A 57,671-nucleotide genomic window follows, 5' to 3' on the forward strand; every position below is an offset into this window, starting at 1 on the left:
AGCTGATTTGCCAACAGATGAGCGTTTGAAAAATTTTAGAAATACAAATGATCCCCAATTTGTAGCATTATATTATCAGTATGGCCGCTATTTATTGATATCCTCTTCACAACCTGGAGGACAACCAGCTAATTTACAGGGAATTTGGAATAACAGCCTTAATGCAGCCTGGGATAGTAAATACACTATTAATATCAATGCTGAAATGAATTATTGGCCTGCTGAAAAAACTAATCTTTCAGAGTTGCATCAGCCTTTTTTAGAAATGGTAAAAGATTTGGCGGTTACGGGACAAGAAACAGCTAAAACTATGTATGGTGCAAGAGGATGGATGGCACATCATAATACTGATATTTGGCGTGCTACGGGTGCAGTAGATGGTGCGTTCTGGGGATTATGGACCGCAGGAGGCGGATGGGCGAGTCAGCATTTATGGGAACATTATCTTTATAAAGGAGGTAAAAAATATTTAGTATCTATATATCCTGTACTAAAAGGAGCAGCTTTATTTTATGTAGATTTTCTGGTAGAACATCCTAAATACAAATGGATGGTTGTCAATCCAGGGAATTCTCCGGAAAATGCTCCGCAAGCTCATAATGGTTCATCGCTTGATGCAGGAACAACAATGGATAACCAAATTGTTTATGATGTTTTTTCAACTACAATTCGGGCAGCACAAATTTTAAAAGAAGATCCTGCTTTAATAGATACGCTGAAACAGTTACGCAGTCGATTGGCTCCTATGCATGTGGGAAAACACAATCAGCTTCAAGAATGGTTGGATGATATTGATGATCCTAAAGACAATCACCGACATGTATCTCATCTTTATGGATTATTTCCTTCTAATCAAATTTCTGCATATAGAACACCTGAATTATTTGCTGCTTCAAAAAATACATTGCTTCAGCGTGGCGATGTTTCCACAGGTTGGAGTATGGGCTGGAAAATTAACTGGTGGGCAAAATTGCAAGATGGAAATCATGCTTACTCACTTATTAAAAATCAGCTAACACCTTTAGGAGTAAACAAAGGAGGAGGGGGCACTTATAATAATCTTTTTGATGCGCATCCTCCATTTCAAATTGATGGAAATTTTGGATGTACTTCGGGAATTACAGAAATGTTAGTTCAAAGTTCGGATGGAGCGATTCATTTGCTTCCAGCATTACCTGATGTTTGGTCAGAAGGAACTATTGAAGGCATATGCGCCAGAGGTGGTTTTGAAGTTGTTGAATTGAAATGGAAGAATTCGAAACTTACTAAATTAGTTGTAAAATCAACATTAGGTGGGAATTTAAGATTGCGTTTACCAAATGATATGAAACAAAAATCAGGTGCTGAATTGGCAATTGCAAAAGGAGAAAATCCGAATCCTTTTTACTTTGTTGACGAAACGGCAGGAGCCATTATATCTGAAAAATCAAATATAAAACCACTTGAACTTAAGCCTACCGTTTTAGTTGATATTGCAACAAAAAAAGGAAGTGTTTACACATTAGTTAGTAAATAAAAATAATTTTATAAAATCTAAAATAGAACTGAAATGAAAAAAAACTTAAATCTACTTTTTGCTGTGTCACTATTGTTTTTTGGAACAAATACATTTGCACAGAATCCTAAATTCCATATCTATCTCTGTTTGGGGCAGTCTAATATGGAAGGAAGTGCTAAAATTGAACCTCAGGATACAGTAGTAAATAAGCGTTTTCAGGTTTTAGAAGCAGTAGATTGTGATAATTTAAATAGAAAAAAAGGACAATGGTACACGGCAGTTCCACCGTTGAGTCGTTGTACTACAGGACTTACCCCAGCAGATTATTTTGGAAGAGAAATGATTGCAAATCTTCCTGAAGATGTAAAAGTTGGTGTCATTAATGTAGCTGTTGGAGGATGTAAAATTGAACTTTTCGACAAAGATAATTATGAAACTTATGTGAGTGCTGCACCACAATGGCTGAAATCAACGGTAGCACAATATGATGGAAATCCGTATGGACGATTGGTAGAAATGGCTAAAATTGCTCAGAAAGACGGAGTGATAAAAGGGATATTATTGCATCAGGGAGAATCCAATACAAATGATACACTTTGGACAAAAAAGGTAAAAGTAGTGTATGATAATTTATTGAAAGATTTAAATCTTAAGGCTGAATCTACGCCTTTACTGGCAGGAGAAGTAGTTCATGCAGACCAAAATGGAATATGTGCGAGTATGAATAAAATTATTGCCACTTTGCCACAAACAATTCCAAATTCTTATGTGATTTCTTCTAGCGGATGTCCAGATGCTGCAGATAATCTTCATTTTACAGCCGAAGGATACAGAATGTTAGGAAAACGATATGCATCAAAGATGCTTGAGATATCGAAGATTAGTAAGAATTAGAATTTATATTTAATGCAGTTATTTAAAATCATTAATATGCAAAGATTCATTTACATTTTATTTTTAGGCTTGCTGAGTGCTTCAATTAGTGCACAGCAGTATAAAAAGCACGTTTTAACTAAGGATAGATTATCTATTGATTTGTCAGATGGAATATTAAATATAATTCCTCTTAACGAAAAATCAATACGGGTACAATATCAAATAGAAAATGTAAAAGAAGCGCAGGAATTCGTTTTGATTAATAAACCGAATGTACCCAGCTTTGGATTGAAAGAAACAGCAAATAGCTTAAAACTTAGCACAAATACAATGACAGTTGCGTTTGATAAGAAAACAGGAGTGCTTCAATATAGTGATAAATCAGGAAAAGTATTTCTTAGTGAAAAAGCAAATACCCGATTAATGAAACCAATTACTATTATGGGAGAACCTTGTTTTGTAGCTGAACAAGGTTTTGAATCTCCTCAGGATGAATACTTGTTTGGGTTAGGACAGTTTCAGGATGGTTTTTATAATTTAAAAAATACAACCCGAAAATTAATTCAAGTCAATACACAAATTGCAATTCCATTTTTAGTATCTAATAAAGGATATGGATTGTTGTGGCATCAATACGGTTTGACTTATTTTAATCCAACCAATCAAAATATTACTTTGGTTAAAAATGCCGTAAACGAAGGAGAAAAAAGAGAAGTGGAAGTGACAACTACTTCAGGTACACAAAAAGTATCACAACAGCAATCCGTTTATTCTGGGAGTTTTTCAGTAGCTAAAGACGGTGAATATTCATTGATGCTGGATCTTGGAGATATGGATAGTCGTCATTTAGTACTTATTGATGGTATCGATGTAATCAATCAATCTAATTTATGGCTGCCGCCAGCAGTGAGTAAATTAGTTCAGTTAAAAGCAGGAGAGCATACGGTAAAAGTAGTTTGCAAATCGAGTAATACGCCTTCTCTTGGCTTAAAACTTTCTAATGATGAAACAGTTTTTAATTCACCAAATGCTAAATCACTTGATTATGTAGTTTTTGCAGGAAATGATACTGACGAAATTATAGCTAATTACCGCAATTTAACTGGTAATGTTCCCATGCTTCCTAAATGGGCATTTGGGTTTTGGCAATGTCGTGAGCGATATACTTCTGGTGAACATTTGGTTTCTACAATTAAAGAATTTAGAAAACGCAATTTGCCTGTAGATGTAATTGTACAAGACTGGCAATATTGGGGTAAATATGGTTGGGGAGTACCAAAATTTGATGAAACGCATTATCCAGAACCTGAAAAATTTATAAAAGAAATTCATTACTTGAATGCTCATTTTTCTGTTTCTGTTTGGGAAAATCTAAATAAAGAATCTGAAATTGGTAAGGAATATGTGATGAAAAATTTATTTATTCCTAATAGTCCCTGGATCGATATTTATAATCCGGAAACCCAAAAAACGCACTGGAATGCACTGAATAAAAATTTATTTACTCTTGGAGTAGATTCTTGGTGGATGGATGCAACGGAACCCGAAAATGATGCGCTAAAAGGCAAACAAACTTATTTTGGTTTAGGCGATTTTTACCGATTGACTTATCCTTTATTTGTTAGTAAAGCGGTTTATGAAGGACAAAGAATTACTAATCCAGAAAAAAGAGTCACCATTCTTACTCGTTCAGCATTTTTAGGACAGCAACGTTATGCTACAATCAATTGGTCAGGAGATATTGGATGGGATTGGGATACTTATAAACGCCAAATAGTAGCAGGATTAAATTATAATCTTACTGGAATGCCTTATTGGACTACTGATATTGGAGGTTTTTTTCGTCCGGGTTCAGGACAATATAAGGATGAAAAGTATCATCAAATATTGACTCGTTGGTTTCAATGGGCTGTTTTTAATCCCATATTCCGTATGCACGGTTATCAAACAGAAACAGAACCTTGGAAATATGGAGAAAAAGTAGAAAATAATATGCGTTCTATGATGAATCTTAGATACCAATTATTGCCTTATATCTATTCAGAAGCCTGGCAAATTTCTAAAAATAATTCCACTTTAATGAGACCATTAATTATGGATTTCAATAAGGATACCACTGCTGTAAGTCAAGCCTATCAATATATGTTTGGAAAAGCATTTTTGATTGCTCCAGTAACAGCAGCTAATGTTACGGAGTGGAATGTTTATTTACCAAAAGAAAATGCATGGTTTGATTTTTGGACAGGAAAACGATTTGAAGGTGGACAAACTATAGCTACAGCAGCTCCATTAGATAAAATTCCAGTTTTTGTAAAAGAAGGTTCAATTGTTCCTATGGGGAATGTAATTCAGAGTACTCAAGCTAAGCAGGATGAACTAGAAATCCGTATATATACGGGTAAAGATGCTACGTTTACACTTTACAATGATGAAGGAGACAATTACAATTATGAAAAAGGAAAATATAGTGAGATTGTTATTATTTGGAACGAAAAAAATCAAACCCTAACTCTGGCAAATCAAATAGGAAATTATAAAGATCAAACCACTACTTACACAATGAATATTAAATGGATATCAGGGAATGAAAATAATGGTGTAGTAAAAACAATAAAATATACAGGTAAGAAAGTAGTGGTAAAAAAGTAAATAAACTGAATTTGAAATGAAATAAAACAGATAATTCTATTATCCAAGAATTAAAATAACCAACCAAAAAAATATAAATATGAAATTGAATACTAGGATTCTATTGGCATTTTGTTGTTTGTCGATGATCGATATTGCAGCTCAAAATCCCATTATAAAACACATTTTTACTGCTGATCCTTCACCTATAGTACATAAAGATACGCTGTTTTTATACACAGGTCATGATGTTGCTACAGAAGCAGATACTAATTATAAAATGGCCGATTGGCATGTTTTTTCTACAACCGATATGGCCACTTGGAAAGATCACGGAGCACCACTTTCCCCAAGCACTTTCTCATGGGCTACTGGAGATGCTTATGCCGCACAGTGTATCGAGAGAAATGGTAAGTTTTACTGGTTTGTTTCTACGTTTCATAAAAAAGATGGAGTTAGTGGAGGCGGAGCTGCTATAGGTGTTGCTGTTTCAGATACCCCTACAGGTCCTTTTAAAGATGCCATTGGTAAAGCTCTTGTAATTAATGAAATGACTAAAGATTTACCGCATGCTTGGGATGATATTGATCCTACTGTATTTGTGGACGATGATGGACAAGCTTATATGTTTTGGGGTAATGGAAGCTGTAAATGGGTAAAACTGAAAGACAACATGATTGAAATGGATGGTCCAATCACCACTTTTAAGCCAAAAAACTTTATCGAAGGACCGTGGGTTTATAAGAGAAAGGGACTTTATTATTTAGTTTATGCTAGTGCAGGTACAAAACCAGAAATGATAGAATATTGTACTGCTACAAATCCAGCTGGACCATGGACATACCAGGGTATTATTCAGGAAAATGTAACTAACAGTTTTACTACACATCCAGGAATTATTGATTATAAAGGAAACTCATACTTTTTTTACCATAACGGAGCTTTGCCTACAGGAGGAAGTTACAGACGCTCTGTATGTGTAGATTATATGTATTATAATGAGGATGGAACTATTCAAAAAATAGTACAAACTACTGAAGGTGTAAAAGCTTTAAAATAAAAATTGACATGAAAATAAGAGATACCTTTTTTTATATTGTTTTGCTAGTTGGTTTAACAATTACTACTAATTATGCGCAGGAAAATAAAGCTAAAAATCCATTGATTCATGCAGATGTTCCTGATTTATCAATGATTCGAGTAGGTGATACGTACTACATGAGCAGTACTACAATGCACGTTAATCCAGGAGTTCCAATTATGAAATCTACTGATTTAGTCAATTGGAAACTGGTTAATTATGCTTACGAAACATTAGAGGATGATAATGATAGACTCAATTTAGACAATGGAAAAAATGATTATGGCAGAGGTTCATGGGCTAGCTGTTTGAGTTTTCATGAAGGAATTTATTATGTAAGCACTTTTTCAGGAACCACGGGTAAAACATATATTTATTCAACAAAAAACATAGAAAAAGGACCTTGGAAAAAAATTGTATTAAATAATTCATACCACGATCACTCCATTCTTTTTGATGATGATGGAAAAGTGTATATGGTTTGGGGAGCAGGAAAACTTCAAATTATAGAGCTAAACAAGGATCTTTCAGGCGTAAAAGAAGAAACCAAAAGAGTCTTAATAGAAAATGCAAGTGCTCCTGCTGGAAACAATATAATGTTGCAGTCTGAAGGTTCCCAACTTTTTAAAATTAATGGGAAATATTATTTATTTAATATCAACTGGCCAAGAGGAGGAATGCGTACTGTAGTTATTCATCGTGCCAATAATATCAATGGCCCTTGGGAAGGAAGAGTGGGATTGCAAGATCAGGGTGTTGCACAAGGAGGACTTATTGACACTCCGGATGGCAGATGGTTTTCTTATTTATTCAAAGATGCCGGAGGTGTAGGACGTATTCCTTATTTAGTTCCTGTTAAATGGGAAGATGATTGGCCAATATTAGGCGTGAATGGAAAAGTTCCTGAATATTTAGATTTACCACCAAGCAAAGGATTAATTCCTGGAATTGTAAATTCAGATGAGTTTACACGTAAAAAAAGTGATCAAGATTTGCCTTTAGTTTGGCAATGGAATCATAATCCAGACAATTCCCTTTGGTCTGTTAGAGAGAGGAAAGGTTTTTTAAGATTAAAAACAGCCAGAATAGACAGCAGTTTTGTTCAGGCTAAAAATACGTTGACGCAAAGAACTTTTGGACCTGAAAGTTCGGCTTCAACGATGCTTGAAATAGCTAAAATGAAAGAAGGAGACATGGCAGGACTTTCTTTGTTACAAAAGGAATATGGATTGATAGCTGTAAAAATTGAAAACGGCTCTAAAAAAATTGTAATGATTGATGCTGTAAAAGGACTTCCAAAAGAAATTGCAAGTGTAGCTTTAAATCAAGACAAAGTATATTTTAAGGCAGAATGCGATTTTAAAGATAGAGCAGATACAGGAAAATTCTATTACAGTTTGGACGGAAAAGAATGGATTCCTATTGGAAACACTATAAAATTACCTTACACGCTTCCTCATTTTATGGGATACCGTTTTGGCTTATTTAATTATGCTACAAAAAATACTGGTGGATATGTAGATTTTGATTGGTTCAGAATTAAATAAAAATAAGTATGATTATAAATAAATTTTATAAGCAGGATTATCATCGAATTATCCAAATTTTTGTACTGATTCTTATTTTGATTGTTCCAGTTTTGGCTATAAGCCAAAGCAAAAATAAAACCGAAAAATCAGCATTCAAAACAGCTCAATATCGTAATCTTTTTAAAGAGGCAGGTTATAGTCAGGTGGAAATAGACCAGAAATTAGCTAAAGCTTATTATGATATTTTTGAAGGTCCAAATCGTGTTTATTTTGAAGAAGGAGATTCTTTAGGTTATGTTTCTGATGTTAAAAACAAAGATGCACGTACCGAAGGCATGTCGTATGGTATGATGGTCGCAGTTCAATTGGATAAAAAAGAGGTTTTTGATCGTCTTTGGCGTTGGTCAGTAAAATACATGCAGCATCAAAGTGGATCAAGAGAAGGTTACTTTGCATGGAGTGTTGATCCTATTACCAAGAAAAAGAATTCGCAGAATTCAGCTTCTGATGGGGAAATATATTATATAACCAGTTTACTATTTGCTTCTAACAAATGGGGTAACAATACGGGTATTGATTATTATAAAGAAGCTCGAAGAATATTAGATGCCATGTGGAAAAAAGATGGTACTGATAATGTATATAATCTGATTAATACGGAGCACAAGCAAATAACTTTTGTTCCTGAAGGGGGAAGTTACAATTGGACTGATCCTTCTTATCATCTGCCTGCTTTTTATGAAGTTTGGGCATTGTATGCTAATGATGGTCACGAAGAATTTTATAAAGAATGTGCCAATGTTTCTCGTAATTTTTTGCATAAAGCCTGTCATCCTGTAACGGGTTTAAATGCTGATTATACTGAGTTTAATGGAGAACCACATTCCACTCGATGGATGCCGGCAGCTTTTCGTTATGATTTCTGGCGTGTTCCAATGAATATTGCGATGGATTATACCTGGTATGGAAAAGATAAAAAATGGCAGGAAGATTATGCTAAGAGATTTCAAGACTTTTTAAGGTCTAAAGGTATGGAAACCTATGTAGATCAATATAATTTAGATGGTTCTACACCGGATTTTATTCTGCAAGCAGGACCTGTAAAAAAGTTAAGACATTCAATTGGTTTAATATCAACGGCGGCAACAGCTTCGTTAGTGAATCATAAGAAAGGCAATCTTGATTTTGTTCACGCTATTTGGAACGCTAAACTAGAACCTTATGAAGATGGCTATTTTGACCCTTATTATGATGGTTTGATGTATCTATTTAGTTTAATGCATCTTAGTGGAAATTATCAAATTATAGAGCCAGAAATTAATTGAAATTGAAATTTTTAAACTTAAAAATATGAAACAGTATTTAAATGTTACGTTATTGATATTTATTTTATCAAGTTATTTGTGTTTGGGACAATCTATTGTCGAAGATTTTAAGCCTTCCACAGTCAATCAACCGGGACAGGAATACCCACAAGTTAATTCTCAGGGATACGCCCGATTTAAAATTTTAGCTCCCGAAGCTCAATCGGTTGTTGTAAGTCTTGGTTTAGGAGGAGCAAAAGGAGGAACTGCTCTTTCAAAAGGAGAGAATGGTTTTTGGACAGGAACTACAGCAGGTATAATGGATGAAGGTTTTCATTATTATCATGTAACGGTTGATGGTGGTGTTTTTAATGACCCTGGAGCCTTAAATTTTTATGGATCTACTCGTTGGGAAAGCGGAATCGAAATTCCAGCCCACGATCAGGATTTTTATGCGTTAAAAAATGTTCCTCATGGTAATGTACAGCAAATTCTTTTTCCTTCAAAAAGTACTAACACTTCTCGCCGTGCTTATGTTTATACACCACCAGGTTATTCTAAAGAACAATCAAAACGTTTTCCAGTGTTGTATTTGCAACATGGTTGGGGAGAAGATGAAACTGCCTGGAATAATCAAGGACGTGTCAATTTAATTATGGATAATTTAATTGCCGAAGGGAAAATAAAACCATTCATTATTGTAATGACTTACGGAATGACCAATGAAGTTAAATGGGGAGGTATGGCTAGTTTTAAAATTGAACCATTTCAAACTGTTCTTGTCGATGAATTAATTCCTTATGTGGATGCAAATTTCCGTACAGTTAACAAACAAACTCATCGTGCAATGGGCGGTTTATCAATGGGCGGAATGGAAACAAAAACGATAACAATAAACAAGCCAGAAGTATTTTCTCATTATGCACTTTTGAGTGGTGGAACTTATAAACCAGAAGATATTAAAGATAAATCTAAGGTCAAACTTATTTTTTTAAGTTGTGGAAGTAAAGAGCGTCCTGATGGTGTAAAAAATGCAGTAACTGGCTTGAAAGACGCAGGATTTAATGCGGTTTCTTATGTTTCAGAAGGAACAGGACATGAGTTTCAAACTTGGCGACGTAGTTTTAAAGAATTAGCACCATTACTTTTTAAGGATTAAAAAAGATTTTTATGAATTACAAATCTATTATTTATTTGGTGAGTGTCTTGACAACCACAATTGGCATTGCACAAATCAATTCGACCAAACTTGTAGAAGATTTTAAACCGTCTTCTGTAAATCAACAAGGGAAGCTGTATCCACAAGTTAATTCTGAAGGTAGAGTGAGAGTAAGTATTCTTGCGCCTCAGGCGAATATGGTTCAGCTTGATCTTGGTGGTACAAAATATGACATGCTTAAAGATGAGAAAGGGATCTGGACAGGAGTGTCTGATCCTCAAGATGAGGGATTCCATTATTATCAATTGAATATTGACGGAGCATCAGTTCCTGATCCAGGAACGGTATATTTTTACGGAGCAGGAAGATTAGGAAGCGCAATAGAAATTCCAGCTGCTGATCAGGAGTTTTTTGCTATGAAAGATGTTCCACATGGGCTTGTTAGCGAAAACATCTATTTCTCTAAATTAACCAATTCGTTTAGACGCTGTTTTGTTTATACGCCTGCAAATTATAATGAGGATTCAAAAACTCGTTTTCCTGTACTTTATTTACAACACGGAAGTTTTGAGGACGAAACAGGTTGGGCGGTTCAGGGAAAAGCTAATTTAATATTGGATAATTTGATTGCATCGAAAAAAGCAAATCCTATGATTATAGTGATGGATAATGGCTATGCTTATAAACCTCAAAACAATAGCACTCGTCCGGAATCAATATTCGAAGAGGTTGTAATAAACGAAATTATTCCTATGATTGATTCAAAGTTTCGAACCATAGCAAACAGAGAAAATAGAGCAATAGCAGGACTTTCTATGGGAGCCAATCAAACTATGAGAATCATGATGAATAATTTAAATACTTTTTCTCATTATGGAGGATTCAGCGGAACTTCTAATTATCCGAGTACTGATGCAATTGACGTCAACACTTTTTTAGATGGAAAATTTAAAGAGGGTAATGCACTCAATAAAAAAGTAAAGCTCTTTTGGTTAGGACTGGGAACAAAAGAACCTAATCCGTTTCCGGGTTCTGTGGGTGCATTTCGAACCATGTTAGAACAACAAGGAATTAAATATGCCTATTATGAATCTCCTAAAACAGCACATGAATGGCTTACATGGCGCAGATGTTTAAATCAATTTGCAACTCAATTATTTAAATAAAAAACTAATTATAAACCAACCTAAAAATAAAATAATGAAAAAATTTATTGTTACAGCAACGATGCTTTTTATGTGTAATCTAATTGTTGTTGCACAAAAAATAGAAAAAGAAGGACCTAAAGGATTTGATCAGTTACGACCAACAATTGCTCATGGTACCATAGATACAATATCTTATCTGTCAAAAACAGTAGGTACAACCAGAAAAGCTTTGGTTTACAAAACTCCGGGATTTTCAAAAGATATAAAATATCCTGTTTTGTATTTGCTTCATGGTATTGGAGGTGATGAAAAAGAGTGGCTTAAAGGAGGTACTCCGCAAATAATTTTGGATAATTTATTTGCCGAAGGAAAAATCAAGCCGATGATTGTGGTGTTACCAAACGGACGTGCTATTAAAGATGACAGAGCAACAGGAAATATTATGGCTCCGGATAAGGTTCAGGGCTTTGCTACTTTTGAAAGAGATTTGCTGGATGATTTAATTCCATTTATCGAAAAAACATATCCAACCTTGACTGATAGAGAAAACCGCGCTATTGCAGGACTTTCTATGGGAGGAGGACAATCATTGAATTTTGGTTTAGGAAACTTAGACAAATTTGCCTGGGTGGGAGGTTTTTCTTCAGCACCAAATACAAAAATGCCGGAAGTGTTAGTGCCAAATCCTGAAGAAACGAAGAAAAAATTGAAATTGCTTTGGATTTCCTGTGGTGATAAAGATGGATTAATTACTTACGGCAAGCGTTTACATGATTATTTATTGGAAAAAAACGTACCACATGTATATTATTTAGAGCCAGGCGGACATGATTTTAAAGTTTGGAAAAATGGTTTGTATATGTTGTCACAGTTTTTGTTTAAACCTGTTGATGTAGCCTCTTTAAGCCAATATACAGTATTGGACACAGCTTCTGTTGAGAAGTAAAAATTAATCAGATATTGGATTATCAACGGTCTATAAAAACAATTATGAGTAAATTTTTAGAATTGCGTAACATCAATATTGGGTTGATAGTAGGAGTATTTTTCTTTTTGAATTTTGCTTCAGTAAAAGCTCAAAAACCAATCATTCAGACAAAATATACGGCTGATCCGGCACCAATGGTTCATAATGATACCATATTTCTTTATACTTCACATGATGAAGATGATGCAAAAGGTTTTAAAATGCTCGATTGGTTGCTTTATACATCAACCGATATGGTCAATTGGACAGAACATGGAGCAGTTGCTTCTTTAAAAGATTTTAGTTGGGCTAAACAGGATAATGGAGCTTGGGCAGTTCAGTGTATTGAGCGTAATGGGAAATTTTATTTATACTGTCCTATGCACGGTGGAGGTATAGGAGTTTTAGTTTCGGATAGTCCTTATGGTCCATTTAAAGATCCTCTAGGTAAGAGACTAATCTATTCCGATCACAACATTTGGGACGATATAGATCCAACTCCGTTTATTGATGATGATGGTCAGGCCTATTTGTATTGGGGAAATCCACATTTGTATTATGTGAAACTAAATGAGGATATGATTTCTACTTCAGGTGAAGTTGTAAAAGAACCTACTAAACCTAAAAATTATCAAGAAGGACCGTGGGTTTGGAAAAGAAAAAATCATTATTATTTAGCTTACGCTTCTACTTGCTGTCCAGAAGGCATTGGTTATGCAATGAGTAATTCAGCTACAGGACCTTGGGAATATAAAGGGATGATTATTGATTCCAATAAAAAATCAAATGGAAATCATCCAGGAATAATAGATTACAAAGGAAAATCGTATGTTTTTGGTCATAATTATGAAATCAACAAAAGCGAGACTTCTACATTTTACGAAAGACGTTCTGTCGATGCTGAAACAATGGTATATAAAGAAGATGGAACCATTCAGAATTATGAATTTTTTACAGAAGATGGCCCAGAACAGATAGAAACATTAAATCCCTTTAGACGTATAGAAGCAGAAACTATGGCTTGGAGTAAAGGAGTTAAATCAGATAAAAGTAAAGAAGCAGGAGTGTATCTAACTCAAATTCACAATGGTGATTTTATTCAGGTTAGAGGAGTTGATTTTGCAAAAGGTGCTAAAAAAATAGATCTTATTGCAGCCTCTTTAAATGGAGGAACAATTGAAATACGTTTGGATACTGTTGACGGTGATATCATTGGTACCAGTAAAATAGAAAATACTGGTGGAGGACAAAATTGGAAAACATTTAAAACTAAAGTAAAAAAAGTAAATGGCGTACATGATGTGTTTTTTGTTTTTAAAGGAGAAAAAGGAGAATTATTCAATTTTGACGCATGGAAATTCAGTAAATAAATAGAAATGAGAAAAATATTTTTTTTATGCTGCTTTATAATTTTTTCAGCAGCTTATTCACAAAATACCATGTCGGTCTCCAGTCCTAATGGAGACCTGACATTAAAGGTATTGATTAAAGACGGAACGGCATTTTACTCCGTTACTTACAAAGGAGGACTTGTATTAGAAGATTCTCCACTAGGATTAATTACTAATGCTGGAGATTTTACGAATGATATGAATTTTGTAAATTCAACTACAGCTAAAGTAGAGGAAACTTACCATCAGACTAGGATTAAACAATCTGAGGTAAACTATAATGCCAATACTTTAAATTGTGTGTTTTCGAATGCCAAGCAACAAAAAATAGCAGTTTTATTTCAAGTAAGTAATAACAATATTGCTTTTAGATATGAACTTCCTGCATGGGGAGATACTAAAGTTTGTGTGGTTTCTGAAGAAAAAACAGGATTTAAATTTCCGTCATCAACAACAACTTTTCTTTCTCCAATGATGCGACCAATGACAGGATTTGCGCGTACTGCACCAAGTTATGAAAGTGGTTATGAAGCAGATGCTCCATTGAGTAAAACCACATCTTCTGAAGGTTATGTATTTCCTGGACTTTTTAATTTAGCCAATAAAGCCTGGGTTTTATTATCTGAAACAGGAGTGAGTAGTTTGTATACCGCTTCACATTTAAGTGCTTATAAAAACGGAATATATACTGTAGAATATCCAAATCCGAAACAAAATAATGGTTTTGGAAGCTCGGGAGCACAAATCAGTCTTCCTGGTGTGACACCTTGGCGAACAATTACTGTTGGAGAAACACTAAAACCAATAGTTGAAACAACGATTCCTTTTGATGTTGTAAAACCACTTTACAAGCCTTCGCAAGAGTATAAAATGGGACGTGGTAGTTGGAGCTGGATTGTATGGCAAGACAATAGTATGAACTATGAAGATCAGGTAAAATATATTGATTTGGCTGCTGCTATGAAATTTGAGTATATTTTGATTGATGCCTGGTGGGATGATAGAATTGGTTATGATAAAATGAAAGAATTAATCCAGTATGCTAAATCTAAAAATGTAGAGGTTTTCTTGTGGTACAATTCTAATGGTACTGTTAATGATGCTTTTCAGACTCCTCTAAATAAAATGAATACTGCGATTGCCCGAAAAAATGAGATGAAGTGGCTTAAAGAAGCGGGAGTAAAAGGATTGAAAGTAGATTTCTTTGGAGGCGATAAACAAGAAACGATAAAGTTGTATGAAGACATCCTATCAGATGCGAATGATTATGGATTGATGATTATTTTTCATGGAGCCACATTACCTCGTGGATGGGAAAAGATGTATCCAAATTTTGTAGGAAGTGAAGCAGTTGTAGCTTCAGAAATGTTGATTTTTTCGCAGGATGTTCGAGAGAAAGAAGCTTTTAACGCCACATTACATCCATTTATTCGAAATGCAGTAGGAAGTATGGAATTTGGAGGAGTATTATTAAATAAATATCTAAATAAAGGAAATACAAAAGGTCAACTCCGATTGACTACAGATGCTTTCCAATTAGCAACGGCGGTTCTTTTTCAAAATCCTGTTCAAATGTTTGGTCTAACTCCTAATAATCTTGTAGATGTGCCTGCTTTTGAATTGGAATTTTTAAGAAATGTTCCAACAACATGGGATGAAACAGTTTTTATAGACGGATATCCAGGAAAATACAGTGTTTTAGCCCGACGACATGGACAAAAATGGTATGTGGCAGGTGTAAATGCAGAAAAAACAGCTAAAGAATTAAAAATTAAACTTCCTATGCTTGCAGGCCAAAGTGTTACTATGTATAATGATAAAGCGGATAAAGAAACGTATACAAGCAATTTAAAAGTTTCTAAAAACGGACAGTTATCAATAACAATACAACCTAATGGAGGATTTGTAATAACGAATTAAAATTATGAAACAACCCTATAAAATAGTAGCAATACTTATTACCCTCTTAAATTGTTCAATAGGAGAGGCACAAAATCCTATTATACAAACTAATTATACAGCCGATCCTGCTCCAATGGTATACAATGGCAAAGTATATTTATATACAAGTCATGATGAAGATGATTCTACCTGGTTTACCATGAACGACTGGCGATTGTATACCACCGAAGATATGGTCAATTGGACTGATCATGGAGATGTATTGTCTTATAAAGAATTCAGCTGGGCAAAAATGAACGCCTGGGCTCCTCAGTGTATTGAACGAAAAGGAAAATTTTATATGTATGTACCCATTACCGATCGTCAAGGAAAGAACGGTATAGGTATTGCTGTTGCCGATAGTCCTTATGGACCATTCATAGATCCGCTAGGAAAACCTTTAATTTCTAATAGTAATGCAGATATAGACCCAACCGTTTTTATAGATGATGATGGACAAGCCTATTTATTCTGGGGAAATCCCGTTTGTTACTATGTAAAGTTGAATGAAGATATGATTTCTTATGAAGGTGAAATCCAACAAATTCCTAATACAATAGAAGCATTTGGAAAACGTGAAGGAAAAGTGAATGAACAAAGGCCAACCACTTATGAAGAAGGACCGTGGTTATACAAACGCAATAATCTCTATTATTTATTATTTGCTGCAGGACCTATATCAGAACATATTGGATATTCAACCAGTAAAAGTCCACTTGGACCCTGGAAATATCAAGGTGTTGTGATGCCTACACAAGGAGGTTCTTTTACCAATCATCCAGGAATTATTGATTTTAAAGGAAAAAGTTATTTTTTCTATCATAATGGTGCATTGCCAGGAGGGGGAGGTTTTACTCGTTCGGTTAGTGTAGAAGAGGCTAAGTTTAATAAAGACGGTTCGATTGTACAGATGAATATGACCGAAGGTATAAAAAAGAGTTTAGCGCCATTAAATCCTTATGTAAAAACAGAAGCCGAAACTATTGCATGGTCTGAAGGCGTGAAGTCGATGAAAAATAATGAAGTTGGTAATTTTATTACAGCTAAACAGAATAATGCTTATACGAAAGTCAAAGAGGTCGATTTTCGTCAGGAGGGAGCTACTAAGTTTACAGCCCGAATAGGTACAACACATAATAGTAATGTAACTATGGAAGTACGATTGGATAGTAAAGAAGGAGAATTACTTGGAACAATAAATGTTCCATTAACAGGTGGTAATGACAGATGGGCAATAAAGACCATGGATATAAAAAAGGTTTCTGGAATTCACGATGTATATTTTGTTTTTAAAGGAAAAGCGAAAAATGATATTATGTATTTTGATTATTGGAAATTCTCAAAATAAACTAGTTTTTTTACGTAAAAAAGCAATCGGTTGCTTTAAAAGTGTGATTTTTCTAAAAAATAAATAAAAATTAAAGATTAAATAAAAAAATTATTAAACTATAAAAGAAAAAAAAGGTCTTAATAGCTTAACCAATAAATAAGAAACAATTAAAATTAACCTAATGAAAAAATTACAAGTATTACTATTCTTAAGCATAGTTTTGTTATCCTTTACTGTAGTAAACAGTCAAAATAAGCAAAAAAACAATCCTCCTTTATTTTCAAATTTCAGCTACCAAGGAAATGATCAGGTTTATATAGATAATCCACTAAAATCAGATGAGTTTTATACTCCAATTTTACAAGGATGTTATCCTGATCCAGCCATCACTAGAAAAGGAGATGATTACTATATGGTATGTTCTTCGTTTGCTATGTTCCCGGGAGTGCCTATTTTCCACTCTAAAGATTTAGTAAACTGGACTGATTTAGGAGGTGTATTAAACGATGTTACTCAATTCAATCCACACAATACCGGTATAAGCCAAGGAGTTTATGCGCCTGGAATTACTTATAATCCTCATAATGATACATTCTATATGATTGTAACGGCATTTTCGGGAAATCTTGGAAATATAATTGTAAAAACAAAGGATCCTAAAAAAGGTTGGGGGAATCCAATAAAATTGGGCTTTGGAGGTATCGATCCGTCTATTTTCTTTGATGATAATGGAAAAGGTTATATCGTACATAATGATGCTCCAGATAATGGTAAAGAGCGTTACAATGGGCATCGTGTGATTAAAATTTGGGAATATGATGTGGAAAATGATAAAGTAATAACTGGTTCAGATAAAATTATAGTTGATGGAGGAGTAGACCCTGCTAAAAACCCAATTTGGATTGAAGCTCCACATCTTTACAAAAAAGACGGTAAATATTTTTTAATGTGTGCCGAAGGGGGTACAGGAGGCAATCATACAGAAGTTATCTTTAAAAGTGATAGCCCAAAAGGGCCATTTATTCCTGCACCAAGCAATCCAATTTTAACGCAAAAATATTTTGGAAGAGATAGAAAAAACAGAGTAGACTGGGCTGGCCATGCGGACTTGGTTAAAGGACCTGGAGACAAATATTATGGTGTTTTCTTAGCGGTTAGACCAAACGAAAAAAACAGAGTCAACACAGGTCGTGAAACTTTTATACTGCCTGTAGACTGGTCCGGTGAATTTCCGGTTTTTGAAAACGGATTGATTCCATTGGAACCAAAATTGAAAATGCCAAAAGGTGTTACTGAAAATAAAACAGGAAAAGAAGGTTTCTTCCCAAATGGTAATTTTGCATTCAATGATAATTTTACATCAGCTAAGCTAGATAATCGTTGGATTGGTCTTAGAGGTCCTCGTGAAAAATTCATTGCAACTTCAAAAAAAGGATTGACTATTACTCCTTTTGATACCAATATAAAAGAGTTGAAACCTACATCAACATTATTCTATCGCCAGCAACATAATCGCTTTTCACTGACGACGACTATTGATTACAAACCAAAATCAGACAAAGATCTGGCTGGACTTGTGGCTTTACAAAATGAAGGTTCTAATTATGTTTTTGGAATTACAATGAAGGACAAAGACTATTATGTAGTACTACAAAAAAATCAAAAAGAAAGAAGAGATCCAGTAAAATCAGCAATTGTAGCAACTGCTAAAATTGACCTTAAAAAACCGGTTCAGCTTCAAATGAAAGCCAACGGTGATGATTATGAATTTGGATATTCTGTAAACGGAACTGATTTTGTTAATGTAGGAGGAGTGGTTTCCGGAGATATTTTATCAACGGATGTTGCAGGCGGATTTACAGGTTGTTTATTAGGATTGTATGCTACTTCAACCAATGATGCACGACCATAAATAATTTTTGACAGTATTAAGATGGTTAGTCCTGAATAGAAATATTCAGGACAACCATAATTTAAGTCAAGCTGAATTTAACAATGGCGTGATTTATTTTTATAAATACTATTAACCCAGAATCCGCATTAGGATTTTGTTGATTTTGTCACGCAGATTATGCAGATTGTAGCAGATTTTATGCTTTAAAAACAATTAAAAAATTCGTATGAATCCGTTTAATCTGTGTTCCAATGCGTAATCCAGGATTAATGTTGGGAAAATCTTTGTAAATGCTATTGTTAAAACACAATAATAATTAATTACTTATGTACAAACGATATACAAGTTGGCTCTTGTTTTTTAATTTACTTATTCTTTTTTCAGGATGTAAATCACAATCCTTATCTAGTCATAAGTCAAATTGGGTTGGAAGTTGGGCAACAGCACAACAATTAGTTGAACCTCATAATGTGCCTCCAAATCCTGGTCTTACTAATAATACCTTAAGACAAATTATAAGAGTTTCTATAGGAGGTGAAAAAATAAGATTACATTTTTCCAATTTATTTAGTGATGAGTCTACGGTCATGGAATCTGTAACAGTTGCTCATGTTGTTGAAGGAGCTATTATTGATGGAAAATCGCTAAAGCAACTTACTTTTGGAGGAAAATCATCATCGATTACTATGGAAGCAAAAACGGATGTTTTTTCAGATAGTTTTGATTTTCCATTACAAGCAGGACAACTTTTAGCCATTACTATTCATTATGGTAAAACGGCTTCAAAAATTTCAGGTCATCCAGGGTCTCGAACCACATCATTTCTTTTAGAAGGAGATCATAGTAAGAATGTGGATTTTTCTGGTGCAGTTAAAACCGATCATTGGTATACAATCATGGGGGTTGATGTAATGGCATCGGAAAAGGGAAATACTATTGTTTGCTTAGGAAATTCAATAACTGATGGGAGAGGGTCAGGAACAAATAAACAAAATAGATGGACGGATATTTTATCTGAACGATTATTAGCCAATCATGCTACTAATACTATAGGTGTATTAAATTTAGGTATTGGTGGTAATTGTGTTTTGAGAGGTGGTTTAGGTCCAACAGCTTTAGAGCGTTTTGACAGGGATGTACTTTCTCAAAATGGAGTTAAATGGTTGATTCTTTTAGAAGGAATTAATGATATTGGAGGTATTCGAAAAGCAGAGGACGCTCCTGTAAGAGCTAATGAACTTATTGAAGCCTATAAAGTAATGATAAACAAAGCCCATGCTAAAGGAATAAAAGTGTACGGATGTACCATTTTACCTTTTAAAAAATCATTTTATGATGCCGATTTTAAACAAGAAGCCAGAAGTATTGTAAATGAATGGATACGATCCAGCAAGAGTTTTGACGCGGTTATTGATTTTGATAAAGTGATGGAATCAAATACAGAATCACAGTCTATTTTACCTGATATGCATGATAACGATTTTTTACATCCTAATGAAAAAGGTTATCGTCGTTTAGGAGAGGCAATTGATCTAGGATTATTTAAAATTTAATATTGATAAAACAGGAATGGGTTATCATTAAAAATAGTAATTATGAAGTTAAAAAAAATTAAAAATATAGTACTACTTATCTGCATTCAATCTTCTTTTGCTCAAATGCAACCTTTTAAATTGCAGGAAGTAAGGCTTACAGATGGTGTTTTCAAAAAAGCCCAGGATGTGGATTTAAAATATATTTTAGATCTTAATCCCGATAAATTGTTAGCTCCCTATTTGATTGATGCAGGATTGCCCTTAAAAGCTCAACGATATGGCAACTGGGAAAGTACAGGATTAGATGGACATATTGGAGGACATTATTTATCTGCATTAGCCATGATGTATGCCAGTACTGGAAATAAAGAGCTAAAAACACGTCTGGATTACATGGTTAATGAACTGGCTCTTTGTCAGGCAAAAAATGGCAATGGCTATGTTGGGGGGATTCCTAATGGGAAAGTATTTTGGGACCGCATTCACAAAGGAGATATTGACGGAAGCACTTTTGGATTAAATAATACCTGGGTGCCTATTTACAATATTCATAAGCTTTTTGCAGGCTTACGTGATGCCTATGAAATAGGAGGTAACAATCAGGCAAAACAAGTATTGATAGGATTAGGCGATTGGTTTATTGAACTTATTCAACCACTTTCTACTGATCAAATTCAACAAGTATTGAATACGGAGCATGGAGGAATCAACGAAACTTTTGCTGATTTGTATATTATTACCAAAGACAAAAAATATCTTGATGCTGCAAAAAGGCTTTCGCATCTTAAAATTTTGAATCCTTTACTCGAAAAACAAGATAAACTTACAGGTCTTCATGCTAATACACAAATTCCAAAAGTAATTGGTTTTGAAAAAATTGGCTCATTGACAAACAACCCAGAATGGGAACATGCAGCGGAACATTTTTGGCATAATATTACAGAAAAACGCAGCGTTGCATTTGGAGGGAACAGTGTTCGGGAGCACTTTAATCCAATTAACGATTTTAAAGGTATGTTAGAATCGAATCAAGGACCTGAAACTTGTAACAGTTATAATATGCTTCGATTAAGTATGGCTTTATTTTTAGATAATAATGATGTGAGCTATCTTGATTATTATGAACGTACTCTTTATAACCATATTTTATCGACTCAACATCCTGAAAAAGGAGGTTTTGTATATTTTACACCCATTCGACCAAACCATTACAGAGTCTATTCACAACCCGAAACTAGTATGTGGTGTTGTGTGGGTTCCGGGATAGAAAACCATACCAAGTATGGTGAATTGATATATAGCCATTCTGATAAAGACGTTTTTGTTAATCTTTTCATTCCTTCTGAATTGAACTGGAAAGAAAAAGGGATTCAACTAATACAAAAAAATAATTTTCCAAATGAGAATGCTACTGAACTGGAATTAAAACTGAATAAGAAACAGACTTTCTCTCTTAATATTCGTTATCCTAAATGGGCCGAAAACATCAAAATTCTGGTGAATGGAAAAGCAGAACTAGTGAAAGCCAATCCTTCAGAATATATTAATCTGAATAGAAACTGGAAAAATGGCGATAAAATTGTTGTGCAATTTACTATGAATACTAAATTAGAATATCTTCCAGATGGTTCTAATTGGGCAGCTTTTGTACGCGGACCTATCGTTTTAGCAGCTCAAACTTCTACAGATGATTTAAAGGGACTTTTTGCTGATGATAGTAGAATGGGACACGAAACAAGAGGAAAACTTTACCCAATTAATGAGGCCTATGCCTTGGTGGGTGACGATTCTAAAAATTATGTTTCAAAATTGAAACCTATTGATAATATGAATTTCAAATTGGATTCATTGAAATTACAGCCGTTTTATCAAATTCATGATGCACGTTATCAAATGTATTTTCAGACCTTCACTCAAAAGGATTATGAGAAACAAAAAGAGGCTCAAAAACAAAAAGAAATAGAACTTTTAGCTATTGAAGCTAAGACTGTAGATAAAATTAATTGTGGCGAGCAACAACCCGAGGTGGATCACCAATACAAAGGGGAACAAAGTAATTCCGGTTATAATGATGATAAATTTTGGCGTAATACACGTTCTTATATTTCTTATCAGTTACAAAATAAAAACAAAGCTGGAAAATACATAGAAATTAGTACGCTGGATACTATAAAAGCAGAGAATTTTGAAATACTAATTAATGGTAATATTGCGAAAATAAATTCTATAGAAAACAAAATAATAAATATTCAAATTCCAGAACAAGAAAATTTTGAGCTGAAAATTAGTGCTAAAAATAAAATACCTACACCTCGATTCTATCAAATAAGGATTTTAAAATAATTCAAACTGAAATTATTAAAAGCAATGAAAGAGCAAAAAACACATGGAGTTTTAGCACTCATATGTATTGGTTTTTCTTTAATTGGGTTTGCCCAAAATCCAATAATAAGAAATCAATATTCTGCTGATCCTTCTGCCAGGGTATTTGGAGATAGAGTATATGTGTATCCTTCCCATGATATTCTAGCGCCAGAAGGAGTAGCTAGAAAAGACTGGTTTTGTATGGAAGACTATCATGTGTTTTCCTCTGAAAATCTTACTGATTGGACTGATCATGGTATGATAGTGCAACAAAATAAAGTGCCTTGGGTACTCCCGAACAGTTACAGTATGTGGGCGCCAGATTGTATAGAAAAAAATGGGAAGTATTATTTTTATTTCCCATCTACTCCAAAAGATACGGTTGGAATTGGCAAAGGATTTACAATTGGCGTAGCAGTTGCGGATACCCCTACAGGCCCATTTTTACCCGAAACGAATCCTATAAAAGGAGTACGAGGTATTGATCCAAATGTTTTTATTGATAAAGATGGACAGGCTTATTTGTATTGGTCTTCACGGGATATTTTTGGAGCAAAACTGAAAGACAATATGCTGGAATTAGATTCCGAAGTTAAAACACTAGCAAACTTACCTTCAAAAGGCTTAAAAGAAGGACCTTATGTATTTGAAAGAAACGGGATTTATTACATGACTTATCCCCATGTAGAAAACAAAATTGAGCGTTTAGAATATGCAATTAGCGATAATCCATTAGGACCATTCAAAGTTATGGGAGTTATTATGGATGAATCTCCAACAGGGTGTTGGACAAATCATCATTCGATTATAGAGTTTAAAAATCAATGGTATTTGTTTTATCATCACAATGATTATTCACCAACATTTGATAAAGCCAGATCGATTAGATCCGATAGCTTATCCTTTAATTCTGATGGAACAATTAAAAAAGTAATTCCAACTTTAAGAGGAATAGGTATAAGTACTGCTGATAAAGAAATCCAGATTGACAGGTATAGTAAGATTAGTGAAAAAGGAGCATCCATAGCTTTTGTTGATCCACTTGATCATTTTAAAGGATGGAAAACAGTATTAAATAGTTCTGATGGCTGGATACAATATGATGCTGTCGATTTTGGTAAAAAAGTATTGAAATCAATTGTTGTAAAAGGGATGTCTTCAACTGGAGGTGTTTTACAGATACGTACTAAAGGAATAAATAGTTTTCTTATTGCCGAAGTAAAAATTCCTGTAAGTACGGATTGGAAAGAGATAAAAGTTCCCGTTGCAAAGTTTGAAGAAGGTGTTCAAAACCTTTATGTAACATTGAAAGAGAACAATAAAGAGGTGGAAGTTGATTGGATAAGTTTTAAATGAAATTAGATATTAATTTATATGAAAAATAGTGTAAAGGATTGTTGGAGCTTAATGTTTCTATTGGCATTTTTTAATATTGTCAATGCCCAGCAAACTACTGGTTTGATGGCAAATATAATTACAGAAAACAGTGAAGGAATTAATTCGGCTTTCCCGATAGTAAACAAAGAAAAAGTAGCAACACCCATTCGATATGATGCTTCAGATTTTAAAGGAGTCATTCGTGCCATTAGAGATTTACAAAATGACATCAACATTGTTACAGGTATAAAACCTGTACTATTTACCAATAATGCTCTCGAAGGTTACGAAATCGTAATTGGAACACTGGGCAATAGTAAACTAATTGATAATTTATCTCAATCGGGGAAATTAAATACAAAAGATTTAAAAGGCAAATGGGAGAGTTTTGTTATTACTACAATTGATGATTCCAAAAAATCAGGACAAAAAATTCTGGTTATTGCAGGTAGTGACAAGCGTGGTACCATTTATGGAATTTATGAATTATCCAGACAATTAGGAGTTTCACCATGGTATTGGTGGGGAGATGTACCTGCCAAAAAACATACGACTGCTTATGTATTACCTGGGCGTTATGCTTCTGGTGAGCCAAAAGTTAAGTACAGAGGGATATTTATTAATGACGAAGCACCTTGTTTTTCTGGCTGGGCAAAAGAAAAATTTGGTGGTGCAAATAGCAAAGTATATTCACATATGTTTGAGTTGTTGTTGCGTTTGCGTGCTAATTATTTATGGCCGGCCATGTGGGGCAATGCCTTCAATGAGGACGATCCAGAAAGTCCACGTATTGCAGATGAATACGGTATTGTAATGGGAACTTCCCATCATGAACCTATGATGCGTGCCCAGAAAGAATGGGGAAATCATAGAAAGGAGTATGGTAATGGAGAATGGAATTACAAAACGAATAAAGCTGGTTTACAGCAATTTTGGGAAGATGGTTTAGAAAGAAATAAAAACTATGAAAATATTGTAACCATGGGAATGCGTGGCGATGGAGATTTGCCTATGCAGGATTTGGGAAGCGCCGAAGCTAATTTTAAAGAGTTGGAAAGCATTATTAAAGACCAACGAGATATTATAAAAAAGGTAACCCAAAAACCAATCAACCAAACACCTCAGATTTGGGCATTATACAGCGAAGTTTTGGAATACTTTGATCAGGGTATGAAAGTACCTGATGACATGACCATTTTACTTTGTGATGACAACTGGGGTAATGTGAGAAGATTACCTGAACTCAGTTCTAAAAAACATCCAGGTGGCTATGGGATTTATTATCATGTGGATTTACATGGAGCACCAAGAGCATACCAATGGTTGAATATGACTCAGATTCCTCATATGTGGGAACAATTACAACTAACTTATAGTTATGGAGTGGATAAAATTTGGTTGTTGAATGTTGGTGATTTAAAACCGAATGAATATCCTATGGATTTCTTCTTAACAATGGCTTGGAATCCTACTTCTTTCAACGAAAACAATTTACAGGAATACGCTAGGAAATTCTGTGAGGAACAATTTGGTACTGCCGAAGCTACAGAAGCTGCCGAAATAATTAGTACTTATTGTAAGTTCAACAGCCGTGTTACAGCTGAAATGATGAATCACAAAACCTATAATCTGGAAAGTGGTGAATTTTTAAAAGTAAAAGACGCTTATTTAGCATTAGAAACAAAAGCTTTAAGACAATTTATGTCATTAGCTGACAATTATAAAGATTCTTACAAGCAATTTATTTTACATCCTGTTCGTGCTATGGCTAATCTTTATGATATGTATTATGCAGTTGCTATGAATGAGAAACTGGCTGCTGAAAAAGATATAAAAGCTAATTATTGGGCTGATTATGTTGATGCTTGTTTTAAAAGAGATGCTGATTATTCCCATGATTACAACCATAATATTTCAGAAGGTAAATGGAATCATATTATGGACCAAACCCATATTGGTTACAAATCTTGGGATGAGCCAAAAGGAGGAAATATAAAACCAACTGTTGTGAGAGTTACTGAAGAAGAAGTGAAAAAAGGAGGTTACATTTTCGATGAAAAAAATCGTGTAGTGGTTATGGAAGGAGAGCATTATTTTGAAACCAAAAATATGCCCAAAACAAATTGGACTGTAATTCCTGATCTTGGAAGAACTCTATCTGGAATATCTTTAATGCCTTATACTGAAACTACTAAAGGAGCAGAAATTCAATATAAAATGAATTTGCAATCAAAAAAAGACAGTATTAAACTGAGAGTATTTTTTGACTGTACTCTGCCATTTAAAAAAGGAGGTCACAATGTAGCTGCCTCATTTAATGGAGCTAATGAAAAGGTATGGAACATTAACGACCAGTTAACCTGGGCGAATAATTACACTAAAATGTATCCAGCAGGAGCAGCCCGAATGATTGAAACTACTGTAACATTGCCTTTGCCAAAAGTTAACGAAGGTTTACACACTTTAACCATAAAGCCATTAGACCCAGGAATAGTTATTTATAAAATAATTATTGATAGCGACGGTTTTGAACAGACACATCTAAAAATGGATGAAAGTCCATACAAAAGAAAATAATTTATAAAAAGATAAAATGAAAAAAATAATAATTTTAAGTTCTATTTTTTTGTTGTTAACCACTTTAGGTTTTGCACAGAAGATAAAAGGGATAAAAGAAAATACTAAGAAAACAGAAAAAAAAGTTTTCACTTATACCAATCCTATTACTAGAGATATTAATATTTCTATGCGAGATCATTTCATCATTAAAGTGGAAAATAAATGGTATTGTGTAGGTACTTCAAATCCAGTTTGGACTGGACCAAATCCTGGAGTAAGAATGTTAGTTTCTGATGATATGATTAACTGGAAACAACATTCATTTATAATTGATGCAAGTAAATTACCAGCAGATTGTCCGTATAATGGTCGTTTTTGGGCACCAGAAATCCATTTCATTCAAAACAAATATTATTTAACTGTAAATAGTGGAAAAGTAACAGCCGAAGATCCTAAAGGAATGAGTACGCATAGTGTTTGGTTGTTTTCATCAGACAATGTTACAGGACCTTATGCTCTGGTAAATGGACCATTAACTCCGCAATACAATAATGACAGTACTTTGTTTGAAGACGAAGATGGTCAAACCTATTTGTATTGTAGTGGCAACGGACTTTTTCAAGCTAAAATTGATTTGAAAACAGGTAAATTAACTACTCCCATAGAAAAGTTTCTGGATAAAAAACAACCTGGTTATCCTGAATGGATGGTGGGTGGTATTGAAGGTCCATTTGTAATAAAAAGAGAAGGAACTTATTTTATGTTTTTTTCTAGTTGGACTCGTGGTTATGAAGTAGGATTATTAAAATCAAAATCACCATTAGGCCCTTGGGAATTAGCTTCTCCAGAACCTATTTTTGGAACAAGAAAAAAGCATTATCGTCCTGAACTAGCACAGGAAGGTGGTTATTCTCATTTAAAGTTTCAGGATACTGAAGATCCTTATCAAGAAACAGGACACAATGCATTATTTATTGGTCCTGATAATCAGTTATGGAATTCCTGCCATTATTTTATGGATGAAAAAAGGCCTTATCCTTACAGCCAAACTTTAGAGGAATGGGAAAAAGGTCCACAAATGGGAATTGAACCTGTGCATTATAAAGATGGAATGTTTTATATCAATAAGCCCACTTGGACGAAACAAACAATTGAGTATTGATTTTTGTAAAAAATCAATCTTTTAGAGTGCTTTAAGATGTTTTAATTGGGCTGCATGATTCTTAAGTTATTTACAATATTTTAAAAATATTCTTTTGTTTTTTTAATTGTTCGATGTGTTTTGTATTCTTTTATTTATTTAATTGATAATTATTTAAAGTTATAAATATGTTATATTGATTTTAAATAGTTTTTTTTTACAAATAAAAACGCAATCGGTTGCGTATATTGTTTTTTTTTATACTTTTGTTTGTATAATACAAAGGCTAGTCAACTAATTAATTTTTAAACCAAATTTAATCTTATGCAAAATGTAAATTTTCAATTGTATTCACGATGGAAATATCCTAGATTTCTTGATGTGTTTTGTTTCTTGATTTTCTTTTTTTCTATGGTTGGTACAGCTCAGGCTCAATCTACAATTAAAGGAGTAGTAAAAGATGAAATGGGAATGCCGATTCCTGGAGCTAACATCTTATTGAAAGGTACACAATCCACGGCAAGTACTGACTTAGATGGTAATTATGTAATCAACATCGAAAGTGGTAAAAATATTTTGTCTTTTTCTTTTATAGGTTACAAAACTAAAGAAGTAACAATTGGTAGTCAGACTGTTGTTAATGTTAGTCTTGATCCTGCTACCTCAGAACTAACAGAAGTTGTTGTTATTGGGTATGGAACTCAGCGTAAAGAAGCTGTAACAGGTTCTGTAGCTTCAATTGGAGGGAAAGAATTGAATGAAGTAGCTGCGGTAAATGTAACTCAGGCATTACAAGGTAGGTTGCCCGGTGTGGAATTAGCTCAAACTTCAACAAAACCAGGAGCTGCGATGCAAATACGTATTCGAGGGACTAGATCTCTTACAGGGAGTAATGATCCCTTAATTGTACTTGATGGTATACCATTTGCTGGATCAATAGGAGATATCAGTCCTGTGGATATAAAATCAGTAGATATTTTAAAAGATGCTTCAGCTACAGCTATTTATGGATCTCGTGGAGCAAATGGAGTTATATTGATTTCAACTAATAAAGGACGTAAAAATCAAAAAGCAAAATTTAGTTATAACGGATTTGGCGGTGTAAAAGATATTTTTGCCAAGTATGATATGATGAATGGAGATCAATTATCTGCACTTCGTGATTATGCTGGTGTTTATCCTGCTGATGGAGTAGACGAGGTTCGTGGTATAAATACTGATTGGCAAGATATGTTATACGGTTCAGGACAAATGCTTAGTCATGATGTAAGTGTTTCAGGAGGAACAGAATTTGGATCATATAATGCTGGTATTGGTTATTATAAAGAAGAATCTGTTTTGCCTGGTCAAAAGTATGAACGTTTTAGTCTTAGAGCTGGTACTGATCAACAAATTAATAACTCTATTCGTATAGGTTTTACAACTAATAGTAACTATGCTATTACAAATGGAGATAATATTGGTCCAGGTTCAGCTTTAGCTGCTTCTCCAATAGCTAATCCATACAATGATGATGGATCATTAAAGAGAGTTGTTTCGTCTGCAGCAGATGATCAGTGGGTGTATACTAGACAAACTATTAATGGCTTAGGTGAGTCTTATGTAAACTTGAATAGAGCGTTTAGTTCTTATAATAATGTTTTTGCTGAAGTAAAAATACCAGGAATCGATGGTTTAAAGTATCGAATCAATACTGGATTAAATTTCCGTATGTCTAATAATGGTTATTATGAAGGTCCAGGTGTTTTTGACGTTAATCCAGTTACTTTATCTAATGCGTCCATAAATAATTCTATGTCAACTCAATGGGTAATAGAGAATTTATTGACTTATGATAAAACTTTTGCGGATAAACATACAATAAATTTTGTGGGATTATATTCTAATGAACAATTTACATCTAACGCTTCGTCAATAGCAAGAAATGGGATTACTTCTGATGCTTTTCAGTTTTATAATCTGGGACAAAGTGAGGAAGAGGCAGTTATTAATCCATCGAATCAAGATTACGTACAATGGGGTTTGACCTCTTACATGGCAAGATTAATGTATTCATACGATAATCGATATTTTGTTTCAGCTACTTTACGTTCTGATGGATCTTCAAGATTAGCTCCAGGGAATAAATGGGTAACTTATCCAGCGGTTTCAGCAGGTTGGACAGTTTCAAATGAATCATTTATGAAAAATATTTCTTCAATAAATATGTTGAAGTTAAGAGCAGGATATGGTCAAACTTCTAATCAAGCAGTTACACCTTATGCAACGTTGGGAGCTTTAAGTACAAGACCGTATAATTTTGGGTCAACAAATGCAACTGGAGTTTATGTTACTCAATTACCTAATCCTGCTTTAGGATGGGAGTTTTCTACAACATGGAATTATGGAATTGATTTTGGGCTTTTAAATAATCGTTTAACAGGTACTATTGAGTATTATAAAACAAATACAAAAGACTTATTACAAAGAGTTAATCTACCTGTAACATCTGGTGTTAATAATTATGTTGCAAACGTTGGTTCAACTGAAAATAAAGGATATGAATTATCGTTGACAGGAGTAATTCTGGATAATCCAAAAGGTTTAAACTGGACAGTGGGTGTAAATTTCTATACAAATAAAAACAGATTAGTTTCTCTTGCTTCTGGAGCACTAAGGGATGAAGCAAATTCTTGGTTTGTAGGCTATAATATTAATTCAATTTTTGATTATGAAAAAATAGGTCTATGGCAACAAGGAGATCCGTATATGTCTATATTAGAAGGGGTAACTGATGTATCAAATGTTCCTGGATCTATTAAAGTTAAATATACTGGTGACTATAATCCAGATGGTTCGCCTACTCGTGCAATCAATGCAAGCGATAGACAAATTATTGAGACAGATCCTGATTTTCAAGGAGGATTCAATACTAATTTAACTTATAAAGGTTTTGATTTTTCAGCAGTTGGAGCATTTAAAAGTGGAGGTGTTTTAATTAGTACACTTTACGGAAGTGCTGGTTATTTGAATTTATTGAATGGGCGTAGAGGAAATGTAGATGTAAATTATTGGAGACCAGATAACACAGATGCTGATTTTCCAAATCCAAGTGGGTTAAGGTCTGGAGATAATCCAAAATATATGTCAACTATGGGGTATTTTGATGCTTCTTATATGAAAATTAGAGCTTTAACTCTTGGATACACCCTAGAGCAAGATTTTATTAAAGATTTAGGTATTGATAAATTAAGAGTTTATTTCACAGCACAAAATCCATTTGTGTTCTTTTCTCCATATCACAGAAAGTCTGGAATGGATCCTGAGACGAATTCTCTTGGAGATCAAAATCAAGCAGTTGCTTCATATAACAGTAGATTTTTGGTTATAGGTACTAATACACCGTCTACTCGTAACTATTTATTTGGACTGAATTTAACATTTTAATACAAGAAATAACTATGAAACGATATATTTTAAAAAATTTAATACTAGGTTCTTTAGCTCTATTTTTATTTGGAGCTTGTTCCGATATATTGGAAGAAAAACCACATGATTTTTATGAGCCTGGTTATTTTAAAACTGAACAAGGTGTGTTACAAGGTTTAACTTCTCACTATGCGAATTTACGTAACATGTATGGGCAGGCTTACTTTTATAATGCTTGTCAAACAGGTACTGATGAAGCTACTTATGCTCAAAGTGCTGATGGTAATTTTAGAGATCATGATTTATCTGGAGTAGGTATAATTAACCCAAACTCTAGTCGTTCGGATGTGTTATGGAACAATTCTTTTAGCGATATCAATACCGCTAGCGGAATAATCGAAAATGGTGCTGCGGTTGGAGTAGCGACTAGTCTTATTGCAGAGTCGAAGTTTTTTAGAGGTATGGACTATTTTCTATTGGTTCAAACATTTGGAGGTGTACCTTTGGATTTAGGATCTGGTGAGTTAAAATTTAATAGTACGCCATCAAGATCTTCAGTGCGAAATACAGTGCCTGAGGTTTATACAAAAGCTGTTTTTCCTGATTTATTGGCAGCAGTTAACGAATTACCAGATGCACCTCGACTTACTGGTACAGCGACAAAAACTCTGGCTCGTTTAATTCTAGCAAAGGCTTATTTAACTTATGGTTGGTGGTTAGAGAATCCTAATGATATTCCTACCTATCCTGCTACAACAAGAACTGATCCAGACGGACATGATGCTCAATGGTATTTTCAGAAGGCTTATGATATAGCACTTGAGGGAATTAATAACCCAGGTTCATATGGGTTAGAAGAGTATTTTTATGATGTGAATTTAGGTTCTAATGATCGTAATAAGGAACTGATGCTTTATGCTGATCACACTGAATCCAGTGAGTTTTATAATGGAGGAAGTCTAAGTTTTGGAAGTGGAGGAGCTCCTGATAATTTTGCAGGTTGGATGGTTACTTGGAATTATACTGCTATTAGAAGTAAAAATAGTTCAGGGGATCCAGTTAGTTCAGTGCAACGTGAAGCTAATCAGTTTTTAGGACGTCCATGGACAAGAATGGCTCCACCAATAGAAGTTTTTACTAATACCTTTGCTGATAAAATTAATGATTCACGTTATGATGGCACATTTACCACTATTTTTCGTGGGAATTGGAATTTAAACGGTACTGGTTTGACTAATGTAACAACTCTTTTTAATGCCAATGGATTAGCGGTTCAGGCAGGTGACCCAATTTTAACTTTCCTTAACGATGAACCAAGCACTCCAATTGTGTATCCTTCTGGTCAAGGAGATAGTGGTATAGGTGCAGGAGTTTTACCAGGAAGATCGGATTATGTAATTTCTCCAAATGGTATAAGTCGAATTGTTTATCCAGGTTTTTGGAAGTTAGGACCTTATCGTACTGATAATGCAGGAGGTTTAGGACAGCCTAATGCAGGGAGTACAAGACCTTTTCCTATAGCTAAATTTTCGGAATTTTATTTTGTTGCTGCAGAAGCTGCTGTTAAGGGAGCTACTGGTAGTATGACTGCTAGAAATCTTATAAATGTAATTCGTGCAAGAGCTGGAAAATGGCGTTTTGATAACAATGGAAATATGTCTAAAATTCAAGATAACAGTACAACAATGACTTCTGCAACTCCATCTGTAATTACTATTGATTACATTTTAGGAGAACGTTCACGTGAGTTTTTTGGAGAAGGCTACCGTTGGTATGATTTAGTACGTACACAAAGATGGAATGCTTTAGCAGGAAGTTATTCAATAGGAGGGGCAAACTATGGTAACCATACTCCGCAAACTTTTACAAGGACTATAGAGCCCTATCATTATTTACGTCCAATTCCACAGGGGCAAATTGATGGAATGGTGAGTACAGCTGCTGAAAAAGAAGCTTATCAAAATCCAGGATATAATAATTAATTCTTTTTAATTCTGATAATTGTAACTGCTCGAAAATTATTTTTTCGAGCAGTTTTTTTTTTGATAGCTAGTCGATTAATAAATTTAGCTTAGAACTTCTATAAAATAATTCTATCTAGTGATTAAACTTAGATTAATCATTAAATAGAAGTGATTTAAACTTTTTTCAATTGGCTGAAAAATAGTCTAAATCACTTCATCTTTTTCTCCCTAATTCTAATAATTTAATGTTAATTTTTTTAAATAATTATTTGCGATTTCTATAAAACGAACCGGAAAAATCTATTTTAAATTAATTATTATTCTTTTAAAGCTTTCAGTAATTATATTATTTATAAATATTTTTGAATTAAAATATACTATATTAAAATTAATTACTTTTTTTTTATAAATAAACACGCAATCGGTTGTGTGTTTTGTTTTTTTATTTTACATTTGTTTTATTCTTAATCTTTTGTTAATATGGACAATATGATAGAATATAAATAATTCATGCTTTTGATATTATTTATAAATTTTAGTTAGTGTGGTTTTTTATTATAAGCCGAGAATTGGTTGTTCTCGGCTTTTTAAACCTAAACTAATGCAGAGTAATACGATTTTCTGATTTTTTTTCGCAATCGATTGCTTTTCATTTTACAATTAATGAATAATTATAGCGAAAAAGTATTTTTTAATTCAAATGTTTCTCAGTTGTTCTCTGGAGTGGTTTTATCACAATAAAGACTAGTGTAGAAACAATTTAGTGTTTTTTTTACACATATAAATAAGTAAAGCAAATAACCAATTAATAAACTATTAACTAACAATCAAAAAAAACTTAAAAGCCTATGAAATAACCATTCTCTTAAAATCTCCTCTTTTTTGAAACTTCGATTTTGATTTCTTTAGCTGGAGCTTTTTCATTGTAACTTAATCCGCACATCCAGATTACCTTAAATATGTTTTGGCTATCGTTAGGTATTAAAATCGTTCAAAGTTTCAAATGTTGTGTTGAATAAATTAAGTTCTAATTTGTAATAAATTAAAAAAAATGTCAAAATATTAATATGAAAATACAATTAATAAAAATTCCACGAAAAGGTAAATTCGTGGTAATGGGAGTTTTGTTTCAGTTTTTGTTTTCGAATGTATTATTGGCTAAAGGAGCTGATGTTAATACTCCTTTATCATTAACTGACAAAAAAACATTCAGTCAACAAATTACTGTTTCAGGAACTGTTACTTCTTCTGAAGATAAATTGCCTATTCCGGGCGTTACAGTATCGGTTAAGGGTAAGCCTAATTTAGGCGTTATAACTGATTTTGATGGAAAATATAAAATCACTTTAACGTCAGCTGATGACATTTTAGTATTCTCTAGTATTGGTTTCAAGACTATTGAAAGAAAAGCTGGTGCGCAATCTGTAATTAATATTGTGATGGCAACAGATCAAACAACCTTAGAAGAGGTTGTTATTGTAGGTTATGGAACACAGAAAAAAGAAAGCTTAGTAGCTGCGATTTCTCAAGTTTCAGGTAAGACTTTAGAGCGTGCCGGAGGGGTTTCAAGTTTAGGAGCAGCCTTAACTGGTAATGCTCCTGGTTTGGTTACCAATGCGAGTACCGGGATGCCTGGTGAAGAAGATCCTCGTATTGTAATACGTGGTGCTACTTCGCCTAATGGTTCTGATGTCTTAGTGCTGGTGGATGGTGTAGAACGTCCTATGAATAGTGTTGATATTGGTTCTGTTGAGACCGTTTCGGTATTAAAAGATGCTTCCGCGACAGCAGTTTACGGTAGTAGAGGTGCCAATGGTGTTATTTTGATTACCACTAAAAGAGGTAGTTTGGGTAAGGCCTTGATCCGTGCTAGGGTAAACTCTACCATGAAGAGTCCATCTCGTTTGCCTAATAAGTTTGATGCTTATGATGCTTTGACTATCAGAAATCAAGCTATAGAAAATGAGTTGTCATTATCTCCAGAATCATGGAATAATTATTTGCCTCAGGATATTATTGATAAGTATCGTTTCCCTGCAGATCAAGCAGAAAGAGAGCGTTACCCTAACGTGGATTGGGCAAAAACTTTGTTTAAGGATTTTGTGATGTCGCACAATGCCAGTTTAAACGTTAGTGGTGGTACTGAATTTGTGAAGTATTTTTCTAGTATTGATTACCTGCATGAAGGAGATCTTTTTAGAAAAGCGGATAATAGAAGAGGTTACGAGGGAGGTTATGGTTTTGATAGATTGAATGTAAGATCAAATTTAGATTTTACTTTTAGTCCTACTACTACTTTTAAGGTAACTTTATCTGGTTCGCATGGTATCAGAAAGATGCCTGGTGCACGTAACAATGAATACACAATGTGGGACGCAGCTTATTCAACTGCTCCAGATGTGTTTCTTCCTTTTTATGAAAGTGATAATTCTTGGGGGTATTTTGCACCTAATGAAGGTAGGGCTTCTAACTCTGTTCGTAGTTTATCACTTAGTGGGGTGGAATACCAAACGACTACTCGTATAAATACCGATTTCTCTTTGAATCAGAAATTAGATATGTTTGTTAAAGGTTTATCTTTTACAGGAATGCTAGCTTTTGATAATAGTTTTCGCGAGGATTCAAGAGGTGTAAATGATTTGTTTAATAATACACAGGAAAAATGGATTGATCCTGCAACTGGTAATGCTATTTACAAGAGGGCATTTGATCCTAACAACCGTTTTGATTTTCAAGATGGAATTAGGTGGACGGTTAATCCGGGTGCTGTAAATAATGGGCAGTCTTATAGAAGATTGTTTTATCAAGCACAACTAAATTATAATACGGTAATAAGTGATGATCACAATATTGGCGTATTGGCTTTAGCAAACCGTAATGAGTTTGCCACCGGTTCAAATATTCCAAGTCGCCGTGAGGATTGGGTTTTTCGTACTACCTATGATTATAAGGGGAAATATTTTGCTGAATACAATGGTGCTTACAATGGATCTGAAAAATTTGGTACCGATAATCGCTACGGATTCTTTTCATCAGGAGGTTTGAGTTGGATTGTTTCAAAAGAGAACTTTATGAAAAAAACCAAATCATTTGTAGATTTATTAAAATTTAGAGTCAATTACGGGGAAGTTGGAGATGATTCTGTAAGTGGTAGATTTCTATATGAAACTTTGTATGGTTTCGGTGGTCGTTCTAACTTAGGACTTAATGGAGAAGGGGGAGAGCAAAGTCCTTATGTTTGGTACACTGAAAATTCTATTGGAAATCCAGAAGTAAGATGGGAAAAAGTAACAAAAACCAACTTTGGTGTTGATTTTGGTTTTCTTAAAGGATTTGTTCAGGGTTCAGTAGATGTTTTTCAAGACCGACGAACTGATATTTTAATTGCTGGTTCTAATAGAGCAATACCAACTTATTATGGAGCTTCTAATCCTCCACCAGCAAACCTTGGAAGGGTTGATAACAAAGGATTTGAATTGCAATTAAAATTGAATCATACTTTCGCAAATGGCTTGAATTTATGGTCAGATTTGAATATGACTCATGCTAAAAGTAATGTTGTTAACTTAGATGATCCACAGCTGTTAGAAGATTATCAAAAGCGAGTGGGGAGACCTTTAGGTCAAGCTAGGGCTCACGTTGCTCAGGGGTATTATAATACTTGGGATGATTTATATGCAAGTACAAGAACGGACGCTAACGATCAATTCAAATTACCAGGAAACTTAAATTTATTGGATTATAATGCTGATGGTGTTATTAATGCTTTTGATGATGTTCCTTTTGGTTTTGCAGGTGTACCTCAAAATACCTACAATGCTAATTTTGGTTTAAATTGGAAAAACTTTAGTTTTTTTGTTCAATTTTATGGTGTGAACAATGTAACACGTCAAGTTGTTTTAGGGAGTTTAGCGGGTCAAAATACTGTAGTTTATGATGAAGGCTCTTATTGGAGCAAAGACAATACCAGTCCAGATATACCTATGCCTCGTTGGTTGTCAACGCCTAGTCAGTACAATAATGCACAACGTTTTATGTATGATGGTTCGTATGTTCGTTTAAAAAATGCTGAAATTGCTTACACTTTTGATGATTCAACTTCTTTTGTAAAAGCGCTTGGTATTCAAAATGTAAGAGTATTTGTGAATGGTGATAACCTATACCTTTGGTCTAAAATGCCAGACGATAGGGAGAGTAATTTTGCAGGAACGGGATGGGCTTCACAAGGGGCTTACCCAACTGTTAGACGTTTTAATTTAGGTGCTAATATTATTTTTTAAATTTTAGAATTATGAAAAATTATTTTAAATCAATAGCAAAATATAGTGTTTTTTTTAGTTTGGTACTTGCAACAAATTCTTGTGAAGAGTATTTAGATGTTAAACCAGAAAATATTGTTACAGAAACCGCAGCTTATGAGAATTTTACAAGATTTCAGGGCTTTACGGAAGAGTTATATATGTGTATTCCAGATTTTACTAATGCGTATTGGACGAACTCTTGGAATTGGGGTGAAGATGAAATTCAATCAACTGCCCGTGATTTTCATTTTGTAGTAAAAATCGATAACGGAAATTTCTTAGGTTGGCAATCTGAACATGATGGTTGGCAAGCGGGTTGGATGAATAGAAACAGAGGAAATATGAGAACTAATGGCGATCGTTTTCAAAAGGATTTATACACTTTGGGGTGGTATGGTATTCGTAAAGCCAATTTGGGTTTAGCTAATCTTGATCTTTTGCAAGAAGCAACGCAAGAAGAAAAGGATTTAATAAAAGGACAATTACTATTCTTTAGAGGCTGGTTTCATTTTCAATTCATGCAGTATTTTGGCGGTCTTCCTTACGTTGATAAAGTAATTCCTGCCGATGAGCCTATTACTTTGCCAAGATTATCTTATGCAGAATGTGCAGAGAGAGCAGCAGCAGATTTTAGAGCAGCGGCAGACCTATTACCTGCAGATTGGGACAATACGGTAACTGGTAAAAGAACTGAAACTAAAAATGCCTTACGCATCAACAAAATCATGGCTTTGGGTTATCTAGGGAAAAACTATTTGTGGGCTGGTAGTCCATTAATGAATAAAGCTTCAACAGGTAGCGAAAGCTATAATACTGAATTTTGTAGAAAAGCTAGCGAGGCTTTTGCTGAGTTATTAAACATCACAGAGTCAGGGGGATCCAAGCATGCTTTATTGCCTTTTGCAAAATACAGTGATAATTTTTACACAACTGGTCAGAACTGGGCCATACCAGGTGGTGTTGAGGCAATTTTTAGAGGTCCTTACTTAGGTGCGCACAATTCCACTTATGGTACTGCAAAACAATACCAACCAGCACCAATTTTGACAGATGGTGACGTTAAATTTTTGCCTACTGCTAATTATGTTGATAATTATGGTATGGCTAATGGCTTACCAATTGCTGATCCAACTCAAGCTGATCCAGTTTCTGGATATGATCCATCTTATCCATGGAAAGATCGTGATCCTCGTTTTTATAATGACATTATTTATGATGGGGTAAAAATGGTTAATGGAACGATGCCTGCTAATAACGTGGCTAATCGTAATGCTAATTTATATACAGGTGGTAGTTATAGAAATATCAGTACGGGTAGTCGTACAGGTTATTTATTGTACAAATTTATTCCTATCACTGCGAACTTATATGACGGTGGTTATGACTGGGGTAGTAACTTGAACATTCATTTACCTTGGATGCGTTTATCTGATGTTTATTTGATGTATGCAGAAGCTACTGCAGTTGCTTATAATTCTCCTACGGCAAAAGATCCTTCTTACAGTAAAACTGCAGTAGAAGCTATTAACTTTGTTCGTGATAGAGCGGGTGTGGGTCATGTTGCTTCTAGATTTACAGGTTCTGTTAGTGCGTTTTTGCCTGAATTGAGAAGAGAACGTGCTGTTGAATTAGCTTTTGAAGGACACCGTTTTAATGATTTACGTAGATGGATGTTATTGATTAAAAGTCCTTACACGCTAAAAAAATCAATCGAGTTTGATCGTGATGCTTCATTTAATCCAGCTACACCGAAAACTAATAAAGTTAACAACTTGAGACAAGTAACTATTTTGGAGAGGAATTTTTCCGAAAAACACTATTGGTTGCCATTAAAAAACAGTGATGTAAGTTTATATGCTGAGTTTTTTCAAAACCCAGGATGGTAATAACTTACAATCATTTTAAAAATTATAAATACAAATTAGAAAATAATGAGATATATACAACTAAGAATAGTGTTATGTTTTTTAATTATTGCTTTTTCTCCTACAATATCCTTTGCTCAACTTAACAAAATTGATGTTAATGGTATAGTTAGTAGTTCTGAAGGAAAACCTATTGTTGGTGCTTCTCTTGTTGGTGAAAAAGACAATATTTTAACAATTACGGATGCTAATGGGAAGTTTTTAATAAGCGTTCCTGTTGGGTCAAAGTTATCAGTTGTTGCCAAAGGTTTCACAGGTAAAAAGTTTACAGTAAGTTCCGATCAAAATGATTTAAATTTAATTTTATCTAAAGAGAATAAAGTTCAAGTGGCTTTCCAAAAAGTAAATGAAAGAGACCTTTCTAGTGGTATTTCTTTTGTTGATGTTGAGGAGGTTTTGAATAAAAGTTATTCTACCTACAGTTTAGACGGAATGCAGTCCTTAGTTGGTGGTTTTAACTACAACATTTGGGGTCAAGGTGGGTACTTGGTTTTGGTCGATGGTTTTCCACGTGATCCAGGAACCATACTTCCAGTAGAAATTGACCAAATTTCCTTTTTGAAAGGTGTAAATGCTATTGCATTGTATGGTAGTCGTGCTGCTCAGGGTGTAGTTTATATAACTTCTAAGAGAGGTAAAGTTCAAAAACAACAAATTAGCGTTCGTGCCAATGCTGGTATTGACGTTCCAAAGCGTTATGCTAAGTACCTAGGTTCAGCAGAGTATATGTCGTATTACAATCAGGCTTTAATTAATGATGGTCTTTCGTCACTTTACAGTGATGAAGATATCTTTAATCATGCTTCGGGAAATGAATTTCGTTATCCTAATGTAGATTATTATTCTTCAAAATATTTAAGAGAATTCTCTAGAAGATACGATGCTAACGTTGAAATCAATGGAGGAAATGATGTTGCTAAATATTATACTGTTGTTAACTTTTCTAATAATGGTGATTTGCTAAATTTTGGAGAAGCAGCAAACAATCAAACTACTCGTTTTAACGCAAGGGGTAATGTTGATGTTGCTATTAATGATTTCATAACAGCTCGTATAGGAGTCAATGCCATTTATTCTAATTCTAGAGGTATAAATGCTAACTATTGGCAAAGTGCTGCCACTCTTAGACCTTTCCGTTACACACCCTTAATTCCAATCGATTTAATTGAAGCTTCTGATGAGGCATCTCAATTATTGATAAGAAATAGTAAGAACTTAGTTGATGGAAGATTCTTATTGGGTGGTAATCAATTAGAAATGACAAATCCTTTTGCAGCAGCTTATGCTGGAGGTTACAGTAACTTTGTTAGTCGCCAATTTCAGTTCAATACAGGAGTAGATGCTAATTTGAGTAGTGTAACTAAAGGACTTTCTCTACATACAGATTTTGGGATTGATTACGATACGCAATATAGTACCTCTTTCAATAATACTTATGCTGTTTATAGTCCTACTTGGAACACTTTTGCTGGTTTTGATCAGATTGGTAGTCTTCAAAAAATCAATGATGACACGCGCAATGGAATTGAGAATTTGGCAAATAGTTTCTACAGACAAATTTTAAGTTTTTCTACACACTTAGATTACAAGCGTCAATTTGAAAAAAATAATTTTGGAGCTATGTTTATTGTGAATGGTTTTCAACGTACTGCTTCAGGTGATTACCATAAAGAAAGTAATGCCAATTTAGGTCTGAATATGAGCTATAATTTTGATAGCAAGTATTATGCAGAATTTAATCAAGCTATCGTGCATTCTGCCAGATTTGCTGAGTCGAAACGTATGATGCCTTCTCCTACGCTTACTTTAGGATGGCGTTTGAGCGAAGAAAACTTCTTGAAGAATTCTACATCAGTTGATAATTTGAAATTGAGCTTTTCTGCGGGTATTTTACATACTGATTTAAGTTCTAACGGTTATTACCGTTACCAACAAATCTATTCACAAACAGACGGACAATGGTTCAGCTGGAGAGATGGAGCTTTAAATAGGAGTACTGATTCAAGACAGGGAGAAAATTTAGGTTTAACTTTTGCACAGAGAAGGGAAGTTAATGCGACCATTGATGCATCTTTCTTTAAGGGTATGATCACTTTGAATAGTACTCTTTATATGAATCAAATGAGAGGTAATATTGCTCCTCTAGCAAACAGAACACCAAACTATTTTAGCAATGGTTTCCCTAATTCTTCTTTTGTTCCTTTTTTTAATATTAATAATGACGACCGTTCTGGTGTCGATTTTAATATCAATTTCAACAAAAAAGTGGGTGCAGTTGATTTATCTTTGGGTATTACGGGTAACTATTACCATAGTAAAATTGACCAGAGAGATGAAGTGTCTGAGTTTGATTATCAATTGAGACAAGGAAGACCTATTGATAATATTTATGGTCTTAAAAATCTTGGTTTCTATGTTGATGAAGCTGATATTGCGAGTAGTCCAGTTTCTGCTTTTGGTAATGTGAAACCAGGTGATATCAAATACCAAGATGTAAATGGTGATGGTCTTGTTAATGCCCAAGATGAAGTTTATTTAGGAAAAGCTGGTTTTAATGGCGCTCCACTCTTTGGTGGTTTGAACTTTACCGCCAAATGGAAGAATTTAACTCTATTTGCTATGGCTACAGCACAGTTTGGTGCTTATGCTTTGAAAAATCAAAGTGCGTACTTTAACATTGATGGTATTGATAAATATTCGGTTAACGTTAGAAATAGTTGGACTTTTGAAAATCGTGAAACAGCTACTTTTCCTAGATTAACAACCTTTACTTCTGATAACAATTATCGTAATTCTGATTTTTGGATGTACAGCACAAATAGGTTTGATTTGTCCAGAATACAAATTACATTCGATTTTCCTAAGCGAATTTTACAAAGTACTTTTGTAAGTGATTTGAGTGCCTATGTAAATGGGGCTAATTTATTAACCATATCACAAGAGCGTGAATTGATGGAGTTAAACATTGGCGGTGCTCCACAAACCAGATTTTTTAATTTAGGTTTGAAAGCCTCTTTTTAATTCATTAAATCATTATAAAAATTAAAGACATGAATAATTTTTTTCTTATTTTAATAACAGCGTTTGTTCTTACTTTCACGAGCTGTGATGATTTGATTGAGCCTAATATTGCTAATAACAGAGAACTTGATGCTGCGTATGCTGATCCTGAGTTTGCTGCTGGTATTCTATTAAATGGTTACACTCGAATACCAACCAATGGTTACAGTTTTAATGATGTTGCTACGGATAATGCAGTTACTAATAACTTGCAAAATAACTTTAGAAGAGCTGCAACTGGACAATGGGATTCTAATTTTAATCCTTTTGATCAATGGAATAACTCTAAAGCCGCTATTCAATATCTTAACATCTTTATTCAAGAAGTAGATAAAGTAAACTGGGCAAATGATGAAGTTGTAAGATCGCTTTTTGCACGCAGACTTAAGGGTGAAGCCTATGGTTTGAGAGCACTGTATATGTATTTTCTTCTACAGGCTCACTCTGGTGTAACGGATAACAACCAACTTTTAGGTGTTCCTATTTTATTAGAACCAGAATCAATAACATCTAATTTTAATATTCCTCGTAATACTTTTCAAGAGTGTTTGAATCAGGTTTATAGTGATATTGAATTGGCTAGTCAATTACTTCCTTTAGATTATGAGACTGCCACTGCTGTACCTGCTGGTTTTCCCGATGTTGATTTAAGTATTTATAATAGAGTATTTGATAATCAAGCTAGAGGTAGAGTTACAAAGCGTATTGTTATGTTTTTAAAAGCTCAGGTTGCATTACTAGCAGCTAGTCCTGCTTTTAATTTGAATAATTCTCAAGCTGCTTGGACTCAAGCTGCAAACGCTGCAGGTGATTTGTTATTACTTAACGGAGGTATTGGTGGTATAGATCCGAATGGATTAACATGGTATCGTAATGCTGAGATTGAAACACTTGGTTCAGGTGTTAATTCTAGAGAAGTAGTTTGGAGAGGAGACATTGCTAACAGCAATAACCTGGAGTTAGAACATTTTCCACCTTCGCTTTTCGGTAGTGGTCGTTTGAATCCAACTCAAAATTTAGTGGATGCTTTCCCAGCTGCGAATGGATATCCTATTACTAATCCTTTGAGTAATTATAATGCCGCTAATCCTTATGCAAACCGTGACGCACGTTTGAATCATTACATTTTGTTAAATGGGACAGCTGCTGGAGTAGCAAATACGGTTATATCTACTGCTAGTAATAGTACTACTATTGATGGATTGAATCGAGTTGAGACATCTACAAGAACAGGTTATTACATGAAAAAGCTTTTAAGACAAGATGTTAACTTGAACCCTCAAACAAGAACACAACAAAGGCACTACAATGCAAGAATGAGATATACTGAACTGTATCTAATTTATGCTGAAGCAGCAAACGAAGCTTTTGGTCCACGTGGTACTTCTACTTATGGTTTCTCTGCTTATGATGTAATTAGAGCTTTGAGAAATAGAGCTGGTATTGTTAATGATGTTTACTTGGAGTCGATAGGTAGTGACAAGGACGCTATGCGTGCTCTAATTAGAAACGAACGTCGTTTAGAGTTATGTTTTGAAGGTTTCCGTTTTTGGGATTTACGCAGATGGAAACAAAACTTAACAGAACCTGCTAGAGGCGTTAATATCGAAACCACTTCTGGTTCACCTACTTTCACCATTATTCCTGAGGTTGAGGAAAGAACTTTTACTCCAGATATGGTTTATGGTCCTATTCCATACCTAGAAACTTTGAAGTTCAATGCTCTAACTCAAAATAAAGGGTGGAGATAATCAATGTCACTCTATTTGATATTTATTTAATATAATTCAATAAAAAATGAAAAATAAAATATTTTCGGTTTTAGTCCTTTTATTGGTCTCTTTGTCTTCTTGTACGAATCAAGACACTGATTTCGGTAATTTTGACTACCAATCAGTCTATTTTGCCTATCAATTTCCTGTCAGAACCATAACATTAGGTGAAGACGTTTTTGATACGACTTTAGATAATGATTATAAGTGTAGAATTATGGCCACCTTAGGAGGGGTTTATAATAATGACAAAGATGTTACCATTGATGTAGAAGTGGCTAATTCTTTAACCTCGGGTCTGTTGTTTAGGACAGGGGGAGATCCAATAGTGGCTATGCCAAGTAATTACTATTCATTAGAATCCAATAAAATTGTTATTTCTAAAGGACAAATTACAGGAGGAATTGATGTACAATTGACAGATGCTTTTTTTGCAGACCCTTTATCGGTTAAACAAACTTATGTTATTCCATTGCAGATGACTAATGTTGTAAATGCAGATACTATTTTGTCAGGAACTCCTTTGGTTCCTAACGCTAATAATAATAAAGCAATTATCGGACAATGGTCTTCTGCTCCCAAGGATTTCATATTCTATGCAATAAAATATATCAACCCATGGGATGGTTTTTATTTAAGAAGAGGTGTTGATGTTTATACAAATACTTCTAATGCTGCACAAAATAGAACCGATGTTCGACGTAAACAATATGTTGAACAAGACGATGTGTTTAAAGTTAATACTTTGTCTTTGTCAACAATTGATTTTCCTGTAACTTACAAAGATGCTTCGGGGAATAATATTAATTTAAATTTAGTCCTTACTGTTGACAAAGAGTCAGGAAATATCACAGTATCGTCTTCAAATCCTTCCTCTTACACCGCAACAGGTTCAGGAAAATTTGTTAAAAGAGGAGAAAAAAACAGCTGGGGTGCTAAAGATCGTGATGCGATGTATTTAAGTTATAATGTTAATTATAGCAATTTTAATATTTCAACCACTGATACTTTAGTTCTCAGAAATAGAGGAGTTAAAGCTGAAGTATTTACTCCAGATTTCAATAATTTACAATAATGTTTGTATCGTTAATTTAAACTATTTAAAATGAAAAATATATTTAAATTTTTACCAATTTCAGCCTTGCTATTTTCATTAGCATCCTGTACTGAATCACATCTGCTCCCTTTTGAAGTTGAAAAGCCATCGAATATTGCAGATCAGGAGGTAATAGATGCCTATGCTGATTTAAAGTCTTATGTGGACAGAACAGCTAATCCTAATTTTAAATTAGGGCTGGGAGTTTCTTTGAATGAATATACAAGCAAGAGTTTGATGTATAGATTAGCCAATAGGAATTTTGATGAGATTACTTTGGGCTACGAAATGAAACATGGAGCAATAGTTCAAGCTGATGGAACATTAAAGCTTGATAAGGTTCAAGAACTTTTAGAAACTGCAGCTGCAGCTAATGTTTCTGTTTTTGGGCATACACTGTGTTGGCATGCCAATCAAAATGCGACTTATCTGAATAAATTGATTGCTCCTGTAAAGATACCTGGAGGGACAGAACCTATAGAAAGTGGTTATGCACTTAAATTTTCTAATTCTTCAATTGTCAACCCATGGGTGGTACAAACAATTTATGATATTACACCAACGGAGTTAAATGTGGAATATATTTTAAAGTTTGCTGCAAAAGGTAGTAAGGCAGGTACTATTAGTTCTGATTTGCAAGCTACATCAAATTATTCAGGTAATAATTTTGGTAATATTGTATTAACAACTTCCTATAAAGAGTATGAACTAAGATTAACGACTACTGCCGCTCGTAATAGATTTATTTTTAATCATGGACAATTTGATGGTACTGTTTTTATAGATAATATTACTTTGAGAAAAGCAGGTTCTAATGTCGATATAATTTCTGGTGGAGATTTTGAGACTGCTTTAGCTGGCTGGGGAGGTTGGGGACCTACTTCTACGCGTGTACGTTCGGCAGTTGATGAGGGTTTTGGCGGTTTTGGTGGAGCTACAATCGAAAAAACTCCAGAACAAAAGAAAGTTATCATTGGTGAAGCACTGGATAACTGGATAACTGGTATGGTTACTAATTGTGCTCCTTATGTAAAAGCCTGGGACGTTGTTAATGAGCCAATGTCAGATTGGCCAAATCAATTTGAGTTAAAAACAGGTGTTGGTAAAACTAATATGGCTGCTGATGAATTCTATTGGCAAGATTATTTAGGAAAGGATTATGCTGTGGAAGCGTTTAGACTGGCCAGACTACATGGAAATCCAAACGATATACTTTTTATCAACGATTACGGTTTAGAAGGAGGCGGTGATAAATGTGACGGTCTTATTCAGTATGTTAATTACATTGAAAGTAAAGGACAAACTGTTGACGGTATAGGTACTCAGATGCATGTAACCTTTGGTGAAACGACCATTGAGAGGATCAGAACAATGTTGACGAAATTAGCAGCAACTGGCAAACTCGTGAAAATATCGGAACTTGATATGGGAATCAAAGTGGGCGGAGTTATAATAAAAACGGAAAATGTTACTCCTGCCCAACTACAGCAGATGTCAGATTTTTATAAAGAAATAGTAGAAGCTTATTTTGACATTGTACCAGCTGCTCAACGTTACGGTATTACTCAATGGGCTGCGACAGATAGTCCAGCTAATTCATCATGGAGAGGTGGAGAACCTATCGGACTTTGGAATTTAAATTACACTCGCAAGCCTGCCTATACTGGTTTTGCCGAAGGTCTTAAATCTTCAAAATAAGCATAATAATAGTCGAAATACTTTATAATCTAAAATCAATCATAAATAACTAGTTTGAGTTTACCCTTTGGGCGTACTTATTTTTTAATTACGTTCAAAGGGTTTATTAATTTAAAAATCAGTCAGAATGAAATTATATAAATTATTAAGCATTCAATTTGCTTTTTTGTTTTTGTTTTCCTGTTCTAAGGATGATACTCCAATCAAAACAGGACCTGTTAAAGAAGTACCAGTTGAAGAAACCATTTCCTGGCCATTGGCAACGCCTAAATTAAAAGTAGTTGGCAAATATTTAAAAGATCCTTGTGGTAATATAATTAATATGCATGGGGTTGCCATGACTCCAAGTCCTTGGTTCAATGGAGGAGCTGTTGGCGAATGGCGTTGGAATAATTATGACGTAGCTGGATGTTTGGCTTATAATAAAGCGGTAATGAATAAGTTATCTGATGCCAAGCAAGGTTGGTATCTTAATTATGTGCGACTGCATATCGATCCTTATTGGACTAATAATTTGGGTGTTTCAGGTATTCAGGAAAATGATATTTCACAATTTAATTTTGAAAGGTTTAAATCGGCTATTGATAATGTTATTCTTCCGCTTATTGCACACGCAAAAACAAGGGGAATGTACATTATTTTGCGTCCGCCTGGTGTTTGTCCTGAGCATATAGCGGTAGGAGATGCTTATCATGATTATTTAAAAGTAATTTGGGATTATATTTCGAAACATCCTTCTTTAAAAAATTCAGATCATGTGATGTTTGAATTAGCCAATGAACCCGTAAGAATTAAACTTCCCGATGGTAGTTATGGAGCTAATACCCAAGCTCATTTTGATCAGTTGAAATTGTTTTTTCAACCCATTGTTGATATGATTAGAACAAATGGCGCTAATAATATTCTTTGGATTCCAGGTTCTGGTTGGCAATCACAATATAAAGGTTATGCTGTTAATCCAATAGAAGGAGATAATATTGGCTACGCTGTACATATTTATCCGGGATATTGGGGAAAAGACAATAATAGCCCTTCATTGTTTAGAGCCAATTGGAATGAAAACATAAAACCTGTAGCCGATATAGCACCAATAGCTATTACAGAAATTGATTGGGGACCAGAAAAATATGCAGTTTGGGGAAAAGGAGGAGTAACAGGAACCGCAGGAGGATGGGGCTTTGGAGCTAATTTCAAAGTGCTTGGTGATGAATCTGGTAACGTAAGCTGGAATGTTTTATCCCCGGAAAATCTTATCGATAAAGGATCTGTAAACGGAGGTATTGCTTATGATAATGATCCACAGGCATGTGCAAATCCAGTGAATAAATGGTTTAAAGAATATGCTAAAAAGAAGGTTATTTGTAATTGATTTAAAATAAAAATTTGCCAATCATTTTGAACTATTTACCTTAAAAAGAAAAGTAATTTTAATTTAGATTATGCCCCAAAAAATCAAACTTTTTGGGGCGTTTTTATTTAGCCCTATTTATTCCACGATTAAGTAGTTATTTTTTAGAATACCACTTTACCCAAGATAATAGAAAAAGTAATGGTGTGTCATTGTATTATTTTTTTCCGCCTATTTTGCTAATCACAAAAATAATAAGTGCTATAACAGCTATAACAAGGAATATTCCAACGCCCATTCCTGCTTTAAAAATATCGCCAATAACTTCACAGCTAGTGAAAGTAAACATAACGATCAATAGTAATAATGTTCTTTTTAATGTATTTTGCATGATTTCTAGGATTTTAAATTAGTTAATTATATTGGTTTAAAAGTACTTTATAAATAAATATTCAATATTATATAATTTTACTGTTTTGTTGTATTATTCAAACTATGAGAGTAATCTTTAACTCAAATTTTAAATTTAGATATTCTTTAAGGTTATAAATCTGATTTTGTATATTTGCACAACCCAACATAACTCTTTACTATGACTCAAAAAGTTTTGCTTAATTCCAAAGAAGTCAATATCATTCTTCATCGTTTGGCTTGTCAGCTAATTGAAAAACATCTCGATTTTAAAGACACTATTTTAATTGGTATTCAGCCTAGAGGAACTTTTTTAGCAGAACGACTAAAAGAAGTATTAGAAAAAGAATACAATACTCCGGAAATAAAATTAGGTTATCTGGACATCACATTTTTTAGAGATGATTTTAGAAGAACCGAAAAACCATTGGAAGCTAATAAAACCAATATCAATTTTATTGTAGAAAACAAAAAAGTCATTTTTATTGATGATGTGTTGTTTACAGGCAGAAGTATTAGAGCAGCATTAACTGCAGTACAATCTTTTGGAAGACCTTCAGAAATAGAATTATTAGTTTTAATTGACAGACGTTTTAGCCGCAATTTGCCTATTCAGCCTGATTATAGAGGAAGGCAAGTAGATGCTATTAATAATGAGAAGGTAAAAGTGAGTTGGAAAGAAAATGATGGAGAAGATGCCGTGTATTTAGTTACCAATTAACTAGAAAAATAAACAGCTAAAAAGTCCATCTATAATAAAATAATAATCGTAAAAGAATGAAAGAATTAAGCGTAAATCATTTATTAGGTATCAAATATATTAACAAAAATGATATAGACCTTATTTTTGAAACAGCGGATCATTTTAAAGAAGTCATTAATCGTCCTATAAAGAAAGTGCCTTCGTTACGAGATATTACTATTGCCAATATTTTTTTCGAAAACAGTACCAGAACCAAACTTTCATTCGAATTAGCTCAAAAACGATTATCGGCTGATGTAATTAGTTTTTCGGCAGCACAATCTTCGGTTAAAAAAGGAGAAACACTTATTGATACCGTAAATAATATTCTTTCTATGAAAGTAGATATGGTGGTGATGCGTCATGCTAATCCTGGAGCAGCTCACTTTTTATCACAAAATGTAAAAGCAAGTATTGTAAATGCGGGTGATGGTGCTCATGAACATCCTACGCAGGCTTTGTTAGACAGTTATTCAATAAGAGAAAAACTTGGTGATGTAGCTGGAAAAAAAGTAGTTATTGTAGGCGATATTTTGCATTCAAGAGTCGCTTTGTCTAATATTTATGCTTTGCAAATGCAAGGTGCCGAAGTAAAAGTTTGTGGTCCTAAAACTTTGATTCCAAAATACATTGAATCCCTTGGTGTAAAAGTAGAACCTAATTTACGAAAAGCCTTAGAATGGTGTGATGTTGCTAATATGTTGCGCGTTCAAAATGAAAGAATGGATGTGAATTATTTTCCATCAACCAGAGAATATGCACAACAATATGGTGTAGATAAAACTTTATTAGAATCTTTGAATAAAGAAATTGTAATCATGCATCCAGGACCTATAAATAGAGGAGTGGAGATTACATCTGAAGTAGCCGATTCTGGACAATCAGTTATCCTGAACCAGGTTGAAAATGGAGTGGCGATTAGAATGGCTGTTATTTATCTTTTGGCTTCAAAAATTCAGTAAGTTAAAAAATCTTAGTAACTTTAGATTTTTGTATCCCAATAATTAAAATTTTACAGCTATGAAAGTAGATCAAAAAGACCATACCATTACAATTAAAGATACTCAAGGCGATTTTACTTCTTTTTTAATGAAGGTTACGCATCAATATAAGAGTTACGAAAAGCATAATATTATAATTGATCTTTTAGGTTATAAAGAGGAATTACCAGTTGATGATTTAAAATTGTTTTTACCTATGTCTAAAAAACATAAAAAATCAAAGAAATCGTTTATAGTTGTAGTTGCAGATTTTGATTATAATGCTTTACCTGAAAAATTCACTGTAGTTCCGTCTTTATTAGAAGCTCATGATATTATTGAGATGGAAGAAATAGAAAGAGACTTAGGATTTTAAATCGTTTAATTGTTTATTCGTTTAAAAGTTTAATCGAATGATTTTTTATATAACGATTAAACAAATAACCAGTTAACCAAATACACTTTGAAATTAACTATTCTGGGCTGTTATGCGGCCACTCCACGTACATTTACTAATCCCACTTCACAGTTAATTGAAATAAAGAATCGACTTTTTCTTATTGATTGTGGCGAAGGAACCCAAGTGCAACTTCGCAAAAACAAAATCAAATTTTCTAAGATTAACCATATTTTTATCTCGCATTTACATGGAGATCATTTTTATGGATTAATTGGTTTGATTTCAACTTTTTCATTATTGAATCGAAATAACGATTTGGTTATTTATGGTCCCAAAGGAATAAAAGAAATCATATTACTGCAATTGCGATTGTCTAATTCATGGCCTAATTTTGGTTTGCATTTTCACGAATTAACCTCAAACCAAAGCGAGTTAATTTTTGAAGATGATAAAGTGATGGTGAAAACCATTCCGCTAAAACATCGTGTCTATACCAATGGATTTTTATTCGAAGAAAAAATTGCCGAACGAAAATTAAATGTAGATGCCGTTAACGAATATCAAATTGAAAAATGTTATTTCCAAAATATAAAAAACGGAAAAGATATTCTGCTGGATGATGGAACTTTGATTTCAAATGAAAAATTAACTTTCGATCCTGAAAAACCTAAAAGTTATGCTTTTTGTTCGGATACCATTTATAACGAAGCCATCATTCCAATAATAGAAAATGCAGATGTCTTGTATCACGAATCTACTTTTTTAGAATCTGAAGCAAGCCTTGCAACTAAAACCATGCATTCTACAGCCATAGAAGCAGCTACAATTGCTAAAAAAGCTCAAGTAGGTAAACTGGTCTTAGGACATTATTCGACGCGCTATGATGCTATTTCGTTATTTAAAGAAGAAGCCGAAACTATTTTCCCGAATGTGCTGTTAGCAGATGATGGAAAAAGTTTCGATTTATAGTTTTTACACTAATATTTTATAATTAAAATGCCATGGAAGATTTAAGTAATTACAGAAGATCTTATGAAAAAAGTGAATTATTAGAATCTAATATTCCGGAAGACCCAATTAATCTTTTTCATCGTTGGTTTCACGAAGTAGAAGATTTTGGAGGAAATGAAGAAGTCAATGCGATGACAGTTTCTACTTTTGGTTTGGATGGTTTTCCAAAGGCTAGGGTAGTGCTCTTAAAAAAATATAACGAAGAAGGTTTTATTTTTTATACCAATTATAATTCGGAGAAAGGAAAAGCTATTGAACAGAATCCAAATGTATGTCTTTCCTTTTTTTGGCATTCAGCCGAGCGTCAGATTATTATTAAAGGAATAGCCGAAAAAACAACTGAGAGCATTTCTGATAATTATTTCGATTCCAGACCTGACGGAAGTAAGTTAGGAGCTATAGTTTCTAATCAAAGTGAAGTAATTCCATCTCGAGAATTCTTAGAAACCAACTTAAAAGAGTTAGAGATCATTCATGATAATAAGTCCATTTTAAGACCTAAACATTGGGGTGGATATCTGGTTCGTCCGGTTGAAGTTGAATTCTGGCAAGGAAGAGCAAATCGATTGCATGATAGAATTCGCTACTCTATTCAAAATGATTATTCTTGGAAAACAGATCGATTATCACCTTAATGTAGGAAATTGAGTGTTTTTTAACAAATAAGATGTAGTTCATCGATTATTTTTGTAGTTTAACGATAAAGTGTTGTATGTTTGAGTAAGCAAAAAACAAAAATTAAAACTTATTAAAGAGTTTGTCCCCCGATCTACTTTAAACTTAAACTACTAGCTTATGAAAGTAAATTTACTCAAATTAATGTTGCTTTTACCAGTAATATTTACAATGAATTCTTGCTCTTCAGACTCTTCAGAAATAACTGAAGATTACACTACTGCTGTAATTGTTGAGAACTACGTTTACAGTGAAGCCGAGTTAGAAACTATGAAGCTGATTAATGATTACAGAATAAGTGTGGGTTTAAATCCATTAGAGAAAATTAATCATATTTCTTATAAGTCAGAAGAACACGACTATTATATGATTGATAAAAAAGTACCAAGTCACGATGGTTTTGTAGATCGTTCTAACAACATTATGAAACTTCTTGGAGCTACAACAGTAGGAGAGAACGTTGCTTATAATTATAACAGTGCTCAAGGAGCTTTTGCAGCTTGGTTAAAGAGCGAAGCTCACAAGAAAAATATAGAAGGTAATTATACTCATTTTGGAATTTCTATAAGAGAAGATGCTGCTACCGGAAAAAAATATTATACTAATATTTTTGCAAGAATTGATTAATTTGTTTGGTTTCTAAATAAAATACAAAAGAGAGTTTTTGCCCCAAATCTATTCTCTTAGTATTAGAAAAAAGAGTTTATAATCCCCAATTATAAGCTCTTTTTCTATTTTTATAAATATGTTTTCTGTTTGTGATTAAGTTATTTAGACGTCTTATTTAATCTTTTATTTAGCTTTTCTATGATGGTATTTGCTTTTTCGGTTTCGCCTATAGCGTACAGCGATTTAGCATATTGATTGTAGTGTATTGTTTTTACATCTGAAGTCATGGCAAATAATTCACCATACCATTTTGCTGCTTTTGTCATATTCAATTCGGTGTAAAAAGCATTTCCTAGTTTTTCAAATAAATCAATTGATTTATATCCTTTTTCGGCCACTCTTTCATAGGTTTTGGTAACATTTACATAAGCATATTTTTCTCCAACTTTAGTAGTAGTAAATGTTTTTGAATTTTGGGAATAGCCATTATATGACAATAGACTTGCTAACATGAAAAAAAAGATTGGGGTTACTTTCATATTATAAATTTAAAAGAGTCTCGTTTGGTTTAGTAATAGTTGTTTTGATAATTTTTGTACTTTATAAACAATAAAAAAATTATGTGTGCTAAATTTAACAGAAAAATTTAAATATTATGCACAATAAGCTTTTTTTTAATACAAATATGTAATTATTATCATTTTTATAAGATTTTATATGCTGTTTTCTAGATAACTAAGTAGAATTTTAAAAAAGGGTAATTGTTTCGTTTTATTATCGAAACTTATTGGCATAAAAAAACCTCGAATGAATTAACATTCGAGGTTTTTTGGTTATTAAAATAATTGGTAAGATTTATTATAAAGCTGTAATTATAAATTCACTTCTTCTATTCATTTGGTGTTCTTCTTCGGTACATTTTACGTTGTCAGCACATTTATTTACTAATTGTGATTCACCATATCCTTTACCAGTTAAACGATCGGCATTGATACCATTTTTAACTAACCAGCTGATAGTTGACTTAGCTCTTCTGTCAGATAAAGATTCGTTGTATTTGAAAGAAGCACGGCTATCCGTATGGGAACGAATGTCTAATTTCATAGTAGGGTATTGATTTAATACATCTAATATTTTTTCTAAATCTAAAGCTGCTTCCATTCTAATATTAGATTTATCTAAATCAAAATAAATCATTTTAATACCAAAACATTTTCCTAAATCGTCACCAAGAGTTACTTTACACTGATCTTTTTCTAATGCAATAGGCAAATAAGTTTGTCCACTTTCTTTAGCTATTGTTACTTGTTTTTCATTAGTATTATATTCTTCTTTTTCAGCTCTAACAGTGTACATTTTGCTGCATTCTACTTTAAAACGATACCCTCCATTTTGATCAGCATCAACTGTATTTAAAGCATTCATTTTATTGTCAAACAAAGTTACCTTGGCGTTAGCAAGTGCTATTCTCGAATCAAAATCGGTAATTTCTCCGTATAATTCTTGTTCGCAAATTAATTTTCGAGTTTCCGAAAACATGTAAATATCATCATATCCTAGTCCACCATCTCTATTTGAAGAAAAGAAACCTTTTCGGGTTTTGCTGTCAATAATAAAAGCAAAATCATCTTTAGGAGAGTTGGCATCCATTCCTATATTTTGTACTTTACTGAATGTTCCATCATCATTAATTTTAGACATAAATATATCTAATCCACCTACACCAGGATGTCCATCAGAGGCAAAGTAAAGTTCGTTGTCTTGGCTTACAAAAGGGAAGGTTTCTCTTCCTTCGGTATTTATAGCTGAACCTAAACTTTCAGGAGTTCCAAAAGATCCATCATCATTAATTTGTACTTTAAAAATATCTGATAATCCTAATGTTCCAGACATGTCTGAGGCAAAATACATTGTTTTTTCATCAGGACTTAGAGTAGGGTGGGCGGTACTGTAACTATCGCTAGTAAAAGGCAAAGCTTCTATATTTGTCCATTTGTCATCCTCTAATGTTGCTTTGTATAATTTAACTAAGGTAACTCCATTTTCATTTTTACCTTTTTTACCTTTCACATAATTGTTTCTTGTAAAATAAACGGTGTTTCCATCTTTAGTAAAAACTGGAGTAGCTTCGTTAAATTTAGATTTTAGTGATCTATTAAATTTAACCGGGTTGCTAGGAATATTTTCTTGACCTAAATCAGCGCTATATAAATTTGTAAAATGCTGATCTGTCCAGGTATGTTTTCTTTGTCCTAAACTTCCTGTATCTCTGGCAGAAGTAAATACAATTTTGTTGTTGTAAATAGTAGATCCATAATCAGAATATTGCGAGTTAATACCTGCGTTTTCTATTTTGTATCTCCCAGAATTTGCTTTTATTTCATCTAAATAATTGGCATTTTCTTTAAAAAGTTTTGCTCTACTATCATTGTCTGAAATTTTATCAAATTGTTCAAGGATTTGATCTGCCTTATCGTTATCACCAATAGCTCTTAGCGATTGAGCATAACGGTAATAATAACTAGGTTCAATTTGGGTATCAGGCATAGAAAATAATTCGGCATACCATTTAACTGCATTTTCTAATTCGCCATTAAAATAGTAAGCATCTCCTAGTTTTTGAAACATGGGAGCTGATTTGTATCCCTTTTCAGCAATTTTTTCATAGGTTTTTATAGCATCTATATAAGCATAGTTGTCGTACTTTTTATCGGCATTGGCCAACTTCGCTTTTTGGGAATAAATGTTAAATGAAAAAACACTTACCATAGCTATGCAAAGGAGTATATTTTTTTTCATGATAATTGTTTTTAGAAGAATCTTGGGGTTGTAATTTTATTATTGTTTTTGAAAATTTCATATCTCAAGAAAATTTCATGCGAACCAGAATTATAATTATCTAATTTGGTTGTCTCTAAATCATATCCATAACCAATGTACATTGCATCAGATACCTGGAATCCAGCCATGGCACTTACTGAAGCGCTCCAGCGGTAAGCGAGTCCCAAAGTAAATTTATCATTGAACATAAAGTTTCCAGAAACATCTACTTGTAAAGGTGCACCCTGTACCATTTTAGTTAATAAAGCAGGTTTGAATTTAAGATTGTAACTCAAATCCATTACGTAACCTGCAATGAAATAGTAATTTAATTTTTCTTTGTTCACTGCTATTTCATTATCAGCATACTGATTTGTTTCGATAAAGTTGGGAACAGAAAAACCTACATAAGCCTTATCAGAGTGAAGGTAAATACCCGCTCCAATATTAGGAGAAATTTCATTATTGAATCCTTGAAGTCTTGGATCTCCACCAACTTCAGGATTTAATTTATTAATATCTAAATTAAATAAATTAACAGAAGCTTTAAGACCAAATGAAAGTTTTACATTTTCAGAAGTAGGAATGGTGTAGGACAGGTCAGTAGAAATAGTGTTGTCACTAGTTGGTCCAATTTCATCGTTTACAATAGAAACTCCTAAACCCAATCTGCTATTGTTTAATGGAGTATTTATCGAAATAGCATTGGTTGTAGGGGCTCCATCTAATCCAACCCATTGGGTACGGTGTAAAGCAAATATACTCATTGCTCCTCTTGATCCGGCATACGCAGGATTCACATTTATAGTGTTGTACATGTATTGAGTATATTGTGCATCTTGTTGTGCATAACTTCCCATTGCAGTAAACATCAAACTGATTAGTAGTATTTTCGTTTTCATTTGACTTCTTTTTTTAAACCAGAGGTTTGTTAGAACCTCTGGCATTAGATTGGAGTTTTTTTATCTAGTAAGGTATAAATATCCTTGTTCTTTTTTAGGTATCATTTCACCTTGTAAACCAACAGCTGTATAGTTCAAGATATAGAAGTAAGTTCCAGTAGGTAATCCAGCCGATTTGTCTACTGTTACTCTTCCTTCAGAATAACCTTTGAATGAATTATTGACATTGTCATATCCTTTAGTTTCATAAACTAATATTCCCCATCTGTTGTAGATTTCTACTGTATTTTCAGGGTAACAAAGAGTATCATCAATGTTGTCGATTACAAAATTGTCATTAATGTTATCACCATTTGGAGTGAAAGCATTGTGAACAACTATAGTTCCACAACCTAAAACAAATGCTCTGTCAATAACTACTGTATCTGAACTGTTTACAGGAACATTAGTAGGCGATAATCCATCTGCTGTAGCAGTATTGGTTATTGTCTCATTTCCTAAATCAGTTTGGGTTACAATGTAATTTTCAGTGAACTCTCTAGATTCGCCAATTGTTAAATTTTCAATAACACTATTCAATCCTGTTAATGGATCACTTACAACAACTTGATGTAGGTTTACATTTCCAGTGTTTGTTACTACAATTGTATACGTTATAACCTCTCCTAAAGTATCATAATTCGTTTTATCAGCGGTTTTCACTAAAGCGATGCTTGGTGTTTGTGTTACTGGCGTTTCAGTAGGGGTATTGTTGTCTACTGTTGTTCCAGAAATATCGGTTACATCATTTCCTTTTGGATCCTGTGCCGTTGCTAAAGCTGTATTCA

Annotated in this window: 38 protein-coding genes (2 of these 38 running past the window's edge); 33 read left to right on the top strand and 5 right to left on the bottom strand. The window is 33.7% G+C overall.

Translation table 11 applies throughout. The features are described from left to right. The 27 genes from AAGV33_RS03665 to AAGV33_RS03795 all read left to right on the top strand — a co-directional run. On the top strand, nucleotides 1-1,516 hold the 3' portion of the coding sequence (locus AAGV33_RS03665; protein WP_373390594.1) for a glycoside hydrolase family 95 protein. Its footprint begins 944 nt before the window's first position; only the last 1,516 of its 2,460 coding nucleotides appear in the window; its start codon lies off the left edge, out of view; its stop codon occupies nucleotides 1,514-1,516. Between the two features lie 33 nt (nucleotides 1,517-1,549). Further along, nucleotides 1,550-2,392 (top strand): sialate O-acetylesterase, encoded by an 843-nt coding sequence (locus tag AAGV33_RS03670; protein WP_373390595.1) that lies wholly within the window; start codon nucleotides 1,550-1,552, stop codon nucleotides 2,390-2,392. A gap of 36 nt (nucleotides 2,393-2,428) precedes the next feature. Next, nucleotides 2,429-5,023, top strand: coding sequence for a glycoside hydrolase family 31 protein (locus tag AAGV33_RS03675; protein ID WP_373390596.1), 2,595 nt, complete (start codon nucleotides 2,429-2,431; stop codon nucleotides 5,021-5,023). A 79-nt stretch (nucleotides 5,024-5,102) separates the two neighbouring features. Beyond that, nucleotides 5,103-6,062, top strand: a complete 960-nt coding sequence (locus tag AAGV33_RS03680; RefSeq protein WP_373390597.1) for a glycoside hydrolase family 43 protein — start codon at nucleotides 5,103-5,105, stop codon at nucleotides 6,060-6,062. An 8-nt stretch (nucleotides 6,063-6,070) separates the two neighbouring features. Then, nucleotides 6,071-7,630: a glycoside hydrolase family 43 protein gene (locus AAGV33_RS03685; RefSeq protein ID WP_373390598.1), complete on the top strand. Its 1,560-nt coding sequence runs from the start codon at nucleotides 6,071-6,073 to the stop codon at nucleotides 7,628-7,630. 8 nt (nucleotides 7,631-7,638) lie between these two features. After that, nucleotides 7,639-8,937 (top strand): glycosyl hydrolase family 8, encoded by a 1,299-nt coding sequence (locus AAGV33_RS03690; RefSeq protein ID WP_373390599.1) that lies wholly within the window; start codon nucleotides 7,639-7,641, stop codon nucleotides 8,935-8,937. Between the two features lie 25 nt (nucleotides 8,938-8,962). Next, on the top strand, nucleotides 8,963-10,075 hold the full coding sequence (locus AAGV33_RS03695; protein ID WP_373390600.1) for an alpha/beta hydrolase-fold protein: 1,113 nt from the start codon (nucleotides 8,963-8,965) through the stop codon (nucleotides 10,073-10,075). Between the two features lie 11 nt (nucleotides 10,076-10,086). Next, a complete protein-coding gene (locus AAGV33_RS03700) occupies nucleotides 10,087-11,241 on the top strand; it encodes an alpha/beta hydrolase-fold protein (RefSeq protein WP_373390601.1) in 1,155 nt (384 codons plus the stop codon). Between the two features lie 34 nt (nucleotides 11,242-11,275). Further along, nucleotides 11,276-12,169: an alpha/beta hydrolase gene (locus tag AAGV33_RS03705; RefSeq protein ID WP_373390602.1), complete on the top strand. Its 894-nt coding sequence runs from the start codon at nucleotides 11,276-11,278 to the stop codon at nucleotides 12,167-12,169. A gap of 44 nt (nucleotides 12,170-12,213) precedes the next feature. Then, the gene (locus AAGV33_RS03710) at nucleotides 12,214-13,560 is read left to right on the top strand and encodes a glycoside hydrolase family 43 protein (protein WP_373390603.1); all 1,347 of its coding nucleotides are present in this window, start codon (nucleotides 12,214-12,216) and stop codon (nucleotides 13,558-13,560) included. Between the two features lie 69 nt (nucleotides 13,561-13,629). Then, entirely contained in the window at nucleotides 13,630-15,501 is a 1,872-nt protein-coding gene (locus AAGV33_RS03715; protein WP_373390604.1) for a glycoside hydrolase family 97 protein, read from the top strand. A gap of 4 nt (nucleotides 15,502-15,505) precedes the next feature. Next, entirely contained in the window at nucleotides 15,506-16,870 is a 1,365-nt protein-coding gene (locus AAGV33_RS03720) for a glycoside hydrolase family 43 protein (RefSeq protein WP_373390605.1), read from the top strand. Between the two features lie 163 nt (nucleotides 16,871-17,033). Continuing rightward, complete coding sequence (locus AAGV33_RS03725; protein WP_373390606.1) at nucleotides 17,034-18,764, top strand: glycoside hydrolase family 43 protein; 1,731 nt, start codon at nucleotides 17,034-17,036, stop codon at nucleotides 18,762-18,764. A 308-nt stretch (nucleotides 18,765-19,072) separates the two neighbouring features. Further along, nucleotides 19,073-20,299 carry an SGNH/GDSL hydrolase family protein gene (locus AAGV33_RS03730; protein ID WP_373390607.1) on the top strand — a complete coding sequence of 409 codons (1,227 nt, stop codon included), beginning with the start codon at nucleotides 19,073-19,075 and terminating at the stop codon, nucleotides 20,297-20,299. 42 nt (nucleotides 20,300-20,341) lie between these two features. Beyond that, nucleotides 20,342-22,624: a glycoside hydrolase family 127 protein gene (locus AAGV33_RS03735; RefSeq protein WP_373390608.1), complete on the top strand. Its 2,283-nt coding sequence runs from the start codon at nucleotides 20,342-20,344 to the stop codon at nucleotides 22,622-22,624. Between the two features lie 24 nt (nucleotides 22,625-22,648). Continuing rightward, on the top strand, nucleotides 22,649-24,001 hold the full coding sequence (locus tag AAGV33_RS03740) for a family 43 glycosylhydrolase (RefSeq protein ID WP_373390609.1): 1,353 nt from the start codon (nucleotides 22,649-22,651) through the stop codon (nucleotides 23,999-24,001). An 18-nt stretch (nucleotides 24,002-24,019) separates the two neighbouring features. Then, nucleotides 24,020-26,599 carry a glycosyl hydrolase 115 family protein gene (locus AAGV33_RS03745; RefSeq protein ID WP_373390610.1) on the top strand — a complete coding sequence of 860 codons (2,580 nt, stop codon included), beginning with the start codon at nucleotides 24,020-24,022 and terminating at the stop codon, nucleotides 26,597-26,599. Between the two features lie 16 nt (nucleotides 26,600-26,615). Then, on the top strand, nucleotides 26,616-27,743 hold the full coding sequence (locus tag AAGV33_RS03750; protein WP_373390611.1) for a glycoside hydrolase family 43 protein: 1,128 nt from the start codon (nucleotides 26,616-26,618) through the stop codon (nucleotides 27,741-27,743). Between the two features lie 303 nt (nucleotides 27,744-28,046). Beyond that, complete coding sequence (locus AAGV33_RS03755; protein WP_373390612.1) at nucleotides 28,047-31,148, top strand: SusC/RagA family TonB-linked outer membrane protein; 3,102 nt, start codon at nucleotides 28,047-28,049, stop codon at nucleotides 31,146-31,148. 14 nt (nucleotides 31,149-31,162) lie between these two features. After that, a complete protein-coding gene (locus tag AAGV33_RS03760) occupies nucleotides 31,163-33,112 on the top strand; it encodes a RagB/SusD family nutrient uptake outer membrane protein (protein ID WP_373390613.1) in 1,950 nt (649 codons plus the stop codon). Between the two features lie 1,049 nt (nucleotides 33,113-34,161). Further along, nucleotides 34,162-37,374 carry a SusC/RagA family TonB-linked outer membrane protein gene (locus AAGV33_RS03765; RefSeq protein WP_373390614.1) on the top strand — a complete coding sequence of 1,071 codons (3,213 nt, stop codon included), beginning with the start codon at nucleotides 34,162-34,164 and terminating at the stop codon, nucleotides 37,372-37,374. Between the two features lie 11 nt (nucleotides 37,375-37,385). Then, entirely contained in the window at nucleotides 37,386-39,281 is a 1,896-nt protein-coding gene (locus AAGV33_RS03770) for a RagB/SusD family nutrient uptake outer membrane protein (RefSeq protein ID WP_373390615.1), read from the top strand. Nucleotides 39,282-39,326: 45 nt separating this feature from the next. Next, complete coding sequence (locus AAGV33_RS03775; RefSeq protein WP_373390616.1) at nucleotides 39,327-42,341, top strand: SusC/RagA family TonB-linked outer membrane protein; 3,015 nt, start codon at nucleotides 39,327-39,329, stop codon at nucleotides 42,339-42,341. 29 nt (nucleotides 42,342-42,370) lie between these two features. After that, on the top strand, nucleotides 42,371-44,131 hold the full coding sequence (locus AAGV33_RS03780) for a RagB/SusD family nutrient uptake outer membrane protein (protein ID WP_373390617.1): 1,761 nt from the start codon (nucleotides 42,371-42,373) through the stop codon (nucleotides 44,129-44,131). A gap of 46 nt (nucleotides 44,132-44,177) precedes the next feature. Then, nucleotides 44,178-45,227: a DUF5627 domain-containing protein gene (locus AAGV33_RS03785; RefSeq protein ID WP_373390618.1), complete on the top strand. Its 1,050-nt coding sequence runs from the start codon at nucleotides 44,178-44,180 to the stop codon at nucleotides 45,225-45,227. Between the two features lie 30 nt (nucleotides 45,228-45,257). Continuing rightward, on the top strand, nucleotides 45,258-46,946 hold the full coding sequence (locus AAGV33_RS03790; protein ID WP_373390619.1) for an endo-1,4-beta-xylanase: 1,689 nt from the start codon (nucleotides 45,258-45,260) through the stop codon (nucleotides 46,944-46,946). Nucleotides 46,947-47,073: 127 nt separating this feature from the next. Next, entirely contained in the window at nucleotides 47,074-48,315 is a 1,242-nt protein-coding gene (locus AAGV33_RS03795; protein ID WP_373390620.1) for a cellulase family glycosylhydrolase, read from the top strand. Between the two features lie 196 nt (nucleotides 48,316-48,511). Here AAGV33_RS03795 and AAGV33_RS03800 read toward each other — a convergent pair whose 3' ends face one another. Continuing rightward, nucleotides 48,512-48,685, bottom strand: coding sequence for a hypothetical protein (locus AAGV33_RS03800; protein ID WP_373390621.1), 174 nt, complete (start codon nucleotides 48,683-48,685; stop codon nucleotides 48,512-48,514). 201 nt (nucleotides 48,686-48,886) lie between these two features. Between AAGV33_RS03800 and pyrR the strand changes: the two genes are divergently transcribed. From pyrR to AAGV33_RS03830, 6 genes are all read left to right on the top strand, one after another. Next, nucleotides 48,887-49,426, top strand: a complete 540-nt coding sequence (pyrR, locus tag AAGV33_RS03805) for a bifunctional pyr operon transcriptional regulator/uracil phosphoribosyltransferase PyrR (RefSeq protein ID WP_373390622.1) — start codon at nucleotides 48,887-48,889, stop codon at nucleotides 49,424-49,426. Between the two features lie 56 nt (nucleotides 49,427-49,482). After that, a complete protein-coding gene (locus tag AAGV33_RS03810) occupies nucleotides 49,483-50,409 on the top strand; it encodes an aspartate carbamoyltransferase catalytic subunit (protein ID WP_373390623.1) in 927 nt (308 codons plus the stop codon). A gap of 58 nt (nucleotides 50,410-50,467) precedes the next feature. Further along, the gene (locus AAGV33_RS03815; protein WP_373390624.1) at nucleotides 50,468-50,803 is read left to right on the top strand and encodes a ribonuclease Z; all 336 of its coding nucleotides are present in this window, start codon (nucleotides 50,468-50,470) and stop codon (nucleotides 50,801-50,803) included. An 87-nt stretch (nucleotides 50,804-50,890) separates the two neighbouring features. Further along, nucleotides 50,891-51,796, top strand: a complete 906-nt coding sequence (locus AAGV33_RS03820) for a ribonuclease Z (RefSeq protein ID WP_373390625.1) — start codon at nucleotides 50,891-50,893, stop codon at nucleotides 51,794-51,796. 32 nt (nucleotides 51,797-51,828) lie between these two features. Beyond that, the gene (gene pdxH, locus AAGV33_RS03825; RefSeq protein WP_373390626.1) at nucleotides 51,829-52,473 is read left to right on the top strand and encodes a pyridoxamine 5'-phosphate oxidase; all 645 of its coding nucleotides are present in this window, start codon (nucleotides 51,829-51,831) and stop codon (nucleotides 52,471-52,473) included. Between the two features lie 160 nt (nucleotides 52,474-52,633). Next, the gene (locus AAGV33_RS03830; protein WP_373390627.1) at nucleotides 52,634-53,140 is read left to right on the top strand and encodes a CAP domain-containing protein; all 507 of its coding nucleotides are present in this window, start codon (nucleotides 52,634-52,636) and stop codon (nucleotides 53,138-53,140) included. A 140-nt stretch (nucleotides 53,141-53,280) separates the two neighbouring features. Here AAGV33_RS03830 and AAGV33_RS03835 read toward each other — a convergent pair whose 3' ends face one another. The 4 genes from AAGV33_RS03835 to AAGV33_RS03850 form a co-directional block, all read right to left on the bottom strand. Then, a complete protein-coding gene (locus AAGV33_RS03835; protein WP_373390628.1) occupies nucleotides 53,281-53,634 on the bottom strand; it encodes a flagellar motor protein MotB in 354 nt (117 codons plus the stop codon). A gap of 346 nt (nucleotides 53,635-53,980) precedes the next feature. Next, nucleotides 53,981-55,921, bottom strand: coding sequence for an OmpA family protein (locus tag AAGV33_RS03840; protein WP_373390629.1), 1,941 nt, complete (start codon nucleotides 55,919-55,921; stop codon nucleotides 53,981-53,983). 11 nt (nucleotides 55,922-55,932) lie between these two features. Further along, complete coding sequence (locus AAGV33_RS03845) at nucleotides 55,933-56,844, bottom strand: PorP/SprF family type IX secretion system membrane protein (RefSeq protein ID WP_373390630.1); 912 nt, start codon at nucleotides 56,842-56,844, stop codon at nucleotides 55,933-55,935. Nucleotides 56,845-56,904: 60 nt separating this feature from the next. Next, nucleotides 56,905-57,671, bottom strand: partial view of a DUF7507 domain-containing protein gene (locus tag AAGV33_RS03850; RefSeq protein WP_373390631.1) — the 3' portion only. Its footprint extends 3,250 nt past the window's final position; the window shows 767 of its 4,017 coding nt (coding positions 3,251-4,017); its start codon lies off the right edge, out of view; its stop codon occupies nucleotides 56,905-56,907.

The sequence above is a fragment of the Flavobacterium magnesitis genome (assembly GCF_041729735.1).
GTDB classification, from domain to species: Bacteria; Bacteroidota; Bacteroidia; order Flavobacteriales; family Flavobacteriaceae; genus Flavobacterium; species Flavobacterium magnesitis.

What these genes read in the sequence shown, in the direction of transcription:
- AAGV33_RS03720 (WP_373390605.1), top strand. Translation starts at nt 15,506, where the DNA reads ATGAAACAACCCTATAAAATAGTAGCAATACTTATTACCCTCTTAAAT.
- pdxH (WP_373390626.1), top strand. Translation starts at nt 51,829, where the DNA reads ATGGAAGATTTAAGTAATTACAGAAGATCTTATGAAAAAAGTGAATTA.
- AAGV33_RS03815 (WP_373390624.1), top strand. Translation starts at nt 50,468, where the DNA reads ATGAAAGTAGATCAAAAAGACCATACCATTACAATTAAAGATACTCAA.
- AAGV33_RS03835 (WP_373390628.1), bottom strand. Translation starts at nt 53,634, where the DNA reads ATGTTAGCAAGTCTATTGTCATATAATGGCTATTCCCAAAATTCAAAA.
- AAGV33_RS03705 (WP_373390602.1), top strand. Translation starts at nt 11,276, where the DNA reads ATGAAAAAATTTATTGTTACAGCAACGATGCTTTTTATGTGTAATCTA.
- AAGV33_RS03790 (WP_373390619.1), top strand. Translation starts at nt 45,258, where the DNA reads ATGAAAAATATATTTAAATTTTTACCAATTTCAGCCTTGCTATTTTCA.
- AAGV33_RS03695 (WP_373390600.1), top strand. Translation starts at nt 8,963, where the DNA reads ATGAAACAGTATTTAAATGTTACGTTATTGATATTTATTTTATCAAGT.
- AAGV33_RS03715 (WP_373390604.1), top strand. Translation starts at nt 13,630, where the DNA reads ATGTCGGTCTCCAGTCCTAATGGAGACCTGACATTAAAGGTATTGATT.
- AAGV33_RS03795 (WP_373390620.1), top strand. Translation starts at nt 47,074, where the DNA reads ATGAAATTATATAAATTATTAAGCATTCAATTTGCTTTTTTGTTTTTG.
- AAGV33_RS03810 (WP_373390623.1), top strand. Translation starts at nt 49,483, where the DNA reads ATGAAAGAATTAAGCGTAAATCATTTATTAGGTATCAAATATATTAAC.
- AAGV33_RS03800 (WP_373390621.1), bottom strand. Translation starts at nt 48,685, where the DNA reads ATGCAAAATACATTAAAAAGAACATTATTACTATTGATCGTTATGTTT.
- AAGV33_RS03745 (WP_373390610.1), top strand. Translation starts at nt 24,020, where the DNA reads ATGAAAAATAGTGTAAAGGATTGTTGGAGCTTAATGTTTCTATTGGCA.
- AAGV33_RS03845 (WP_373390630.1), bottom strand. Translation starts at nt 56,844, where the DNA reads ATGAAAACGAAAATACTACTAATCAGTTTGATGTTTACTGCAATGGGA.
- AAGV33_RS03685 (WP_373390598.1), top strand. Translation starts at nt 6,071, where the DNA reads ATGAAAATAAGAGATACCTTTTTTTATATTGTTTTGCTAGTTGGTTTA.
- AAGV33_RS03750 (WP_373390611.1), top strand. Translation starts at nt 26,616, where the DNA reads ATGAAAAAAATAATAATTTTAAGTTCTATTTTTTTGTTGTTAACCACT.
- AAGV33_RS03725 (WP_373390606.1), top strand. Translation starts at nt 17,034, where the DNA reads ATGAAAAAATTACAAGTATTACTATTCTTAAGCATAGTTTTGTTATCC.
- AAGV33_RS03700 (WP_373390601.1), top strand. Translation starts at nt 10,087, where the DNA reads ATGAATTACAAATCTATTATTTATTTGGTGAGTGTCTTGACAACCACA.
- AAGV33_RS03780 (WP_373390617.1), top strand. Translation starts at nt 42,371, where the DNA reads ATGAATAATTTTTTTCTTATTTTAATAACAGCGTTTGTTCTTACTTTC.
- AAGV33_RS03785 (WP_373390618.1), top strand. Translation starts at nt 44,178, where the DNA reads ATGAAAAATAAAATATTTTCGGTTTTAGTCCTTTTATTGGTCTCTTTG.
- AAGV33_RS03765 (WP_373390614.1), top strand. Translation starts at nt 34,162, where the DNA reads ATGAAAATACAATTAATAAAAATTCCACGAAAAGGTAAATTCGTGGTA.
- AAGV33_RS03675 (WP_373390596.1), top strand. Translation starts at nt 2,429, where the DNA reads ATGCAAAGATTCATTTACATTTTATTTTTAGGCTTGCTGAGTGCTTCA.
- AAGV33_RS03735 (WP_373390608.1), top strand. Translation starts at nt 20,342, where the DNA reads ATGAAGTTAAAAAAAATTAAAAATATAGTACTACTTATCTGCATTCAA.
- AAGV33_RS03755 (WP_373390612.1), top strand. Translation starts at nt 28,047, where the DNA reads ATGCAAAATGTAAATTTTCAATTGTATTCACGATGGAAATATCCTAGA.
- AAGV33_RS03760 (WP_373390613.1), top strand. Translation starts at nt 31,163, where the DNA reads ATGAAACGATATATTTTAAAAAATTTAATACTAGGTTCTTTAGCTCTA.
- pyrR (WP_373390622.1), top strand. Translation starts at nt 48,887, where the DNA reads ATGACTCAAAAAGTTTTGCTTAATTCCAAAGAAGTCAATATCATTCTT.
- AAGV33_RS03680 (WP_373390597.1), top strand. Translation starts at nt 5,103, where the DNA reads ATGAAATTGAATACTAGGATTCTATTGGCATTTTGTTGTTTGTCGATG.
- AAGV33_RS03740 (WP_373390609.1), top strand. Translation starts at nt 22,649, where the DNA reads ATGAAAGAGCAAAAAACACATGGAGTTTTAGCACTCATATGTATTGGT.
- AAGV33_RS03690 (WP_373390599.1), top strand. Translation starts at nt 7,639, where the DNA reads ATGATTATAAATAAATTTTATAAGCAGGATTATCATCGAATTATCCAA.
- AAGV33_RS03770 (WP_373390615.1), top strand. Translation starts at nt 37,386, where the DNA reads ATGAAAAATTATTTTAAATCAATAGCAAAATATAGTGTTTTTTTTAGT.
- AAGV33_RS03830 (WP_373390627.1), top strand. Translation starts at nt 52,634, where the DNA reads ATGAAAGTAAATTTACTCAAATTAATGTTGCTTTTACCAGTAATATTT.
- AAGV33_RS03730 (WP_373390607.1), top strand. Translation starts at nt 19,073, where the DNA reads ATGTACAAACGATATACAAGTTGGCTCTTGTTTTTTAATTTACTTATT.
- AAGV33_RS03775 (WP_373390616.1), top strand. Translation starts at nt 39,327, where the DNA reads ATGAGATATATACAACTAAGAATAGTGTTATGTTTTTTAATTATTGCT.
- AAGV33_RS03670 (WP_373390595.1), top strand. Translation starts at nt 1,550, where the DNA reads ATGAAAAAAAACTTAAATCTACTTTTTGCTGTGTCACTATTGTTTTTT.
- AAGV33_RS03840 (WP_373390629.1), bottom strand. Translation starts at nt 55,921, where the DNA reads ATGAAAAAAAATATACTCCTTTGCATAGCTATGGTAAGTGTTTTTTCA.
- AAGV33_RS03710 (WP_373390603.1), top strand. Translation starts at nt 12,214, where the DNA reads ATGAGTAAATTTTTAGAATTGCGTAACATCAATATTGGGTTGATAGTA.